This window comes from Rhodococcus sp. IEGM 1408, assembly GCF_033142235.1.
Lineage (GTDB): Bacteria > Actinomycetota > Actinomycetes > Mycobacteriales > Mycobacteriaceae > Dietzia.
Genome location: NZ_JAWLRW010000010.1, coordinates 1 through 56,432, shown reverse-complemented (window position 1 = coordinate 56,432; position 56,432 = coordinate 1). Strand labels below are relative to the sequence as shown.

General features: G+C 69.1%; 52 protein-coding genes. 27 read left to right on the top strand and 25 right to left on the bottom strand.

Features of this window, described 5'->3' with window-relative positions; genetic code table 11:
* Window positions 1-64 precede the first annotated feature (64 nt).
* A complete protein-coding gene (locus R4P08_RS15200; RefSeq protein WP_317814737.1) occupies window positions 65-427 on the top strand; it encodes a DUF1801 domain-containing protein in 363 nt (120 codons plus the stop codon).
* A 26-nt stretch (window positions 428-453) separates the two neighbouring features.
* Entirely contained in the window at window positions 454-1,065 is a 612-nt protein-coding gene (locus tag R4P08_RS15195) for a mismatch-specific DNA-glycosylase (RefSeq protein ID WP_317814815.1), read from the top strand.
* Window positions 1,066-1,083: 18 nt separating this feature from the next.
* On the opposite strand, the gene R4P08_RS15190 is transcribed toward R4P08_RS15195, so the two are convergent.
* The 3 genes from R4P08_RS15190 to R4P08_RS15180 are packed head-to-tail and all read right to left on the bottom strand — an operon-like array spanning window position 1,084 to window position 4,745.
* Window positions 1,084-2,241, bottom strand: a complete 1,158-nt coding sequence (locus R4P08_RS15190; protein ID WP_317814736.1) for an acyl-CoA dehydrogenase family protein — start codon at window positions 2,239-2,241, stop codon at window positions 1,084-1,086.
* Window positions 2,242-2,286: 45 nt separating this feature from the next.
* Window positions 2,287-3,480 (bottom strand): acyl-CoA dehydrogenase family protein, encoded by a 1,194-nt coding sequence (locus R4P08_RS15185; protein WP_317814735.1) that lies wholly within the window; start codon window positions 3,478-3,480, stop codon window positions 2,287-2,289.
* Window positions 3,477-4,745 (bottom strand): CoA transferase, encoded by a 1,269-nt coding sequence (locus R4P08_RS15180; RefSeq protein WP_317814734.1) that lies wholly within the window; start codon window positions 4,743-4,745, stop codon window positions 3,477-3,479. The genes R4P08_RS15185 and R4P08_RS15180 overlap by 4 nt, the downstream gene beginning before the upstream one ends.
* A gap of 309 nt (window positions 4,746-5,054) precedes the next feature.
* On the opposite strand from R4P08_RS15180, the gene R4P08_RS15175 reads away from it, so the two are divergent.
* The 5 genes from R4P08_RS15175 (at window position 5,055) to R4P08_RS15155 (ending at window position 11,600) form a co-directional block, all read left to right on the top strand.
* Window positions 5,055-6,419, top strand: coding sequence for an MFS transporter (locus tag R4P08_RS15175; protein WP_411741217.1), 1,365 nt, complete (start codon window positions 5,055-5,057; stop codon window positions 6,417-6,419).
* Window positions 6,420-6,621: 202 nt separating this feature from the next.
* Window positions 6,622-7,752 (top strand): acetyl-CoA C-acyltransferase, encoded by a 1,131-nt coding sequence (locus tag R4P08_RS15170; RefSeq protein ID WP_317814733.1) that lies wholly within the window; start codon window positions 6,622-6,624, stop codon window positions 7,750-7,752.
* A gap of 51 nt (window positions 7,753-7,803) precedes the next feature.
* Window positions 7,804-8,568 carry an SDR family NAD(P)-dependent oxidoreductase gene (locus R4P08_RS15165; protein WP_317814732.1) on the top strand — a complete coding sequence of 255 codons (765 nt, stop codon included), beginning with the start codon at window positions 7,804-7,806 and terminating at the stop codon, window positions 8,566-8,568.
* A gap of 13 nt (window positions 8,569-8,581) precedes the next feature.
* Window positions 8,582-10,282, top strand: a complete 1,701-nt coding sequence (locus tag R4P08_RS15160) for a class I adenylate-forming enzyme family protein (protein ID WP_317814813.1) — start codon at window positions 8,582-8,584, stop codon at window positions 10,280-10,282.
* Between the two features lie 106 nt (window positions 10,283-10,388).
* Complete coding sequence (locus R4P08_RS15155) at window positions 10,389-11,600, top strand: acetyl-CoA C-acetyltransferase (protein ID WP_317814731.1); 1,212 nt, start codon at window positions 10,389-10,391, stop codon at window positions 11,598-11,600.
* Between the two features lie 3 nt (window positions 11,601-11,603).
* On the opposite strand, the gene R4P08_RS15150 is transcribed toward R4P08_RS15155, so the two are convergent.
* Genes R4P08_RS15150 through R4P08_RS15130 form a run of 5 tightly spaced genes read right to left on the bottom strand, consistent with a single transcriptional unit; the run spans window position 11,604 to window position 16,898 of the window.
* Window positions 11,604-12,494 carry a LysR family transcriptional regulator gene (locus tag R4P08_RS15150; protein WP_317814730.1) on the bottom strand — a complete coding sequence of 297 codons (891 nt, stop codon included), beginning with the start codon at window positions 12,492-12,494 and terminating at the stop codon, window positions 11,604-11,606.
* Between the two features lie 4 nt (window positions 12,495-12,498).
* On the bottom strand, window positions 12,499-13,368 hold the full coding sequence (locus tag R4P08_RS15145; protein WP_317814729.1) for a LysR family transcriptional regulator: 870 nt from the start codon (window positions 13,366-13,368) through the stop codon (window positions 12,499-12,501).
* Between the two features lie 18 nt (window positions 13,369-13,386).
* Entirely contained in the window at window positions 13,387-14,160 is a 774-nt protein-coding gene (locus tag R4P08_RS15140) for an enoyl-CoA hydratase/isomerase family protein (RefSeq protein ID WP_317814728.1), read from the bottom strand.
* A 60-nt stretch (window positions 14,161-14,220) separates the two neighbouring features.
* Complete coding sequence (locus R4P08_RS15135) at window positions 14,221-15,321, bottom strand: MBL fold metallo-hydrolase (protein WP_317814727.1); 1,101 nt, start codon at window positions 15,319-15,321, stop codon at window positions 14,221-14,223.
* Complete coding sequence (locus R4P08_RS15130) at window positions 15,318-16,898, bottom strand: long-chain-fatty-acid--CoA ligase (RefSeq protein ID WP_317814726.1); 1,581 nt, start codon at window positions 16,896-16,898, stop codon at window positions 15,318-15,320. The genes R4P08_RS15135 and R4P08_RS15130 overlap by 4 nt, the downstream gene beginning before the upstream one ends.
* A 329-nt stretch (window positions 16,899-17,227) precedes the next feature.
* On the opposite strand from R4P08_RS15130, the gene R4P08_RS15125 reads away from it, so the two are divergent.
* Complete coding sequence (locus tag R4P08_RS15125; RefSeq protein WP_317814725.1) at window positions 17,228-17,530, top strand: VOC family protein; 303 nt, start codon at window positions 17,228-17,230, stop codon at window positions 17,528-17,530.
* A gap of 68 nt (window positions 17,531-17,598) precedes the next feature.
* Here R4P08_RS15125 and R4P08_RS15120 read toward each other — a convergent pair whose 3' ends face one another.
* Both R4P08_RS15120 and R4P08_RS15115 read right to left on the bottom strand, forming a co-directional pair.
* Window positions 17,599-19,410 carry an ABC transporter ATP-binding protein gene (locus tag R4P08_RS15120; protein WP_317814812.1) on the bottom strand — a complete coding sequence of 604 codons (1,812 nt, stop codon included), beginning with the start codon at window positions 19,408-19,410 and terminating at the stop codon, window positions 17,599-17,601.
* Window positions 19,411-19,454: 44 nt separating this feature from the next.
* Window positions 19,455-20,882 (bottom strand): ABC transporter ATP-binding protein, encoded by a 1,428-nt coding sequence (locus tag R4P08_RS15115; protein ID WP_317814724.1) that lies wholly within the window; start codon window positions 20,880-20,882, stop codon window positions 19,455-19,457.
* 351 nt (window positions 20,883-21,233) lie between these two features.
* Between R4P08_RS15115 and R4P08_RS15110 the strand changes: the two genes are divergently transcribed.
* The gene (locus tag R4P08_RS15110) at window positions 21,234-21,491 is read left to right on the top strand and encodes a hypothetical protein (protein WP_317814723.1); all 258 of its coding nucleotides are present in this window, start codon (window positions 21,234-21,236) and stop codon (window positions 21,489-21,491) included.
* A gap of 62 nt (window positions 21,492-21,553) precedes the next feature.
* Here R4P08_RS15110 and R4P08_RS15105 read toward each other — a convergent pair whose 3' ends face one another.
* The 3 genes from R4P08_RS15105 to R4P08_RS15095 form a co-directional block, all read right to left on the bottom strand.
* Window positions 21,554-22,663, bottom strand: a complete 1,110-nt coding sequence (locus R4P08_RS15105) for an alanine dehydrogenase (protein WP_317814811.1) — start codon at window positions 22,661-22,663, stop codon at window positions 21,554-21,556.
* A gap of 176 nt (window positions 22,664-22,839) precedes the next feature.
* The gene (locus tag R4P08_RS15100; RefSeq protein ID WP_317814810.1) at window positions 22,840-23,043 is read right to left on the bottom strand and encodes a dodecin; all 204 of its coding nucleotides are present in this window, start codon (window positions 23,041-23,043) and stop codon (window positions 22,840-22,842) included.
* 154 nt (window positions 23,044-23,197) lie between these two features.
* Window positions 23,198-25,432 carry an NADP-dependent isocitrate dehydrogenase gene (locus R4P08_RS15095; protein WP_317814722.1) on the bottom strand — a complete coding sequence of 745 codons (2,235 nt, stop codon included), beginning with the start codon at window positions 25,430-25,432 and terminating at the stop codon, window positions 23,198-23,200.
* 313 nt (window positions 25,433-25,745) lie between these two features.
* Here R4P08_RS15095 and R4P08_RS15090 point away from each other — a divergent pair, with 313 nt between their 5' ends.
* Both R4P08_RS15090 and R4P08_RS15085 read left to right on the top strand, forming a co-directional pair.
* A complete protein-coding gene (locus R4P08_RS15090; protein ID WP_317814721.1) occupies window positions 25,746-26,519 on the top strand; it encodes an isocitrate lyase/phosphoenolpyruvate mutase family protein in 774 nt (257 codons plus the stop codon).
* A 98-nt stretch (window positions 26,520-26,617) separates the two neighbouring features.
* On the top strand, window positions 26,618-27,085 hold the full coding sequence (locus R4P08_RS15085) for an SRPBCC domain-containing protein (RefSeq protein WP_317814720.1): 468 nt from the start codon (window positions 26,618-26,620) through the stop codon (window positions 27,083-27,085).
* A gap of 9 nt (window positions 27,086-27,094) precedes the next feature.
* On the opposite strand, the gene R4P08_RS15080 is transcribed toward R4P08_RS15085, so the two are convergent.
* Window positions 27,095-28,561 carry an MFS transporter gene (locus R4P08_RS15080; protein ID WP_317814719.1) on the bottom strand — a complete coding sequence of 489 codons (1,467 nt, stop codon included), beginning with the start codon at window positions 28,559-28,561 and terminating at the stop codon, window positions 27,095-27,097.
* Window positions 28,562-28,672: 111 nt separating this feature from the next.
* Between R4P08_RS15080 and R4P08_RS15075 the strand changes: the two genes are divergently transcribed.
* Entirely contained in the window at window positions 28,673-29,137 is a 465-nt protein-coding gene (locus tag R4P08_RS15075) for a MarR family winged helix-turn-helix transcriptional regulator (protein WP_317814718.1), read from the top strand.
* Window positions 29,138-29,179: 42 nt separating this feature from the next.
* On the opposite strand, the gene arfB is transcribed toward R4P08_RS15075, so the two are convergent.
* Window positions 29,180-29,623, bottom strand: coding sequence for an alternative ribosome rescue aminoacyl-tRNA hydrolase ArfB (gene arfB / locus R4P08_RS15070; RefSeq protein ID WP_317814717.1), 444 nt, complete (start codon window positions 29,621-29,623; stop codon window positions 29,180-29,182).
* A 186-nt stretch (window positions 29,624-29,809) separates the two neighbouring features.
* Here arfB and R4P08_RS15065 point away from each other — a divergent pair, with 186 nt between their 5' ends.
* From R4P08_RS15065 to R4P08_RS15050, 4 genes are all read left to right on the top strand, one after another.
* On the top strand, window positions 29,810-30,514 hold the full coding sequence (locus R4P08_RS15065) for a DUF308 domain-containing protein (protein WP_317814716.1): 705 nt from the start codon (window positions 29,810-29,812) through the stop codon (window positions 30,512-30,514).
* Window positions 30,429-31,595 (top strand): lipase family protein, encoded by a 1,167-nt coding sequence (locus R4P08_RS15060; RefSeq protein ID WP_317814715.1) that lies wholly within the window; start codon window positions 30,429-30,431, stop codon window positions 31,593-31,595. Before R4P08_RS15065 ends, R4P08_RS15060 begins: the two co-directional genes overlap by 86 nt.
* 68 nt (window positions 31,596-31,663) lie before the next feature.
* A complete protein-coding gene (locus R4P08_RS15055) occupies window positions 31,664-32,005 on the top strand; it encodes a metalloregulator ArsR/SmtB family transcription factor (protein WP_317814714.1) in 342 nt (113 codons plus the stop codon).
* 3 nt (window positions 32,006-32,008) lie between these two features.
* Window positions 32,009-33,232: an SRPBCC domain-containing protein gene (locus tag R4P08_RS15050; protein WP_317814713.1), complete on the top strand. Its 1,224-nt coding sequence runs from the start codon at window positions 32,009-32,011 to the stop codon at window positions 33,230-33,232.
* Here R4P08_RS15050 and R4P08_RS15045 read toward each other — a convergent pair.
* A complete protein-coding gene (locus tag R4P08_RS15045; RefSeq protein ID WP_317814712.1) occupies window positions 33,171-34,181 on the bottom strand; it encodes a pseudouridine synthase in 1,011 nt (336 codons plus the stop codon). The genes R4P08_RS15050 and R4P08_RS15045 overlap by 62 nt on opposite strands.
* A gap of 141 nt (window positions 34,182-34,322) precedes the next feature.
* Between R4P08_RS15045 and R4P08_RS15040 the strand changes: the two genes are divergently transcribed.
* Entirely contained in the window at window positions 34,323-35,243 is a 921-nt protein-coding gene (locus tag R4P08_RS15040; RefSeq protein WP_317814711.1) for an endonuclease/exonuclease/phosphatase family protein, read from the top strand.
* Window positions 35,240-35,860, top strand: coding sequence for a hypothetical protein (locus R4P08_RS15035; RefSeq protein ID WP_317814710.1), 621 nt, complete (start codon window positions 35,240-35,242; stop codon window positions 35,858-35,860). Before R4P08_RS15040 ends, R4P08_RS15035 begins: the two co-directional genes overlap by 4 nt.
* Here R4P08_RS15035 and R4P08_RS15030 read toward each other — a convergent pair.
* Window positions 35,797-36,408, bottom strand: coding sequence for an NAD(P)-dependent oxidoreductase (locus tag R4P08_RS15030; protein WP_317814709.1), 612 nt, complete (start codon window positions 36,406-36,408; stop codon window positions 35,797-35,799). The genes R4P08_RS15035 and R4P08_RS15030 overlap by 64 nt on opposite strands.
* Complete coding sequence (locus R4P08_RS15025; protein WP_317814708.1) at window positions 36,408-37,754, bottom strand: cation:proton antiporter; 1,347 nt, start codon at window positions 37,752-37,754, stop codon at window positions 36,408-36,410. The genes R4P08_RS15030 and R4P08_RS15025 overlap by 1 nt, the downstream gene beginning before the upstream one ends.
* A 129-nt stretch (window positions 37,755-37,883) precedes the next feature.
* Between R4P08_RS15025 and R4P08_RS15020 the strand changes: the two genes are divergently transcribed.
* On the top strand, window positions 37,884-38,930 hold the full coding sequence (locus tag R4P08_RS15020; RefSeq protein WP_317814707.1) for an LLM class oxidoreductase: 1,047 nt from the start codon (window positions 37,884-37,886) through the stop codon (window positions 38,928-38,930).
* Window positions 38,927-40,327, top strand: coding sequence for a deoxyribodipyrimidine photo-lyase (locus R4P08_RS15015; protein ID WP_317814706.1), 1,401 nt, complete (start codon window positions 38,927-38,929; stop codon window positions 40,325-40,327). The genes R4P08_RS15020 and R4P08_RS15015 overlap by 4 nt, the downstream gene beginning before the upstream one ends.
* Window positions 40,328-40,410: 83 nt before the next feature.
* On the opposite strand, the gene rfbC is transcribed toward R4P08_RS15015, so the two are convergent.
* On the bottom strand, window positions 40,411-40,986 hold the full coding sequence (gene rfbC / locus R4P08_RS15010) for a dTDP-4-dehydrorhamnose 3,5-epimerase (RefSeq protein ID WP_317814705.1): 576 nt from the start codon (window positions 40,984-40,986) through the stop codon (window positions 40,411-40,413).
* Window positions 40,987-41,021: 35 nt separating this feature from the next.
* On the opposite strand from rfbC, the gene R4P08_RS15005 reads away from it, so the two are divergent.
* The 7 genes from R4P08_RS15005 to R4P08_RS14975 all read left to right on the top strand — a co-directional run bounded on the left by R4P08_RS15005 (window position 41,022) and on the right by R4P08_RS14975 (window position 48,821).
* Complete coding sequence (locus tag R4P08_RS15005; protein ID WP_317814704.1) at window positions 41,022-42,101, top strand: class I SAM-dependent methyltransferase; 1,080 nt, start codon at window positions 41,022-41,024, stop codon at window positions 42,099-42,101.
* A gap of 192 nt (window positions 42,102-42,293) precedes the next feature.
* Entirely contained in the window at window positions 42,294-43,577 is a 1,284-nt protein-coding gene (locus R4P08_RS15000; RefSeq protein WP_317814703.1) for a class I SAM-dependent methyltransferase, read from the top strand.
* Entirely contained in the window at window positions 43,574-44,437 is an 864-nt protein-coding gene (locus R4P08_RS14995; RefSeq protein ID WP_317814702.1) for a glucose-1-phosphate cytidylyltransferase, read from the top strand. Before R4P08_RS15000 ends, R4P08_RS14995 begins: the two co-directional genes overlap by 4 nt.
* Entirely contained in the window at window positions 44,434-45,099 is a 666-nt protein-coding gene (locus R4P08_RS14990; protein WP_317814701.1) for a PIG-L deacetylase family protein, read from the top strand. The genes R4P08_RS14995 and R4P08_RS14990 overlap by 4 nt, the downstream gene beginning before the upstream one ends.
* Window positions 45,087-46,115 (top strand): SDR family oxidoreductase, encoded by a 1,029-nt coding sequence (locus tag R4P08_RS14985; RefSeq protein WP_317814700.1) that lies wholly within the window; start codon window positions 45,087-45,089, stop codon window positions 46,113-46,115. Before R4P08_RS14990 ends, R4P08_RS14985 begins: the two co-directional genes overlap by 13 nt.
* Window positions 46,112-47,488 carry a glutamate-1-semialdehyde 2,1-aminomutase gene (locus tag R4P08_RS14980; RefSeq protein ID WP_317814699.1) on the top strand — a complete coding sequence of 459 codons (1,377 nt, stop codon included), beginning with the start codon at window positions 46,112-46,114 and terminating at the stop codon, window positions 47,486-47,488. The genes R4P08_RS14985 and R4P08_RS14980 overlap by 4 nt, the downstream gene beginning before the upstream one ends.
* On the top strand, window positions 47,460-48,821 hold the full coding sequence (locus R4P08_RS14975) for a putative glycoside hydrolase (protein ID WP_317814698.1): 1,362 nt from the start codon (window positions 47,460-47,462) through the stop codon (window positions 48,819-48,821). Before R4P08_RS14980 ends, R4P08_RS14975 begins: the two co-directional genes overlap by 29 nt.
* Here R4P08_RS14975 and R4P08_RS14970 read toward each other — a convergent pair.
* From R4P08_RS14970 to R4P08_RS14945, 6 genes are read right to left on the bottom strand one after another with little or no spacing between them, the layout of a single operon-like run.
* Window positions 48,814-49,917, bottom strand: coding sequence for a glycosyltransferase family 4 protein (locus R4P08_RS14970; protein WP_317814697.1), 1,104 nt, complete (start codon window positions 49,915-49,917; stop codon window positions 48,814-48,816). The genes R4P08_RS14975 and R4P08_RS14970 overlap by 8 nt on opposite strands.
* A gap of 34 nt (window positions 49,918-49,951) precedes the next feature.
* On the bottom strand, window positions 49,952-51,100 hold the full coding sequence (locus tag R4P08_RS14965) for a glycosyltransferase family 4 protein (RefSeq protein WP_317814696.1): 1,149 nt from the start codon (window positions 51,098-51,100) through the stop codon (window positions 49,952-49,954).
* The gene (locus R4P08_RS14960) at window positions 51,097-52,617 is read right to left on the bottom strand and encodes an oligosaccharide flippase family protein (protein ID WP_317814695.1); all 1,521 of its coding nucleotides are present in this window, start codon (window positions 52,615-52,617) and stop codon (window positions 51,097-51,099) included. The genes R4P08_RS14965 and R4P08_RS14960 overlap by 4 nt, the downstream gene beginning before the upstream one ends.
* Window positions 52,618-52,626: 9 nt before the next feature.
* Window positions 52,627-53,823, bottom strand: coding sequence for a hypothetical protein (locus tag R4P08_RS14955; RefSeq protein ID WP_317814694.1), 1,197 nt, complete (start codon window positions 53,821-53,823; stop codon window positions 52,627-52,629).
* Window positions 53,820-54,890: a glycosyltransferase gene (locus R4P08_RS14950; RefSeq protein WP_317814693.1), complete on the bottom strand. Its 1,071-nt coding sequence runs from the start codon at window positions 54,888-54,890 to the stop codon at window positions 53,820-53,822. Before R4P08_RS14950 ends, R4P08_RS14955 begins: the two co-directional genes overlap by 4 nt.
* A gap of 4 nt (window positions 54,891-54,894) precedes the next feature.
* Complete coding sequence (locus tag R4P08_RS14945; protein WP_317814692.1) at window positions 54,895-56,145, bottom strand: O-antigen ligase family protein; 1,251 nt, start codon at window positions 56,143-56,145, stop codon at window positions 54,895-54,897.
* Window positions 56,146-56,432 lie beyond the last annotated feature (287 nt).

Sequence of the window (56,432 nt, the reverse complement as noted above, 5' to 3'; positions counted from 1 at the left end):
CTATGTACCCGTTTGGCCAGCTGGCGGCCGGGCTCGAAGCGGCCTTCCCGGCTAACCTCGGGCTATGGCTGAGAAGGCGAAGAGTGTTGAAGAATATCTGGCCGCGCTCGACCCGGAGCGCCGGGCGGAACTCGAACGCATCCGGTTGCTAGTCAAAGAACTCGTGCCGGACACCGAGGAGACGATGAGCTACGGGATGCCGACACTCAAGTACAAGGACCGGGCGCTGGTGTACTTCACCGCATCCAAGAAGCACATGAGCTTCTACCCCTCGTCCTGGGCGATCGAGGAGCTGGGAGACCGGCTCGAGAACTACACGACCACCGCGCACGCGGTCCAGTTCACGTTGGCCAAGCCCCTGTCCGACGATCTGATCAGTGACCTCGTTCGCGCACACCAGCGCGCGATCGACGAGGGCAGATCGTGACCGGCATCCCGCGGAGACCCTCCCCGATGGGTGGGCTCCGCCCGACCCGCGACGAGCTCGCGCGCTTCGCCACCGAGGACCCGCACGCGATGGACGACGTCCTGCCCGCCGAGGCCGGGCACCTGCGGCTGCTCATAGTCGGCGTCAACCCGGGGTTGTGGACCGCGGCCGTCAACGCGCCCTTCGCGCGACCCGGGAATCGCTTCTGGCCGGCGCTGCACCGGGCGGGGTTTACCGATCACGTGGTCGACGCCGCGGCCGGCTTCTCGGCGGCGGACGAGGCGCAGTTGCTCTGCCGCGGCATCGGCATGACCAACCTCGTCGGGCGGGCGACCGCGCGTGCCGACGAACTCACCCGCGAGGAATTGTGCGCGGGTGCGGACCGCGTCGCCGCGCTGGCAGTTGCGCTGCGTCCTCGAGTCGTCTGCGTCGCCGGGATAACGGCCTTCCGCACCGCCTTCGCGCGTCCGAAGGCGGGCTACGGGGAGCAGGAGACCTCGGACCTCTCGGGTTGGCCCCGCGAGGTGGTGTTGTGGGTGGTTCCGCAGCCGAGCGGGTTGAACGCGCACGAGACCATCGACTCCCTGGCCGCCCACTGGCGTCGGGTCTGGGACGCGGTGGAGGTGGGCGGCCAGTAGCGCGACCGGATCCGGGTATTACAGACCGAGGTCCTTGGCGATGATGGTCTTCATGACCTCGCTGGTGCCGCCGTAGATGCGGGACACGCGGGTGTCCGCGTACAACCGGGCGATGGGGTACTCGGTGATGTAGCCGTAGCCGCCGTGCAGCTGGAGGCACTTGTCGATGATCCGGCCGGCCGTCTCGGTGGAGAACAGCTTCGCGCGAGCCGCGTCGGCAACGCTGAGTTCGTCGCGGTCGTTGAGCTCGATAGCGTTGTCGACCATGATCTGAATGGCCTGCAGCTCGGTGGAGCACTCGGCGAGCACGAACTTGGAGTTCTGGAACGAGGCGACGGACCTGCCGAAGACCTTGCGGTCCCTGGTGTACGCGATCGCGTGGGAGATCGCGGCGGCCGCCGTCGCGGACGCGCCGAAGGCGATGGTCAGGCGTTCCTGCGCGAGGTTCTGGGTCAGGTACGAGAAGGCCTTGCCCTCCTCGCCGAGCAGGTCCGTCGCAGGAACCTTCACATCGTCGAACGACAGCTCGGCCGTGTCCGACGCCTTGAGCCCGATCTTGTTGAGCTTGCGCCCCACCGAGAAACCCTCGGTCGTGGTGTCGACGACGAGAATCGACAGGCCACCACGGCGGTCATCCGGGTTATAGGGCGAGGTCCGGCACACCACGAGGATTCGGTCGGCGAGTGCGCCGCCGGTGATGAACGTCTTGGACCCGTTGACCACGTAGTGGCTGCCGTCGGCCGAGAGCTTTGCGGTGGTCGAGATGTTCGCGAGGTCCGAGCCCGTACCCGGCTCGGTCATGGCGATCGCGTACATCAGCTCACCCGAACAGAAGCCGGGGATCCACCGCTGCTTCTGCTCGTCGGTGGCGTGCTGCATGAGGTACGGCAGGATCAGGTTGGAGTGCACCGAGTAGGAACCGAACGTCACGCCCGCGGCGGAGGTCTCCTCCGCGACGACGACATTGAACTTGAGTGACGACTCACCGCCGCCGCCGAACTCCTCCGGTGCCTGGATGCCGAGGATGCCCAGTTCGCCGAGCCGGTTATAGAACTGCCTGGGGGGATGACCCTCGGCCTCCCACTCGTGGTGGACGGGCGCGACCTCTTTGGCGATGAAGTCCCGGACCGTGTCCCTGAACGCTTCATGGTCCTCGCTGAACACCGTACGCTGCACGTTTGTTTCCTTCCGTTAAATGTAATGAGGCGGTTAGGGAGAAGACTAGAGGGCGTATTCGCGGAGAATGCCCTTGCTGATGATCGTCTTCTGGATCTCGCTCGTGCCCTCGCCGATGAGCAGGAACGGTGCTTCGCGCATGAGCCGCTCGATCTCGTATTCCTTGGAATACCCGTAGCCGCCATGAATGCGGAAGCTGGCCTGCGTGACCTCCGAGCAGTATTCGCTCGTCAGATACTTCGCCATTCCGGCCGCGACATCGTTGCGCTCGCCCGAATCCTTCAGGCGCGCAGCGTTGACCATCATCAGGTGCGCGGCTTCGACCTTGGTCGCCATCTCGGCGAGCGAGAACGAGATGGCCTGGTGCTGCGCGATCGGCTTGCCGAACGTGCTGCGCTGCTGTGCGTATCGCGCGGCGAGTTCGAATGCGCGGATCGCCACACCACACGCGCGGGCGGAGACGTTGACGCGACCGACCTCCACTCCGTCCATCATCTGGGAGAACCCGCGACCGGGAGTGCCGCCGAGGATCGAGTCGGCCGAGATCCTGTAATTGTCGAAGAGCAGCTCGGTGGTGTCGATGCCCTTGTAGCCCATCTTGTCGATCTTGCCGGGGATGGTGAGGCCGGGGGCTACCTCGCCGAATCCCGCGGGCTTCTCGACGAGGAAGGTCGTCAGGTTCTGGTGCGCCTTGTCGGCGCCTTCGTCGGTCTTCACCAGGGTGGCGACCAGGGTCGAACTACCACCGTTGGTCAGCCACATCTTCTGACCGTTGATGACGTAGTCACCGTCAGCGTCGCGCCTGGCACTGGTGCGGATGGCGGCAACGTCGGAGCCGAGCTCGGGCTCGGACATCGAGAAGGCGCCGCGCACCTCGCCCGTCGCCATACGCGGCAGGAAATGCTGCTTCTGCGCTTCGGTGCCGTGCTGGCGGATCATGTACGCGACGATGAAATGCGTGTTGATGACGCCGGATACGCTCATCCAGCCGCGAGCGAGTTCCTCGACGCAGAGCGCGTACGTGAGCAGTGACTCCCCGAGACCGCCGTACTCCTCGGGGATCATCAGCCCGAACAGGCCCATCTCACGCATCTGGTCGACGATCGCCTGCGGATACGTGTCCGAATGCTCGAGTCCCTGCGCATTCGGGATGATCTCGCGTTCGACGAACGTGCGCACGGTAGCCAGGATGTCTTCCTGGAACTCGGTCAGGTCCAGGGTCTGGGCGAGGCGGGTCATTCAGTTTCCTTGTCTGTGATGCGGACGGCGCCGCCGGCGGCGATACGGACGGTGCCGCCGGCGGCGAGGTCGTCGATCTCGTCCTGCGTCAACCCGAGGCGCTCGGCGAGGACAGCGGCGGTGTCGTCGCCGTTCGCGGGAGCCGGCCGGACGGCGGGGTGCTGTCCATCGAACGACATCGGCGTGCTGGGCGCGAGATGGGTTCCGATTCGAGGTTGATCGATCGGTTGGAACATGGGGTTGTCGGTCACGCGGGGATCGGTCGCGAGCTCGGCGAACGTGCGGTACCGCTCGTGCAGGATCGAGGTCCCGTCCAGGGCGGCCTCGACCTGCTGCGCGGTGTGCTCCCGGAACCACGTGGCGAACAAGCCGCCGAGCACCTCGCGGTGCTTGAACCGGGTGCCCTCGTCACGGAAGTCGACGCCTAGCGCGCCCTCGAGTGCGGCGACCGCCGCGGTGGTGCCGGTCAGCTCGGTGAGGTCGCGGAAGTGCCGCGGGGTCAGGGCGACGATCATGATGCGTGCTCCGTCGACGGTGCTGAAGTCCGAGCCGTAGGTGCCGTAGACGGCGTTGCCGACCCGGCCGCGGGCCGGCAGACCGAGCTGGGCCTCGGCGAGGTATCCGAGGTTCCCGGCGGTCGCGAACGCGACGTCCTCGAGCGGGAGCACGATCTTGGTTCCGGCGCCGGTGATCTCGCGGCGATACACGGCCGATGCGACCGAAAGCGCGGCGTAGAGCCCGCACGAGACGTCCCAGGCCGGCAGGACGTGGTTGACCGGGGTCGACAGCGATTCGGGCCCGGTGACCTGGGGGAATCCGGCGGCCGCGTTGACGGTGTAGTCCACGGCGCCGGTTCCGTCGGCACGACCGAGAACCTGCACGTGAATCAGGTCGGGGCGGATCGCGGCGAGTTCGTCGTAGTCGAGCCATGCGCGTCCGCCGGCGTTGGTGACCAGGATGCCGGCATCGATGATCAGGTCACGAATGAGCTGGTGGGCCTTGGGATCCTTGAAGTCGGCGGCAAACGAGCGTTTGCCCTTGTTCAGCCCTGCCCAGTAGATGGAGTCGTCGTCCGCGGTCAGGGGCCACCGGTGGTAGTCGGCGGCCCCGCCGATCGGATCGACGCGGATCACGTCGGCGCCGAGGTGGGCCAGCGTCATTCCGCACAGGGGAGCGGCGACGAAGCTCGACACCTCGACCACGCGCACACCTGCGAGTGGTGCGGTGGACGAGGGGAGCTCGTCGGGGGAAGCGGTGGAATTCATGCGAGTCCTCGTCCGTCACGGTGCCGGTTGCTCTGCTCAGCATGCAACAGGTTGCAGTGACGGGACAGGACCGATCGGCTATCGGTCGGTTAGCGCAGACCAATGGCAACGCCGTGAGACGACTCATAGGCAACGTCGATCGGTCAATTCGCCACTCGCTCTTTGTCGTCGTGACCTGGGTCACGTTGTATGGGGCCAACGCCAGCCCCGAGGCTCCGCGTCGTCGGCGGGCGGATCGCCCCGCGGCCGATCTTCCCCACATAGATCTTCCCCACATAGCTGACTTCCGAGTCGTGAAGGGATTCCCCCGTGACAACAGGTGAGATCGTGAGAGGCGCTCCCGGCGCCCACGAGAACCCGGGCGCTCTGGCACCCGAGGCCTCCAAGACCCCCGATTTCGGCGTCACGCCTGGGCGGGCTTGGGGGATGACCGGCCTGGTCATCTTCCTCTACGTCATCAACTACGCCGACAAGGCGGTGCTGGGCATCATCGCCCAGCCGCTGGCCCGCGAGTTCGGGATGAGCTCGTCCCAGATCGGCCTGGTGGGCTCGCTGTTCTTCGTGACCTTCACCGTCGGTGGATTCCTGGCCGGACCGCTCAACAAGTTCCTGACCCTGCGGTGGGCGCTGCTCGGGCTCGGCCTCATCTGGTCGGTGGTGATGCTTCCCCTGGTCTTCACCGGGACGTTCGTGTTGCTCGTGGTCTGCCGCATGCTGCTCGGCCTGGCCGAAGGCCCGAGTTCAGCGCTCATGCACACCGCCGCGTACTCGTGGCACCCGCCGGCCAAGCGCGGTCTGCCCGGCGCCTTCCTCGCCGGCTCGGCATCGGTCGCCAAGATCGCACTCGCCCCCGTCCTGACCCTGATCACCGTCCAATGGGGCTGGCGTGCGGCGCTGATCTCCCTGTCGATCCTCGGCTTCGTGTGGATGGCGTTCTGGCTCATGGGCTGGAAGGAAGGCCCGTACACGAGCAAGGCGGTCAAGGCGATCAAGGGCGTGGGGGTTGCGGCCGACGCGTCGACCGAACCGTCGGTGCCGTGGCGCAGGATCCTCCTCACCCGTACGTTCCTCAGCTGCGCACTCATGATCGCGGTCGTCTACGCACTCACCACCGTCGTGCTGACCTGGCTGCCGTCCTACTTCGAGGTCGGCCTGGGGTTCAGCGCCCTGCAGGCGGGGTCGATGTTCGCGCTTCCCTCCATCGTCGGTCTGGTCCTGATGGTCTCCTCGGGTGCGGTCACCGATCGCCTCAGCGGCAAGGGCTACCGCTCACGGGTCGTCCGCATCATCGTGCCCGCCGTCGGCGTCCTCATCTGCGGCCTGGTCCTGGTCTTCCTCCCATCGATCGGCACCCCGATCCTCGCGGTCGCCGTGGTCTCCATCGGTTACGGATTCGGCGCCATCGCCTTCCCGCTGATCAACGCCGCGATCTCCGAGCTCTGCCCGCCGCAGCAGACCGCCGGCACGATGGGCGTCTTCCTGGCGCTCATGGCCACGGGCGGACTCGTCGCCCCGTACGCCACCGGGGTCATCGTCGACAACGCCGCCACCGCGGCCCAGGGCTACGCCACCTCGTTCCAGATCATCGGTGTCCTCGGCGCGATCGCCGCGGTCCTGGTGCTGTTCCTGGCCAACCCCGAACGCGACCGCAAGCTCATCCGCGGTCAGGTCTGATGGTCGGCATAGTTTCCGCCTAACGGAGGCTTCCACGAGAAGACTTACCCTCACCGGCCGGGCGCGTGGTCTCCTCGACGTGGGGACCGCTACCCGGCCGGTCGTGGTTCCACCGTGTTGTTCCACCGTGTTGATCAACCCGTGTTGCTTATCCCGTGTTGCTGTTCAAAGCAGCTTTCGCTCAATGCAAAGGACCTCTCCCATGCGCGATGCCGTGATCGTCGACGCCGTTCGCACTCCCATCGGACGCCGCGGCGGCGCACTCTCCCAGATCCACCCCGCCAACCTGTCCGCCCACGTGCTGACCGCTCTGGCCGACCGCACCAAACTCGATCCGGCCACCGTCGAAGACGTGGTGTGGGGTTGCGTCAGCCAGGTGGGTGAGCAGGCCGGCATCGTCGCCCGCACCGCGGTCTTTGCGGCAGGCTGGCCGGTGACCGTCCCGGCCACCACGGTCAACCGGGCGTGCGGCTCGAGCCAACAGGCGGTCTCGTTCGCGGCGGCCAGCGTGATCGCCGGACAGAGTGACGTGGTGATCGCCGGTGGCGTCGAGTCCATGAGCCGGGTTCCGATGGGCAGCGCGGCCAAGAACGGTGAGCACTTCCCGCCGAACGTGCTCGAGAGGTTCGGCGTCGAGGGCTTCAGCCAGGGCACCGGCGCCGAGATGATGGCCGAGAAGTGGAACCTCTCCCGCACCGAGCTCGACGAGTTCGCGCTGCGCTCACACGCGCTGTCCGCCGCTGCCACCGACTCCGGCGCATTTGCCGGGCAGCTCGCCCCCGTCGGAGACCTGACCGTCGACGAGGGCATCCGCCGTGGCGGCAGCGTGGAATCGCTCGCCAAGCTCAAGACCGTGTTCAAGGAGGGCGGTGTCATCCACGCCGGCAACTCCTCGCAGATCTCCGACGGTGCCGGCGCGCTGCTCATCACCACCAGCGAGTACGCGGCGTCGCAGGGCTGGACCCCGATGGCGCGCATCCACACCTCCGTCGTCGCCGCCGACGACCCGGTCATGATGCTGGCCGGCCCCATCCCGGCCACCGCCAAGGCGCTCAAGCGTTCCGGTCTGTCGATCGACGACATCGGCACCTTCGAGATCAACGAGGCGTTCGCCCCCGTGCCACTGGCGTGGCTCGCCGAGACCGGGGCCGACATGAACCGCCTCAACCCGCTGGGCGGCGCGATCGGCGTCGGCCACCCGCTCGGTGGCTCCGGTTCGGTCCTCATGACGCGCCTCGTGCACCACATGCGCGACAACGGCATCCGCTACGGCCTGCAGTCGATGTGCGAAGCCGGCGGCATGGCCAATGCCACCATCCTCGAACTCCTCTGATCCCACGTCGACGTCCAGTACGTCGGCAACTCGAGTTAGGAACCACGCACAATGGAACTCAAGGGACTCTCCTTCGCGGTCACCGGCGGCGCCTCGGGCCTCGGCCTCGCCACGGCCCGCCGCATCCTCGACGCGGGCGGCAACGTCACCCTGATCGACCTACCCACCTCGACCGGCGCTGACGTGGCCGAGGACCTCGGCGACAGCGCGACCTTCGCACCTGCCGACGTCACCGACTCCGAGCAGTTTGCTGCCGCTCTCGACGTGGCGCACGAGCGTGGCGGCCTCCGCGGAGTCGTGCACTGCGCCGGCGCGGGCCGCAAGATGCGGATCCTCGACAAGGAGGGCAAGGCGGGCTCGGTCGAGGACTTCGAGTTCGTCATCCGCCTCAACCTCATCGGCTCGTTCAACGCCCTGCGTCTCGGCGCCGAGCGCATGGCTCAGCTCGACCCCATGGAGGACGAGCGCGGCGCGATCATCCTCACCGCGTCGGTCGCCGCCTTCGAAGGCCAGATCGGCCAGATCAACTACTCGGCCTCCAAGGCCGGCATCGTGGGCATGACGATCGTCGCCGCCCGCGACCTGGCCAGCAAGGGGATCCGCGTCAACACGATCGCCCCCGGCATCATGGACACCCCGCTGCTCGCGCGTCTGCGCGAGGACGTCCGCCAGTCGCTCGAGGCGACCGTGCCCAATCCGTCGCGACTGGGCCGTCCCGATGAGTTCGGCAAGCTGGCCGCATCGATCCTCGAGAACGGCTACCTCAACGGGGAGACCATCCGGCTCGACGGCGCCATCCGCATGGCACCGCGCTAAGCGGGGGCCGATGATGACCACCGAGCGACCCGCCTGGTCGACACTGTCCCTGTCCTATCCGCAGACGTCCATGGCGGCGTGGGCTCCGAGCATGGCCGCCAGGTACGGCGATCGTGCGGCGATCGTCGACGGCGACCGGGTCTGCACCTATCGTGAACTCGACGAGCGGTCGGCACAGTTCGCGGGCGCCCTCGCCGCGGCCGGCGTGCAACCGCGCGACATCGTGCTCCTGCACCTCGGCAACTGCCCCGAGTTCCACATCGCGTACTACGGTGCGATGCGTGCGGGAGCGGCGGTCACGCTGGTGAACCCGTTGCAGCCCGAGCCGGGCCTGCGGCGGCAGATCGAGGAGACCGGCGCCGTCGCGGCCGTCACCCAGTCGCAGCAACTCGCCACGCTGCTGCGCGCTGCTGCGGGCACCACGATCGGACTGATCGCGGTCGTGTCGGACGTGACCGACGTGACCGACGTGTCGGACGAGCCGGTCGCGGCCGAGGTGTCGGGAGCACGCCGCTTCGCCGATCTGCTCGCCGAGAACCCCACGGAGTTCGCGCCGGAGCAGGTCTCCGGAGACGACGTCGCCCACATCGCGTACACCGGCGGCACGACCGGGGTGTCCAAGGGCGTGCGGGTCCTACACCGCAATGTCGTGGGCAACGTCACGCAGATGTGCGGGTGGCGCGCCGGACACCAGGTTGTCGCCGACGCGGACGGGATGGTCTCGCTCGAGCCCATCGGTGAGCTGGCCGTCGCGGGCGTGGTTCCCGGAGTGGGCTCCACGATCGTGGTCTCACCCCTGTTCCACGCGCACGCGCTGATCAATACGTCGTTCCTGCTGGTCTGCGGACTCACCCAGGTGCTCTCGGGGCGATTCGATCCGGCGACGATGCTCGAGCAGGTGGAGAAGTACCGCGCCAGTTACATCACCGGGAGCCCGGCGATGTGGCATGCGCTCGCCACCCATCCGGACGTGTCCTCGCGGGATCTGACCTCGGTGCGTGTGGTGGCGTCCGGTGCGGCCCCGATCGATCGGGTGACGCTCGAGAACCTCGAACGCGCCTTTCCCAACGCGCGCGTGGCCGAGGCGTACGGACTCACCGAAGGCACGTGCGCGGTGACCGCCATGCCGCTCGTGGTGGGTTCGGAATATCGGCTCGGTAGCGTCGGACTCCCGATGTTCGACACGGAGGTCCAGATCCGCGCGCAGGGCGACCCGTCACTGGTGCTCGGTGACAACGAGCGGGGTGAGCTGTGGATACGTGGTCCGCAGGTCACGGACGGGTACCTGGGCCATCCCGAGATCACCGCCCAGCAGTATGTGGACGGGTGGCTCGCCACCGGCGACATCGCCTACCGGGATGCGGAAGGTTTTGTGTACATCGCCGACCGGGCCAAGGACATGCTGATCTACAAGGGCTACAACGTGTATCCGCGTGAGCTCGAGGAGATCATCGTGACGCACCCAGCGGTCTCGGCCGTCGCCGTGGTGGGACGGGACGTCGGCCCGACCGGGCAGGAACCCGTCGCGTTTGTGGTGGCGACCGTCGGTACGGAGATCGACGACGACGAGCTGAAGGCGTACGTGGCCGAGCGGGTGCTGCCGTACAAGAAGGTTCGCGATGTGGTGGTGGTGTCGGCGCTGCCGACCTCCGCGGCCGGCAAGATCCTCAAGACGGATCTGCGCACCCGTCTGGACACGGGGCCCACCAGCTAGGGCACGAGGGGCGGGGCCGGTGGTCCCCGCTATCGGCCCCGCCCCGGTTCTCGTCGTCGTCGTCCTTCTTCTTCTTCTTCTTTTTCACAATCTTTGAGAGGTCATCATGCGCGAAGTCGTCATCTGCGAGCCCGTCCGGACCCCCATCGGCCGCTACGGCGGGATGTTCAAGTCCCTCACCGCGGTCGACCTCGGCGTCGCTGCGCTGACGGGACTGATCGAGCGGACCGGGATCGCCCCCGACCAGGTCGGCGACGTCATCCTGGGACACTGCAACGGCAACAGCGAGGCGCCGGCGATCGGCCGGGTCGTCGCCCTGGATGCCGGTCTGCCCATCACGGTCCCCGGGATGCACATCGACCGCCGTTGCGGGTCGGGCCTGCAGGCCGTCATCCAGGCCGCGTTCCAGGTCGGCCACGGGGACAACGAGCTCGTCGTGGCCGGTGGCGCCGAGTCGATGAGCAACGCGTCCTTCTACTCCACCGACATCCGCTGGGGCGGCGCCCGCACCGGTGTGCAGATGCACGACAGCCTGGCCCGCGCCCGGTCCACCGCCGGCGGACGGTTCTACCCCGTGCCGGGCGGCATGATCGAGACCGCCGAGAACCTGCGCCGCGACTACGGCATCAGCCGGCGGGAGCAGGACGAGCTCGCCGCGAGGTCGCACGCGCGTGCGGTGGCCGCGCAGGAGAACGGCATCCTCGCCGAGGAGATCATCCCCGTGACCGTCAGCAGCCGTAAGGGCGATGCGGTCATCGACACCGACGAGCATCCCCGCGCCGACACCACCGTCGAGTCCCTGGCCACGCTCCGTCCGATCATGGGCGAGCAGGATCCCGATGCCACCGTCACGGCAGGGAACGCCAGCGGTCAGAACGACGCCGCATCGATGGCGATCGTCACCACCCGGGAGAAGGCAGCAGAGCTGGGCCTGACACCGCTGGTGCGGATCGTGTCGTGGGGCGTGGCCGGTGTCGCGCCGAACATCATGGGCATCGGTCCGGTGCCCGCGTCCGAGCTCGCCCTGGGCAGGGCCGGCATCGGCATCGCCGACGTCGACGTGATCGAGCTCAACGAGGCGTTCGCCGCGCAGGCCCTGGCCGTGACCCGCGAGTGGGAGTTCGGCGCCTCCGACTTCGAGCGCACCAACATCCACGGCTCGGGCATCTCGCTGGGACACCCCGTCGGCGCGACCGGTGGCCGCATGCTCGCGACGCTGGCCCGCGAACTGCATCGTCGAGAGGGCCGCTACGGCCTCGAGACCATGTGCATCGGCGGCGGACAGGGTCTGGCTGCGGTGTTCGAGCGCGTGTCCTGACCGCTACGGTCCGGCCGGGTTCGCCGCACGCACCAGATCGACGAAGGCCTGACCGGCCGTCGACAACGACGTGGGGTCGAAGGCCAGACCGAACGGGCGGCTGAAGGTGGGGTCACAGGGCCGCACCACCGCGACGTCCCGTACCGACTCCGCCAACGACCGCTCCACAAACGATCCGCCGAGGCCCGCGAGCACCATCGGGAGCCGCGCCTCGCGGTGGTCTACGAGAGCCGCCAGGGGAGGCCGCACCCCGGCGCGGCGCATCGCGTGATCGAACTCGAGGCTCAGCGACCCGCCACCGCGCGGCACGAACACCATCGGGATGTCGGGCATCGCGGAGAACGGGAGGGGCCCGGGTGGCAGGTCGGTGCCCGGGGGGTACACGAGCCAGTACTCCTGCTCACCCAGCTCGATCACCTCGAGCCCGTGTCCGCGGTCCTCGAGCGGCAGATGCGCCACGACGAACTCGCAGTGCCCGTCGCGGATCACCGTTTCCGAGCTCTCCTCGTTCCGGAGTTCCGCGAAGCGCACCGTGGTCTTGGGGTAGCTGCGACGGAAACCGGCGACCAGATCGACGATAGGCCCCGTGGCCAGGGCCGGGAAGACCATGAGGTCCAGGCGGCCCGTGACCTCACCCGGGGATGCGGCGAGCAGCTCGCCCACCGCGCTCACGTCGCGCAGGATCTGCCGGCTCGGGCCGATGAGGCTCCGACCGGCGGCGGTGAGCACCATGCCCCGGCCGATGCGATGGAACAGGTGCACGCCCAACTCGCGTTCGAGGCTGCGCAGCGACTGGGAGACGGTGGGCTGCGCGACCCCGAGCGCCGTGGCTGCGCCGTTGATGCCGTCGTTCTCGACGACGGCGAGGAAGTACTCGACCTGACGGAATTCCATGTACCTATGCTCCCGGCGACCGGTTGGTGGCTGTGGTGATGAACGCCGCTGCCGCGGGCGACGGCTCGCCGGCCCGCAGCACGAGTCCCACCGGCCGTAGCAGCGGGGGATCGAGCGCGCGCACGGCTGCACTCGGCATCTGCTGTACGGCCACCGCGCGCGGCACGATGGTGCCGCCGGTGCCCCGCATCACGAAGGCCCACGTCGCCGAGGGATGAGCACAGTCGACGACGACGTTCTGCTGCCCGAGCAGATCACCCGCCCGGGCAGCGCTCGCCCGGGAGCCGAGGTCCAGGACCAGCGGTACCTCCCGGACCTGCGCCCGCGTCACCGGGTCGGGCAGGCCGGTAGCGAGCTCGGGATCGATGGCCAGCACCAGCTCCTGCTCGAGCACGGGAATGGTGATCATGCCGGCATGCTCGACGGACAGATCGGTCACGCCGACCTCGGCGTCACCACGGCGCAACGCGGTGTGCACCCCGGCCGGTCCGTCGACGTCGGTGATCCGCACGGTGATGCCGGGGAAACGGGCCCGGAAACGTTGGACCAGTTCCACCACCGGGTGGACTGAGAGTGCCGAGAACGTAGCGATCTCCACGCGCCCGGCCGAGAGTTCGCGCACGGCCGAGACCTTCTGCTTGGCGCGGTCGACGTCGGCGAGGATGCGCCGGGCTGAGACCTCGAGCATCCGGCCGTCGTCGGTCAGAACCAGACGACGGCCGGTGCGGTCGAACAGCGTCGTGCCCAGGCGGCGTTCGAGCGTGCGGATGGCCTGCGACAGGGACGGCTGCGAGATGTACAGAGCCTGGGCTGCCTTTGTGATCCCCCCGTTGTCGACAACTGCGACGAAGTAGGTCACAAGATGCAGGTCCACCCCGTCATCCTAGGTGACCTACGAGATCAGCCAGTCCCCTGTGAACGTAGGCGGGCGCTTGTCCACGAACGCGCGGATGGCGTCGGGCGCGTCGGTAGCCTGATTGACCGCCTGGGATCGTGCCTCGTTGTCCAGCGCTTCGCGCAGGGTCAGCGACGATCCCTCCTCGAGCAGCCGGGCCGACTGGCTCACCGCGACGGGGGCTGCAGAGGCCAGCCGGTCGGCCAGCTCCGCAGTCCGAGGGGTGAGTTGGTCCGGATCAACGAGCTCGGTCACCAGACCCAGCGAGAACGCCTCGGCAGCGTCGATGATCTCGGCGAGCATGACGAGACGTTTGGCCTGATGGAGGCCCACGAGCCGGGGCAGGATCCACGAACCACCGAAGTCGACCGACAGGCCGCGCCGCGCGAAGATCTGGCTGAACCTGGCGGAGTGCGACGCCACGACGAGGTCGCACAGCAGCGCCAGGTTCCAGCCGGCGCCCACGGCAAAGCCCTCGACCTTCGCGATCACCGGCTTCGAGAACTCCGCGACGGCGAGCGCCGCGGTGTTGATCTCCCGCATCCGCTCGAGGGGATGCAGGTCGCCGCGCTGGTCCATGTCGGCACCGGTGCAGAAGTTGCCCCCGGCCCCGGTGAGGATGGCCGCGCGCACCGAGTCGTCGCGCTGGAGCTCGGTGAACGCGTCGCGCAGGGCGCCCCATGCGTCGAACGACATCGCGTTCTTCCGCCCGGGCCGGTTGAGGGTGACGGTCGCGACGGCGCCGTCGCGCGTGATCAGGACGTCGGGCACGGCTATGCCTCCGTCCACACCGGAGCGCGCTTCTCGGCGAATTCGGTGAGCACACTCATGTCACTCTCTTGTCGTTGTCGTTGTCGTTGTCGTCGTCGTCGTCGCCGGTGGGGGTGTCGGGGCCGGTACGGTCCAGCGGGCAGGGACGCCCCCGGTCGAGGAGATCCCGCCGCGGTCGGCCAGGACGATCAGGTGGGCCTGGGTTTCGCGCACCGCGAGCCGCAGCAGTCGCGGGGCCAGCGTCTCGATGGGCCGCGACCACGAGATGCGTACGGTGATCTCCCACGCCGTCGACTCCGGGTTCGCGGCGATGGCCGCGAGGATCTCGCCGAGGCGGTCGTCGTGGTGGGCCATCAGCTGGCGCGCGCGGCCGGTGACGCCGCGGAAGCGGTACTCGTGTGCGGGCAGGACGTCGCACTCCGGCAGGGCCGTGGTGGCGTGCAGCGACAGCAGGTACCGGTGCAGTGGATTCTTGAGTTCGCCCGGACCGGACGAGATGTTGGGACTGATGCGCGGCAACATGTGGTCGCCGCTGAACAGCAGGTCGTTGCCGCGGTCGACAAACGCAAGGTGGCCCGCGGTGTGCCCCGGGGTCCACAACGCCTCGATGTCCCATCCGGGCAGGTCGAGCCGGGATCCACTGTCGAGGATGATGTCAGCCGTCTCGCCCGGCTGGAACCGCACGAGGTCGAACCGTGCGGCCTCGATCACCTCCGGCGGGGCGCCGAGCGCGGTCAGGTCCACCCGCCAGGCCTCCACGTCGGCGGCCGCGTCCGCGGGGGTGTGGTGGCCGAGCGACGCGGCCTCGGCGGCGTGCATCGCGATGGCCGCGCCGGCGGTCGCCCGCAACCGGGGCGCGAGCCCGAAGTGGTCGGGGTGCAGGTGGGTGATCGCCGCGTAGCGCACGTCCTCGATACGGTGGCCGGTCTGCGCGATGCCGTTGACGAGCGCCTGCCAGGATTCCTCGGTGTCCATGCCCACGTCGATCAGCGCGAGCCCGTGGTCGAGGGCCAGGGCGTAGACCAGCACGTAGCGCAGCGGATTGCGCGGCATGGGAACGGGGATGGACCAGAGCCCCGGCCGGACCTGCTCGACGGGCGGCATGACCTTTGCCGCCCATGCTTCACGCTGGGCGGTGCCGATGTCCTCGGCGACGATCATCGCCCGGCCTCCTGGGCGGTGGGCAGAGTGTCGCGGGTGGGCAGAGTGTCGCGGAGGGTGCGCTTGAGGATCTTCCCGCTCGCGTTGCGGGGGAGTTCGCGCACGATGTGGATGCGTCGCGGCTTCTTGTACGACGCCAGGCGCCCGCTCGTGAACGCCACCAGCTCGGACTCCGTCGGGGGCTCGACACCCTCGGCGAGCCGGACCACGGCGGTGACCGCCTCACCCCAGCGGGCGTCGGGCAGTCCGACCACCGCGACCTCCGCGACCGCCGGATGCTCGGCCAGTACGGCCTCCACCTCGACGGGGTAGACGTTCTCTCCGCCGGTGATGATCATGTCCTTCACGCGGTCGGTGACGAAGAGGTAGCCGTCCCGGTCGATGTGCCCGGCGTCGCCGGTGCGCAGGAAGCCGTCCTCGGTATACATTGCCGCGGTCTCGGCGTCGCGCCGCCAGTAGCCCGCGACGTTGTTGCGCGAGCGCGACACGATCTCGCCGGTCGCGCCCTGCGGGAGTGGCTCACCGGTGACGATGTCGCGGATCTGCACCTCGGTGCCGGGCAGGGGAGTGCCGGCCGAGCGCAGCAGGTGCGTGCGCGGTCCGTGCGGATCGTGGTCACCGGCGCGCAGGGCGGTCAGGGCGCCCGTCGTCTCGGTCATGCCGTAGCGCTGCACGAGACGGCAGTCGAGGGTGTCCATCGTGCGGGCGAGCAACGTCGGCGTGATCGGCGACGCGCCGTACGCGACCACCTCCAGGCTCGACAGGTCGTATCGCTCAAGGTCCGGATGTTCGAGCAGCATGCCGATCGCGGCGGGCACCAGGAACGCGTGGGTGACGCGGTGGTCGGCGATCGCCTGCGCCACCAGCGCGGGGCGCATCTCGCCGAGCAGGACGAGGTGCAGGCCCGCCGAAAGGGACGTGCTGATCCAGCCGGCGCCGGCGATGTGGAACAGCGGCAACGCGTTGAGCGACACCGAGTCGTGCTCGAACTCGTACAGGTCGAAGTTCTCCTGCACGTTGTAGAGGTTGCGATGAACCGCTACAACACCTTTCGGTTTCCCGGTGGTGCCGGAGGTGTACAGCTGGAGCACCTCGGCGTGGGGATCGTCACCGAAGCCGGGGTCGATGTCGGTGCCCTCGTCGAGGAGCTGATCCCACGTCCGGGCTCCGGGGACCAGGGAGGCGTCACCCACCACCACGACGTGCACGTCGGGGAGCGACTGGGCGACCGCGTGCGCGGCATCGGCGAAGTCGGCCTCCACGACGAGCACGGAGAGTTCGGCATCGACCGCGATCACGGCGCTCTCACCGGGCGTCAGGCGCCAGTTGATCGGGGTGAACACCAGCCCGGCCTTCGCGCACCCGACAAACGTCGCCGCGCCGGGCAGTCCCATCCGCAGAAGCGCACCGACCCGCTTCGGGTCGGCGGCGAGAGATTGAAGCGCGGTGGCAACGCGGTTGGTGTACGCGTCGAGGTCGCGATAGGTCAGGGTCGAGTCGCCAGCGGTCACCGCCGGCCGGTCCGGATGCTCGGCGGCGAGACGCCGGACACGGTTGGGAAGGTGCAGTTCGCTCACGTCACACTCCTGATCTACTTCCACCGCGGACGGACGACGTCCGAGGGAGTCCAGTCGATCACGGGAGTGACGGCGGCCACAAAGACCTGAGGCCGCACGTAGGGATAGGACAAACCTATGTGCTCCGGTGCGGTGACGATGGGATCTGATCAGCGAACTCGTCCGAGTACTCGACCGCGACATCGACGCCGACAGGTCGTGACCGGAGACTCCAGCACCTTTCAGGGCGCCCCTCGCAGGGATACAATCCGGGGTTCTCTCCCTTACAGCGAGGTCAGCGCGGGAACGAGCAACGGGCGATGTTCACAGGGTTGTTGGGAAACTGCACGGTGACCGACGAATCGGCCGCAGGGAAGTGGTACGCACGCCTGCTCGACCGGGAGCCGGACGACCGGCCGATGCCGGGTCTTCTCGAGTGGCACTTCGGCAACGGTTTCGGTCTGCAGGTCTGGGCCGAACCGGAGCGGGCGGGGCACTCCGTGGTGGTGATCGAGGTGGACGATATGGACGCCGTCGTCAGTCGTCTCACCGCAGCTGGGTTCACCCTTCAGGGGCCGCAACCCGGCGGAGGCCGGAGGATCCTGGTGATCGAGGACCCCGACGGCAACCGTGTCGTCTTTGCGGGAGAGTGATCCCCGCCCGCGCGCGCCGGGTTGCTCGCCCGGGTCGCCGTCGACGTGGGGTGTCCTTTCCCGGACGACTAGAGGTCGTGCCGCGGTCCGCCGACGACGACGTCCGCGATCGCGGTGCCAGGGCTGGTGTCGTCCGCTCGCCGACCGGCAGTCCACGCCGACCACTGGCGGTGGTAGATCCCGCCGAGGGCGAGCAGCTGGTCATGGGATCCCTCCTCGACCACCCGACCGGACTCCATCACAAGGATCGTGTCGGCGCGCGAGGCCTGGTCGAGGCGGTGGGCCACCACCAGGGCCGAACGGTCACGGGTCACCACCTCCGCCGCCGCCTCCAACGCTCCGGCCCCGGCTGAGCCCGCCTCGGCGGTCGCCTCGTCCATGATGATGATGGCCGGGTCGAGGAGCAGAACTCGGGCCAGTGCCAGCTGCTGCGCTGCCACCGGCTCGAGCTGCATTCCGCGTGCGCCGACCACCGTGTCGAGGCCCCCGGGGAGTCTGTCGAACCACGAACGGGCATGAACCAGGTCGAGCGCCGAGAGGAGCTCGGCGTCGGTGGCGTCCGGCTTGGCCAGGGTCATGTCCTGGCGCAGGGTTCCGGAGAAGAGATGCACCTCCTGGCTGACCATGGCCAGCCGCGCGATGCGCTCACGGTCGGACAGCGAGGACACCGGGTGGCCGTCGACGAGTACTTCTCCGGCGTCGGGGACCAGCAACCCCGCCAGCAGCGCGGCCACCGTGGTCTTCCCGGCCCCGGAGGCGCCCACTATGGCGACGGTCTCGCCCGGGTCGATGGTGAAGTCGATGTCGCGGACGGCCCACGCTCCGCCGTAGCTGAAGCCCACGCCGCGCAGCTCGACGTGCCCTCGCGGCGCATCGACCCCGCTGTCGGGCACCGGCACCGGGGGATCGGTGACCACGCCCACGACCCGCGCGAGCGAGGCGTACCCGGACTGCACCACGTCGAGTACGCGCATGAACATGTTCAACGGCCCCCGCAAACGGATGATCATGAGCACCGCCCCCGTCACCGCTCCCACGGTGAGGGCGCCGGTCGCCACCAGGTGGTATCCCACGGCCAACGCGAGGGCCAGCATGAGGAACTCGGCCACGAGCATCCAGACGTTGAGGATCAGCATAGTGGTGCGGGCTCTGACCGCCTTGAGGACCACACTCCACGAGGCGCCGGCGATCTCGGTGTGCATGCGGTCTTCCATCGAGTACGCCCGCACCGTCGCCCGTCCGCGGATGGCCTCCAGGACGCGGCGGGCACGCTCGGCCATGGCGGCGCGCTCGTCGGCATAACGCTGGGGGGCCTTGCGCAGGTAGAGGCGAGCGGCGACGAAGTACACCGGTGCGACGATCACGGGGATCACGAGGAACTGCCAGTCCAGCGCGAACAGGGCGATGACCGTCGCGACGACGGTGAACAGCGAGGTCGTCAACGTCGGGATCGTCTCGGTGACGGCGGCGGACAGCTCCGCGACGTCGTCGGTGGAACGGCTCACCAGATCGCCTGCGCCCGCATCCTCGACCCGGTGGGTGGGAAGGCCCAGGGCGGTGCCGATCATGTCCTGGCGCAGGTTCGCGATCACGCGCTCGGCGAGCCGGGACACCAGGTAGAAGCCCGACGCGCTCAGGACCGCGCCGCTGATCGCCGCGCCGAGCAGGCCGGCACCGAGCTGCCACATCGAGCGCTGCGACCGGCCCGTCACCAGGTCCACGATCTGGCCCATCAGCTGTGGCACCAGGACGCTGGCGTACGCGCCGACACTGAGCAGCAGTAGAGCGAGGATCAACCACAGCGTGGCGTGCCGGACCCCGCTCAGCTGACGCGCCACCTCGCGTCGTACCTGACCGAAGGTGGCCAGGGGGAACCGCAGCGCGGTGTCGGACTTGACGGGTGGGCTCGCGGTCGTCGGCCGGGTCATCGGGCGGCCCCCGCCAACAGGTCTTCTGCCGTCGCGTTCAGGTCCGCCGCAGTCAGATGGGTGGCGGCCACAGCGCTCCAGGCGGGAGCCTCGCTGAACACGAGCGTGATCCTGCCCGCGCGGTGGCGGGCCACCTGCTCGGCGATGTTCTGCTCCGTCACCGAGTCGACCGCCGTAGTCGGGTCCTGCAGCACCAGGACCTCGGGGTCGGAGGCGAGGGCGCGCGCCAGGGCCACGCGTTGGCGCTGACCGCCGGAGAGCATGCGTCCGTTCTCACCCACGCGCTTGTCGGGGCCCTCGGGGATGTCGTCGCAGCAGGCCACGCGCAGGGCCTGCTCGGCGACGGCCCGGTCGGGGTGGACGTTGTCGGCCACGCTGCCGTCGAACAGGTCAGCGGCGTGCGGGACGACGATCACCCTGGTCCGGGGAAGTGATTCCAGCAAGGTGATCAGCTCCTGGTGGGTGCCGCGGACCGAGGTGAGCTCGTCCGGCAGCGCCTGGATGAACCGATCGGCCCTGGCCGCGTCGACCTCGGTGAGGCGCTCGAAGCCCGCTCCCAGGAGTTCACGGATCCGCTTCCCGGAGGCTTCGGCAGAGGCCCAGCGCGAGGCGAGGTTCCGGCCGAACATGGTCATCGGGACCACCAGGAACTGGGTCAGTCCGACCACCGTGATGAGCTCGCCGACGGACACGCGCCCGCCCAGAGCCAGCACGCCCGCGGAGATACCGAGGGTGGAGACGAAGATCGCGCCGGCGGCCTCGGTGGCCCCGTTGAGGCGCGCTTCGGCCGCGTTGGCGTGGACGGTGCGGCGATAGGCGACGTCGGAGACCTCGTCGTAGCGCCCCCGGACGGTGACGATCGCGCCCAGCCCCTTGAGGATGCGCAAGCCCTGCACCACATCGGTGGCGGTGGCCGCCGCCTCGGCGATCGCGCGCTGACGTGCGACCGAGCGGTGCTGCAGCGGCCGGGCCACCCGCAGCGCCACCACCACGAGGAGCGGGCCACCGATGAGGGTGGCCAGGCTCAGCCACGGGTTGATGGTGAACATCATGACGGCGCCGTAGGTGATGGCTGCCGCCTCGGCCACGGGCATGACCGTCATCATCACGATCTCGCCCACCCGGTTGGTGTCGGACGACGCCGTGGACAGCAACCCGCCGGCGGTGCGTTCCCGGCCGGCAAATCCGCGCGGGTCCTGGATGCGGTCGGTGACCATGGTGCGCAGGTCGTGGCTGACCAGCTGTTGGCTGCGGATCAGCATGAACCGCGCGATCCAGTTAGCGCCGATGGCCACCACGAAGACGCACCCCAGGACAGCGATCCAGAACCACAGTCGGGTCAGGGACGAGGTGGCGATGGCCTCGTCCACCGCCCGGCCCACCACGACGGGTGTCACGCCGTTGCACAGGAACCCGACCGCCATCCCGGCCGAGGCGACGAAGCTCCAGGGGCGCTGTGAGAGTGCGACTTTCAGCGTCCACCATCGTGCGTCGACCGCGGGCATCAAGGATCTTCGCCCACCCGGTCCGGGTAGCGCCGAATAGTCGACGATACTTTGCTGCCCGGGAGAGTGAGAGATGTCGAGCACGAGGGCAGATGCTACCGCGTGACGGGTTCGGCTCCTGTGCGGGCCGAGAGACCCCGGACGACGACGACAACGACGACAACGACGACGACGACGACGAGGAGGTTGGGGACTCATCTCGCAATCCTGAACGGCGCCGCGGACGCCGCGGACGTTACGCCTCTGGGCCCGACCCAGCAGGACGAGTTCATGAACGCCTGGGCGCGGTGGGCGCAGGAGACCGGGGCGGCGCTGGTCGACCCGGGGAAGCCGCTGTTCCACAAGCGACGGGTCACCGCGGGCGGCGCCGAGGTCATAGAGGACCAACTGGTCGCCTACGCGATCGTCACCGCGGAATCACACGATGCCGCCGTCGACGTCTTCCGTCGGCACCCTCACCTGACGTTGATTCCGGGCAACTCGATCGACGTCATCGAGTGCCCGGACATCCCCGGGCAGGTGGGCTAGCTGCGTGGACAGAACAGTCAGCCCACTGTGGTGGAGCGCGCCCGCCAGAGCGACCCCCAGGACTACCTGGCGGTGCGGGGGTGCGGGTAGACCGGGTCGCGGCCCTGGAAACTCAGGATGTTCTGGTTCTTGATCACCCCGTCCTGGATCTCGATCGCACGGGAGATCGTGAGACTCTCCGCCCACGCCGCCGGTCCCTCCATCACCGCGCGGAGGAACGGCAGGAGCGCTTCGCTGATCTCCCACGTCGCCGAGTTCCACAGGTAGGACGGGCTGTGGTCCACGGCGTAGTAGTTCACGCCCCGGCCCACGGTGAACATCGGGTCGTCGAACCCGGTTGTCCTGGCCCACTCGAACCCCATCCCCTCGTCGCAGGAGACGTCGATGATCAGGCTGCCAGCGGCGAACTCCGACAGGTCCTCGGTTCGCAGGTAGGTCAGGGGAGCGTTCACGTCCTGGAGCGTGCAGTTGACCACGATGTCGTGTGCGGCGAGGAACGTCGGGAGCAGAACGTCGCCGTCGTCGGTCGGGACCGTGCTGAGGTGCGTCGCGCCCTCGTTGGTGTTGAGCTGGGTGATGTGTGCGCTGTGGATCGGCGAGCCGACCGCCGAGGCGTCGCGCTGCGTGAGGACCTGGATGTCGTGGATCCCGTGCGCCTTGAGCGCGGTGACGGCGCCACGGGCGGTGGCCCCGAAGCCGATGACGACCGCACTGCGCCGTGGCCCGTAGTTGCCGGTCGAGCCGGTGAGGCTCATCGCGTGCAGGACGGAGGAGTAGCCGGCGAGCTCGTTGTTCTTGTGGAGCACGTGCAGGCTGAAGTCGCCCGCCTGGGTCCAGTGGTTCATCGCCTCAAAGGCGATCAGCGTGAGCCGATGATCGATCGCGGTCTGCGTCAACGCCGAGTTCTGCACGCAGTGGGGCCAACCCCACAGGGTGCGACCGGAGGGAATCGCGGCCATGTCCGCAGCCTGCGGTTTTGCCAGGAGCAGGACGTCTGCCGCCTCGACCACCTCGGAGCGCTCGGCGACCCGCCCCACGCGCGACTCGACATAACCGGGTTCCACCTGGAACTCCGCGGCGTAACCCCGCTCGACGATCATGCGCGCACGCACGTCTGCGTCGATCCGGTCCAGGTGATGCGGATGCAGTGGCAGCCGCCGCTCGTTGGCCATCGAGGAACTGGCGAGTACCCCGAGGGTGCGAAGCCGGGCGCTCGGGGAGGCCTCGTCCGTCGAGGCGGCGGAGACAATCGTGGATCGTTCAGCAGTGCCGGACATCCGGCCTCCCATCATCGGGGAACCGAAACCAGCTCCCCGCTGACTATATGCCGAACCGCCCGACGGTCAGATCAAGCCCCGGACTCGTGACGGAACCCGACCTTGATGGTGGCCTGCCAGTGCATGACGCGGTCGCCGTCGAGCTTTCCGCGGACGGATGTCACCTCGAACCATTCGAGGTTGCGTAGCGTCTTGGACGCCTCCGCGACCGCATTGGCGATCGCGTCGTCCGTCCCAACGGGTGACGACCCGACGATCTCGGTGACGCTGTAGATGTGGTTCGTGACGACCTCCCGCTGGTGTGATCCACGTCACTCTACTCGGGACCGGGCCGGGACTTCGGGAATCGGGTGTTCGCACGATCGAGCCCAGACGACACCGCACCCCTCGGCGGTCGGCCGAGGGGTGCGGTGAGGCGGGCGGGGTGGATCAGCCGCGGGTGTCCGCGAGAGCAGCGTTGAGCGTCTCGCTCGGGCGCATGGCCTCCCGCAGTTTTTCAACATCGGGCTGGTAGTAGCCGTCCAGCTCCACCGGCGTGCCCTGGACCGCCAGCAGTTCCTCGAGGATGGTGTCCCGGTCGGTGGTCAGCTTCTCCGCCAGCGGAGCGAAGTGCGCTGCCAACTCCGAGTCCTCGGTCTGCGCGGCCAGCTCCTGGGCCCAGTAGAGGGCGAGCCAGAACTGGCTTCCCCGGTTGTCGAGCTCACCGGTGACCCGCGACGGCGACTTCCGGTTCTCCAGCAGTGTGCCGGTGGCGGTGTCGAGCGTCTTGGCCAGGATGGTGGCCTTGGGGTTGTCGGTCTTGCGGCCCAGGTCGTCGAGGCTCGCACCCAGCGCGAGGAACTCCCCGAGGGAATCCCAGCGCAGGTGGTTCTCCTCCACGAGCTGCTGGACGTGCTTCGGAGCCGAACCTCCCGCGCCGGTCTCGTACAAACCGCCGCCGGCCATCAGGGGGACGACAGACAGCATCTTGGCGCTGGTACCGAGCTCGAGGATCGGGAACAGGTCGGTGAGGTAGTCGCGCAGGATGTTGCCGGTCACCGAGATGGTGTCCAGACCCCGCCAGGCGCGCTCGAGGGTGTACCGCATGGCGCGCACCTGGGACATGATCTGGATGTTCAGGCCCTCGGTGTCATGCTCGGCCAGGTACTTGTTCACCAGGGTGATCAGGTTGTTCTCGTGCGGCCGGTACGGGTCGAGCCAGAAGACCGCCGGCATCTCGGACGCGCGGGCGCGGTCTACGGCGAGCTTCACCCAGTCCCGGATCGGTGCGTCCTTGACGGTGCACATGCGCCAGATGTCGCCGGCCTCGACGTCCTGGGACAGGAGGACCTCGCCGGTGGTGGAATCGACGATGTTGGCGACCCCGTCGTACTGGACCTCGAAGGTCTTGTCGTGGCTGCCGTACTCCTCGGCCTTCTGGGCCATGAGGCCGACGTTCGGCACGGTCCCCATCGTCGTCGGATCGAAGGCGCCATTTGTCTTGCAGAAGTTGATGATCTCCTGGTAGATCCGCGCGAACGTGGACTCCGGGATCACGGCCTTGGTGTCCTTCTTGCGGCCGTCGGCGCCGTACATCTTCCCGCCGATCCGGATCATCGCGGGCATCGAGGCGTCGACGATCACGTCGGACGGCGAATGGAAGTTGGTGATGCCGCGGGCCGAGTCGACCATCGCCAGCTCCGGCCGGTGCTCATGGCACCGGTGCAGATCCTCGATGATCTCCTCCTTCTTGGAGGTGGGCAGGTTCTCGATCTTGTCGTAGAGATCGACCATGCCGTTGTTGACGTTGATCCCGAGCTCGGTGAACAGCTCGTCGTGCTTGGCAAAGGCCTCTTTGTAGAACACCCGGACGGCGTGGCCGAACACGATCGGGTGGCTCACCTTCATCATGGTGGCCTTGACGTGCAGCGAGAACATGACGCCGGTCTCCTTGGCGTCGTTGAGCTGCTCCTCGTAGAAGTCCATGAGCGCCTTCTTGCTCATGAACATCGAGTCGACGACCTCGCCGGCCTCGAGCGGCACCGTCTTGAGCACGTGAGTCTGACCGTCCGGGGTCACCACCTCCATGCGCGCGTCGCAGGCGTGGTCGAGGATGATCGACTTCTCACCGGCGTAGAAGTCGCCGTGCGTCATGTGCGCGACGTGGGACTGCGAGGCCATCGACCACTTGCCCATGGAATGTGGATTGGCTCTGGCGTACTCCTTCACCGCCTTCGGGGCCCGACGGTCCGAGTTGCCCTGGCGGAGCACCGGGTTCACGGCGCTGCCCAGGCACGTCGAGAGCCGCTCAGCGATCTCGATCTCCTCAGGGGTCTTCGGGTCGTACGGGTAGGCGGGGATGTCGTAGCCCTTGGCCTGGAGTTCCGCGATCGCCTTGTTCAGCTGGGGTACCGAAGCGCTGATGTTCGGCAACTTGATGATGTTGGTGCCGGGTTCCTGAGCCATCCGGCCCAGATCGGCCAGGTTGTCGGGCACCTTCTGCTCATCGGTGAGCCGGTCGGGGAAGGCGGCCAGGATGCGGGCGGCCACCGAGATGTCGCTCGTCTCGACCTCGATCCCGGCGGCTTCGGTGAAGGTGCGCACGACCGGGAGGAATGCTTCCGTCGCCAGTCGTGGGGCCTCGTCGGTGAGGGTGTAGATGATCGTCTGTGTGTCTGGGGTCATGTATGTCGACTCTTTTCGTCTCAGGCTGATCCCATTCTTGTGGAGCGGGATCAGCTCGCCTGCGCCATTATCGCCCGAGTCGGACCGGCGTCGCCAGACCCCCGGGCATGGATCCGGCGACTCGTTCCACGTGTGCAGCTCGGTGATCGTCTCGGCGTCCCCCTGCAGTCTGGTCCAAGACCGAATCGCACGCGGCGTTTCACGGCGGCGGGTGCCCCGGTCGGGCCGTCCCGGGGCTGGCCGGGAGGGTGTCGCACGCGGCCGAACAGGCCTAGGGTCGCAGGCACCGTTACTTCTCGAGGAGGCATGGACGATGGCCGATGTATCTTCCCGCGCGAACGACCTGGCCGCGCTACACGATTCGGGTGATCTGGTGGTCCTCCCGACAGTCTGGGACACCTGGAGTGCCAGGGTCGCCGCCGGTGCGGGTTTCCACGGCCTCACCGTGGGCAGTCACCCGGTCGCCGACGCCATCGGCAGCGCCGACGGCGAGAAGATGGATTTCGGTGAGTATCTCGGCGTGGTCCGCAGGATCGCCGACGCCGTCGATGTCCCCGTGAGCGCGGACGTGGAGTCCGGGTACGGGCTCGAGCCCGGGGAGCTGGTCTCGCGGCTGCTCGAGGCCGGGGCCGTCGGGGCGAACATCGAGGACGTGGTCCACCGTGAGGGTAAGCGGGTCCGTGACCGGCAGGAGCACGCCGACTACATCGCCGGCGCCCGCCGGGCCGCGGACGATGCCGGGGTGCCGTTCGTGATCAACGGGCGTACCGACGCCGTCAAACTCGGCACCGACGTCTTCCCCGACCCGCTCGCCGAGGCGGCCGAGCGCATGGTGCTGATGGAGAAGGCCGGCGCCCGGGCCGTCTACCCGGTGGGGCTGTCGACGGCCGACCAGGTGACCCGGCTGGTCTCGGCCGTGTCCATACCGGTCAATGTGACCGCCCACCCCGTCAAGGGCCACGGCGCCGGTGATCTGGCCGCGCTGACGGGGCTCGGGGTGCGGCGGGTGACATTCGGGCCGCTCTGGCAGATGTGGCTCGCCGAGGTCTCGGCCGACCAGCTCGCCAACTGGCTGAAAGTCGACTGACAGCGCGTCACCGACTGATACCGCGTCAGTGACTAATGCCGCGTCAGTGTCTGATGCCGCGTCACGCTCATTCGAGTCGCCGACGAGAGGGGAGGCCCATGACTCCGCATCCGGGGCACGACGTGACCATCGAGCGTGTGATCCGTGCGCCCCGCGGGGTGGTCTGGGACGCCTGGACCACCCCGGAGCTCTTCGGGCGGTGGTGGATCCCGGAGCCGTACCTCTGCGGTGTGGAGTACTTCGCACCGCGCGCGGGCGGCGGCTTCGTCACGACGATGAGTGGGGACGGAGCAGAGCCCACACCCCATATGGACGCGGCGTTCCTCGTCGTCGAGAAGGGGGAACGTCTGGTGTTCACCAACGCTGTGGACAGCACCCTGCGTCCGGCGACCCCGTTGCCGGTGGCCGTCACGGGGGACGTCACGCTGGCCGACCATCCGGACGGAACGCTGTACCGGATCACCGCGCGGCATGCAGATGAACAGGGTCGGGCCCTCCACGAGGAACTCGGTCTCGTGGAGGGCTGGACCCTCGTCACCGCGCAGCTCGCGCGGGTCGTCGAGTGATCGATCGGGTCAGCGCACCGGGGTGGGCTCGTCCGCCTGCGCCGGGTGGGCGGCAGCGACCGGCGAGATCGCGGGGGTCCGGGGGATGCACAGCACCACCAGGGCTCCCGTGATCGCCGCTCCCGCGCCCAGGAGGAAGCACAGGTGGAACATCTCCTCGGCCGGGATGGACAGCCCGTCGCCGAGTTGGGTCATGCGGCTGGTCAGGACGAGTGCCATCACGGCACCGGCGATCGTGGTGCCCATCGAGCGCATCAGCGCGTTCACGCCGACGCCCGCTCCGGCCTCGGTGGCGGGGGAGTTCTGCAGGATCAGGGTGGGCATGGCGGCGTAGCCGATGCCGACTCCGGCGGAGGCGATGCAGGTCGAGACGAGCAGCTGCCACGGCTCGGCGGCGAACGCGGCGGCGGAGAGATATCCGGCGGCGATCACCACCGCACCCACCGCCAGGGTGACCCGGGCGCCGAAGCGCGTGAGCATGAGACTGGAGACCGGGGTGAAGGCCAGCATCATCAGGCCTGCCGGCGCCATCCAGAGTCCGGCCTGCAGGATGGTCTGCCCCATCCCGTACCCGGTGGCCTCGGGTAGCTGGAGCAGCTGCGGGACGACGATCGACTGCGCCATCATCCCGAAGCCGATGAGCAACGCCGCGATGTTGGTGAGCAGGATCGGTCGCCGCGCGGTCGTACGCAGGTCGACCAGGGGGTGCGGGTGGCGGGTCTCGTAGAAGCCCCACGCCAGCAGGACGGCAATGCCGCCGATGATCGCGCCGAGGGTGGAGGGGGAGCCCCAGCCCCAGTCGCCGCCCTTGGAGATGCCGCCGAGTACGGCGACCACGCCCACCGCGAGGCCGATGGCCCCCACGGTGTCGAGGCGGGACTCGTCGACCGGCGGGCGGTGGGGGAGGACGACGACGGAGAGGAGCGCCATCACGGCCGCGAGTCCGGCCGACACCCAGAACAGGACGTGCCAGTTGTAGTCCTGGGCGATCCAGGCGGCGAGCGGCAGGCCGAGCGCGCCGCCGACGCCGAGCGTGGCGCTGATCCCCGCGACGGAGGAGTTCTGCATGGACGCCGGCACGGTCTCGCGGACGAAGCTGATCGCGACCGGGATGTAGCCCATGGCCAGGCCCTGGAGGATGCGACCGATGAGGACCGGGACGATCGACGAGGACAGCGCGCAGACGAGCGAGCCCGCCAGCAGGATCAGGGCCGAGGTGACCAGGACCGGCTTGCGGCCGCGGATGTCGGCGAGCCGGCCGGCGACGGGCATCGCCACACCGCCGGCCAGCAGAGTGGCCGTGACCACCCAGGCGGCGGAGCTCGGGTCGGTGCTGAGCAGACGCGGCAGTTCGGGCTGGAGCGGGATGACCAGCGACTGCATGAGTGCGGCGCACATGCTCGAGAATCCCAGGACCAGCACGATCAGTACGGGTGCTGTCGCGGTTCTGTCCCTGGTGGTGGCGGTGCGTGGCATCGGGTCCTTCCCGGGGTGCTCCGGGGAGCAGATATGTAACTTACATAGATGGACCTGTGTAGACTACATATCTGCATGTAGCGGAGCAAACGGCAGCGGAGGAGACCTGAGATGGGCGATCGTGAGGGGCGGTGGTCCGACGGCGACGCGCCCGCCGAACGGCAGCTCGCGGCCCTGTTCAGCAAGCTGGACAAGCAGCGCCGAGCGCTGGAGGGATCACTCCGACTCGGCACGGCGGATCTGCGGCTGCTGTGGCTGTTCGCCGACGGCCGGGCCCGCACGCTCAGAGAGATCGCCGACGAGCTCGGACTCGAGCAGTCCACGGTCAACAGGCAGGTCAACGCAGCGCTCGGATCCGGCCTGCTCGAACGGAGCCGGAGACCGGGCGGGACGGCGTACGAGTTCGACAGGACCACTGACGGTCGGCGTGCGTTCGAGAAGGACGCCGGTATCTCCCTGGGCACCTACGCCGCCGCGCTCGACGCGATGGGGCGGACCGACGCCGAGGCGTTCCTCACCCTGACCCAGCGTTTCCTCGACCACTTCCGCAGCGCGGTGGACTCCGCCGGCGGCTGATCCGCCGCATGCGGGCCGACCCCGCCGGGTGGCCCGGGGACGTCAGTCGTGCGAGTTCGGGCGTCTGCGGCTCGCCTTGGTCTGCGCCTGCCGGCGCTTGGCGTTGATGCGCCGAACCCGGGATCCGTAGGTGGGCCGCGTCGGGCGCCGGACGGTCTCCGGGGCGAGGGCGTCCCGGAGCAGGGTCGCGAGCCGGTTCCGGGCGGCCCGCCGGTTCTGCCTCTGTGCCCGGTGTTCCGAGGCGGCGACGCTGAGCACGGTGCCGGCGAGGGACGGGGCGAGCCGGTCCAGCGCGAGGGTCCGCTGGGCCTCGCTCAGCGCAGTGGTCGTGGCCAGGTCCAGGCTCAGTTGCACGCGGGAATCGGCCGTGTTGACGCCCTGGCCCCCGGGCCCCGACGAGCGGGAGAACTGCTCGAGGAGCTCTCTAGCCGGCACGCGTAGTCCGCGCGGGATTCCGGGCCCGGGAGCCACGAGGAGGTCGTCCATGCTCACCAGTGTGCCGCCCCCGAGCGAATGGCCCGGAGGCGCTCTCCCACAGGTGCGAGGCCGACACGCACACGAGAGGAGTCCGTCCTGTTCCAGCCGGACGGGTGCGGGTTACGGATACCTTCATTCCCGGGCGGTCCGTGCCGTCGGCACCACGACTCGAGCCCACCCATGAGGGGACGGGCGATGCACGAGAAGGTCGACGAGCGGGCCGGTCGGAGCAGACGGGTCCTCGGCATCGTCCTGGCGCTCGCGGCGACCGCCCTGGGCGTGGTGGTGATCCTGGTTCACCTCGCGCTGCCGGAGATCGTGAGGTTCGCGGGGATCGGCCTCGTCGTCGTCGGCCTCGCGACGGTGATCGGCGTCGACAGCGACGGCGACGGGGACGACGGCGCCGGCCGGTCAAGGCGATGGGTGCGTGTCCTCGCCGGACTGGCGGCGGCCACAGCTGGCGTCGTGGTGTTGGTGTGGCAGTCCGCGAGTACCCGGAGCCTCCTGTGGGTGATGGTCACCGCGCTGATCGTGCACGGGGTCCACACGATCGTCGCAGCACTCCGGCGCGATGCCGACCGCCGCGTGGCCGGGTTGTTCAGTGGCGCCGCGGCCGTCCTGTCGGGACTGCTGTGCCTGGTCTGGCCGGTGTTGGCTATCGAGCTGATCAGGTTCGGCGTGGGCGCCTGGCTGGTGTTCGTCGGGCTCCGCGCGTTCCTGGAACCACTGGTGCGCCGGCGCGGGGGGGCGGGGCCCGGCGCGCACCGAGGCCGGTCGTCTCCGCCGGTGGGGACGCACGATCCTGGCGGTAGGGGTGTTCTCGCTGGTGGCAGCGCTGGCGATCGGCAGCGCCGTGCTGCTGCGCGGGGACGGCCGCCCGGGTCCGGGAGCCTTCTATAGGTCTGACGAGCCCTTGCCTGCCGAGCCCGGGATGCTCCTTCGCTCCGAGACGATGACCGCCGGGGTGCCGGACGGCGCCGATGCCTGGCGGATCCTGTACACCACCACCCGCCCGGACGGTGGCGTCGCGGTGGCCAGCGGCACCGTCATCGCGCCGAGCGGTCGAGGCGCGGAGGCGCTGCCGCTGATCAGCGTCGCCCACGGGACCACCGGCATCGTGCCCCGGTGCGCGCCGTCGCTGAGCCCCACCCCGTTCGCGGACGGCGCGGGAACCGCACTGGTGGAGATGGTCACCGAGCACGGTTGGGCGGCGGTGACCTCCGACTACGTGGGCCTGGGCACCGAAGGCCCGCACCCGTACCTGGTGGGGCAGGCGGAGGCGCGCAACGTCCTGGATGCCTCCCGTGCCGCTCAGCAGCTCGACGGCGTCAGCGTCAGCGCCGACACCGTGGTGTGGGGGCATTCGCAGGGCGGCCACGGGGCACTGTGGACGGGCCAGATCGCGGAGGACTACGCGCCGGACCTGACGATCAGGGGGATCGCCGCGATGGCCCCCGCCACCGACCTGGACGCGCTGGCGCAGGCGGACAAGAACGAGGTGGGCGGAAAAGCCGTCTCGGCGTACATCGCCGAGTCCTGGAACGAGCTCTACCCGGAGCTCGACCTGGCCGACCACCTCAACCCGGGCACCGCGCACGGCGTGGCGGAGGTCGGCCGGCTGTGTTTCAACGAGAAGGATGTCCTGGCCGCCCTGGCCCGCAGTAGCCAGGTGCCACAGCAGGTGTTCCCGGACTCGCTGCTCGACGGCGACCTGGGGACGATGCTGCGCACCAACTCGCCGACCGGGCCGTGGCCCGCAGCGGTGCTGGTCGCTCAGGGGCTGACCGATCCGCTGGTGAAGCCCGACATGCAGCAGGACTGGGTCGACGCGCGCTGCGGCGACGGCGAGCGGCTGGACTATCGGACCTATCCGGGTCTCGGACACATGGAGCTCGTGGGCGCGGACTCGCCGCTCATCCCGCAACTCGTGTCGTGGACCCTCGACCGTTGGGCCGGGGCCGCGCCCACGCCGACCTGCTGAGCGGAGCGCGGCACGATGGTCGTCGTCGACCCATTGACACTTTCCCGTATGGGAATATGATCGTCCCCATGGCACGGGCTGCAACCACCTCGGACGTCTTCAACGCGATCGCCGAACCCCAGCGTCGACAGATCCTGGTGCTGCTGCGGGCGGGCGAGCGGCCGGCGACCGACGTGGCGCGCGAGCTGGGGATGACCCAGCCGGGAGCATCCAAACACCTGCGTGTGCTCCGCGAGGTCGGGCTCGTCCGCGATCGCCGCGACGGCAGGCGGCGCCTCTACGACCTCGACGCCGGCGGGCTCCGACCGGTCCACGAGTGGGTCGGCGGATTCGAGCGGTTCTGGAACGAGGGCTTTGACAAGTTGGATGCCTACGTCCACGAGTTGGCGCGGGCCGAGCAGGAGGAGTAGGTCATGAGTGAGAACGGACTCGACCCCAGCGGGTCACCGACCGCGGACCGCGAGGTCAGGATCTCCAGGTACATCGACGCGCCGCGCGAACTGGTGTTCCGGGCGTTCACCGAGGTGGCGCACCTCTCGCGGTGGTGGGGCCCGGAGGGATTCACCACCACCACCCGGTCCTTCGAGTTCCGAGTGGGCGGGGTGTGGGACTTCGTGATGCACGGCCCGGACGGCACCGACTACCGGGAATGGATCACCTGGCGTGACATCGTCCCGGCGGAGCGGATCGCACTGCTGCACGGCGAGTCCCCCGATGATCCCGACGCGTTCGAGTCGGTCCTGGTCTTCGAACCCGAGGGCGCCGGGACCCGCATCGACTTCCGCACGGTGTTCCCCACGCGGGAGCTCCGCGACCGGGCGGTGGAGGAGTACCACGCGGTGGAGGGCGGTGAGCAGACCCTGGCCCACCTGGCGGCCTACGTCACCGCACTCGCCGCCACCGAACTCGCGGCCACCGACCTCTCGGCTGCGGACGTCCCGGCGGGTCCCCGCGACCAGCTCGTGCGGGTCCACAACTTCTCCGTCTCACTCGACGGGTTCGGCACCGGCGACGGCCAGTGCCTCGAGGAACCCTTCGGCCACGCCGGGCACCGCCTGCTCGAGTGGGCGCTGCCGACGCGGACGTTCCAGGACATGGGCTTCCACGGGGAGCAGCAGGCCTCGGTGGGGGTCGACGAAGCCTTTGCGAGCCGCTGGAACACGGGCATCGGCGTGGAGATCATGGGGCGCAACAAGTTCGCGCCGTCCCGCGGCCCGTGGGCGGACGAGGAGTGGCGCGGCTGGTGGGGGGACAACCCGCCCTTCCACACCCCGGTGGTCGTCCTCACCCATCACCCGCGGCCGACCCTGCAGATGGCGGGCGGAAACTCGTTCCACTTCCTGGACGCCGACCCGGCCGCCGCGCTCGACTACGCGCGCGACCTGGCAGGCGGCCTGGACGTACGCATCGGCGGGGGCGCCAGCACCATCCGCCAGTTCCTCGAGGCCGATCTCATCGATGAGATGCACCTCGTCGTCGTCCCCATCCTCCTGGGCAGGGGCGAACGGTTGTGGGACCGATTGGAAGGACTCGATCAACGGTTCCGGATCGAGGCCACAACCTCTCCCAGCGGCGTCATCCACCTGAGCTTCTGGCGTCACCGGGCGCGGGCGCCCCGGACGACGTCCGGCGGGTGACGAGGGGAGCCTCGGACAACGCCCGACGGGTGAGGAAGCGGCGCGGCTCCCCGGTCAGCGGGTCGGTGAACACGAGTTCCCGGGCCAGCAACTGCAGCGGGAGGGCGGGGTCGTCCGGCACCTCGGGGAGGAGTTCCGGGTACCGGCGGTCGCCCAGGATCGGGATCCCGAGCGCCGACAGATGCACGCGCAACTGGTGCAGCCGGCCGGTGTGGGGGCGCAGGAGCGTGTGCAGCACCTCGCGTCCGGAGGCGCTCGTCCCGGCTCCCAGAACGTCGACGAGGGTCTGGGAGTTCGGGTCGCGCTCCGGTCGGACCGCGACCCGCAGGTCCCCACGCAGCCTCTCGAGGTGGTCGCGGTGGACCAGGGGGACCGGCCGCCCGGCGAGCTCCCGGACCCGCGGATCCCACTCCGGCGGCCGCGGGGAGACCGCCTCGTAGGCCTTGGCCACCTCACGCCTCTCGAACAGCGACTGATACGCCCCCCGCGTGGCGGGTCGGGCCGAGAACATCACCAGCCCGGCCGTGGCGCGGTCCAGGCGGTGGATCGGCGACAGGTCGGGGTTGTCCAGCCGGACGCGCAGACGGACCAGCGCGGATTCTCTCAGGAACCTCCCCGTCGGGGTGGTGGGGAGGAAGTGCGGTTTGTCGATCACCACGAGGTGGTCGTCGGCGTACAGGATCTGCTCATGAAACGGCAGGGGTCGCTCCGCGGGCAGTTCGCGGTGGTACCAGAGGAACTCGTGCGTTCCCAGTGCCGTGTGCGAGTCGATCGCCGCGGCGTCGACGCCGACGAAGTCACCGGCGTCGAACCGGCGGTACAGGTCGGCCGGGTCCAGGTGATCGAACCGCTCGACCACGAACTCGGCGATGGTCGCCCACGGCCCGGTCGCCGGCACGCGCAGCCTCGTCGGGCCGACCCCGTCCTTGACGGGCAGGGGAGAGGGCATGGGCACAGGCGCCATCCTCCCACCCCGGGCGCGGGAGCCTCGTCAATGGCGGTACCTGGTCGTCAGGCGGTGAACGGCCGTAGGTGCAGGCCAGCCCTCGCTCGGGAGGACGACAGTCTCAGGAGGAATACAGTGGGGTCCATGGCAAGGCACGACCCCCACGCCGACCCCCACGCCGACCCCCACGCCGACCCCCACGCCCTCTCGGACACGTCGTCGAGCCGGGCGGCCGGGCCACTCGTCGGACCGGCCACCGGCCCGGACCTCCACGTGATGAGCTGGAACGTCCGCCGGCCGGTGCCTGCGGTGCTGACGCGTACGGCCGACCGGTGGGATGTCCGTGCTCCCAGGGTGCGGGCGCTCCTCGGAACAGAACTGCCCACTGTGCTGGGTGCGCAGGAGGTGGTGGCAGAGCAGGCCGAGGCGATGCGCCGCGCGCTCGGCGCGCGGTACCGCTACGTCGGCCGGGGCAGGAGCGTCGCCGGGGGAGGGGAGGCGTCGCCGATCTTCTACGACTCGAGCAGGCTCGAGCTGCTCGGGTGGGATCAGGCGGCGCTCTCCGATCACCCCTCCCGTCCGGGATCGGTCTCGTGGGGGAACGTCTTCCCCCGCGTCGTGGTGTCCGCGACCTTCCGCGACCGTGTGACCGCCCGGCGGTTCCTCGTGGTCAACACCCACCTCGACCCGCTCTCCGCGCGCTCCCGACTGAGGTCGGCGCGCGCGATCCTCGACCTGGTGGACGCGAGTGGGCTACCCGCCGTCGTCACCGGAGATCTCAACGCCGGACCCGCGAGCCCGGTGGTCCGCGAGCTGGGGTCGGGCGGGATACTCGCGGACAGCTGGCACGGTGCGCGGAGCCGGGTGAGCGAGGAATGGGGCACCTACGCCAACTACCGGGCGCCGCGGAGAAACGGGCGCAGGATCGACTGGATACTTGTCACGTCATCGTTTAAGGTCTCCCGTGCGGCGGTCAACCCGCTCCGGTGCGGCGGCGGGTGGGCATCGGATCACCTGCCGGTACACGCCGTGATGGGCCTGGACGAGAAAGGTGCTGAGAGGTGATCGACAACTTCCTCCGGCCCGCGGTGACCGGTGGCGGGAGGGCGGCGGACGCCCTCCGGCTCCTCGGCACCCTCGGGGTCCCGGTCGCCCTGATGCTGTACGGCCTGACCGACGCGGCCATCGTCGCGTTCACCCTGCCCGGTCTGATGCTCCCGCGCTTCCTCGGCATGCGGCCGTGGGCGGACTGCGCGGTGTCCGTCACGCTGCTCGTGGCGGCCTGGAGCAACGTCTACGACCTGTATACGCAGGTCTGGTGGTGGGACCTCGTGGTCCACTTCGTGTGCGCGGGCGCTCTGGCGGCCGTGACCTACCTCCTGCTCGCTCATCGCGGGATCGTGTCCGCTCCGTCCGCGCCCGGGTTCTCCGCCGTGGGGGCGGTCGTGGTGACCGCCGGCGTGGGTCTGGCGCTGGGCGCGCTGTGGGAGATGATCGAGTGGTTCGGCTACGCCTACCTCACCGAGGAGATCTTTGTGACCCCGGGCGACACGATCGGCGACATGGCCGCGGGCGGGCTGGGGGCAGTGGGCGCCGGCGTCCTCCTGGCCTACCGGCCTCAGCTGCTGATGCCGACGGCCCTGCCGACCAGCGCGTCGTCGGAGAGCACCTCGAGCAGGTAGGCCGCCAGATCCGCTCGCGGAATGGTCCCGCCCAGCTTGCCCCCGTCACCGACCTCGTGGACGCGCCAGCTGCCCGTCCCCGGCCTGGCGGTCAGACCGGTGGGCCGGACCACCGTCCAGTCCAGGCCCGAGGTCGCCACGACCGACTCCTGAGCGTTGTGGTCGGCGAGCGGAGCGGCCAGTAGGACCTTCATCACCAGCCGCAACGGCAAGGGCATCTGCGTGCCCGAGTCGCCGGCGCCGAGCGAGGACTGGACCACGAGTCGTCGGGCCCCGGTTTCGGTCATGGCCGCCACGACCGAGCGCGTGACCTCCGCGCGCTGGCGCCGGACCCCCTTGGCCCCGCCCACCGTGATGACGATCGCGTCGGCTCCCGTCACGGCCTCGCGGGCGACCGCCGGGTCGGTGGCACTCCCGACGACCGTCCGGACGCCGGCGGGCGCGGTGCCACTGCGCGAGACGACTGTCACCTCGTGTCCGGCGTCGCGTGCCAGTTCCGCCAGCAGGGCCCCTGTGCCCTGGGACCCGCCGATGATGCTGAGCTTCATCAGTTCCCCGCCTCGTCGTCGTCGTAGTGGTGTTCTCGCTCCGACCCTAGTGGGTCGCGCGGCGCTCCCGGCCGGTCGTCCCGCCCGGCCGGCGCGCCCTGCCACCGGGTCGGGGCGACGGTCCGGACCAGCTCGGCCAGGAGCGGGAAGAGCAGGACGGTGACGGCCCCCGCGGCCACGAGGACCGACGAGATCTCGCTGGTCATCAGGTGGTTGTTCACGGCGACCTCGGTGACCGCCACGATGATCGGGAGGCCGGTGGCGGCGTAGAGGCCCACCCGCGCCCGCTCCCGTGGACCGGACAGTCCCGGACTCGCGTGCAGGACGGTCTCGGCCAGCCACACCCCGCCTCCCCGGATGACGAACATGCACGTCACCGCCGCCACCAGGAGCCAGGGTGACCGCGCCACGGCGCCCAGGTCGATCCCCATACCCGACACCACGAAGAACGCCGGGATGAACAGGGTGTAGCCGACGGTCTCCAGCTGGTGCAGGAGCAGCGTCGCGAGGTCCCGGTCGGGGCCCGTGCCCGTGTCCCGCAGGCCCACCCCGAGGGAGTCGACCAACCGTCGCAGGATCATGCCGGCGGCGAACGCACCGAGCACCACGTCCAGGCCGAACACCGTGGCCACGACCATCATCGAGGCCAGGAGGAGCATCACCGTTCGCATGGCCAGCTGGCCGGTGGAGGTGGTGCCCCGCAGGAGCATCCGCCCGAGCGCGGGGATGTGGAGCAGGTGGGCGGGCACCACCAGGATCACGAGGGCGGCCACCAGGAACAGCCCGACCGCCGCGATCGAGGATCCGATGCTGCGGGTGCCCAGCAACACCGCCATCACCAGGATCGGACCCAGCTCACCGACCGCCCCGTGGGTGAGGACCGCTCGACCCACCGGCGTGCTGTCGTGACCGGCGCCCTTGAGGATGGGCAGGAGGGTGCCGACGGCCGTGGACGTGAGCAGCAACCCGATCGCGACGGCGGTCTCCCAGCGTCCCGAGACCAGCCACCCCACCCCGGCCGCCAGGATCAGGCTCGCCACCCAGGTCCCGGCCGCCCGCCGCCCGCTGCGCCCGGTCATCGAGGAGACCTCGAGTTCGAACCCGGCCAGGAGGAAGAGCATCCCCAGCCCGATCTCGGACAACAAGATGACCCCGCCGTCTTCCACCGCGAGGTTCAGCCCGGAGGGGCCGATGAGCATCCCGCCGGACAACAGCAGCACCACACCCGGGACGTGCGAGCGGGTGAGCCCGGCCAGCAGCGGCGCCACCCAGACCGCCAGGACGATCCAAAACAGCGAGACCAGCTCGGTCGGGGAGGCTTCGGCGGCCAGGAGGGTCGTGGTCACATCTGCGGCCTCTCACGCGGTTGATCAACGGGACTTTACTGGAGCGTCCGCGCCGGTCGGACCGGGAGGAGCGGTCGCCGGGCAGCAGTCCCCGGGCGGCACCTCCCGGGTCGTGCGAAGGTGGAGGGCATGACCGGCTCGCCGTGCACGCTCTCCGATGCTGATCCCCGGCGGCTCCCGGCCTTCAGCCGCACGTACGGCGAGGGACGGCTGACCCTGGGGTTGGGCTTCCCACTGGTCACCCGTGGCGACGAGGACGCGGTGTCGGACATCGGCCACCAGGTCGAGATCGCCCGCGCCGCGGAGTCGGGTGGGTTCGCCGCCCTCTACGCCCGTGACATCCCGCTGCGGGTCCCGTCCTTCGGCGACGTCGGCCAGGTCTACGACCCGTGGATCTTCCTGACCCACGTGGCCGCGCACACCAGCCGGATCGCGCTCGGGACGGCGGCCGTGGTCCTGCCCGTCCGCCACCCGCTGCACGTGGCCAAGTCGGCGGCCAGCCTCGACCGGCTGACCGGCGGCCGGTTCCTGCTGGGGGTGGCCTCCGGCGACCGGCCGGAGGAGTTCCGCGCCTTCGGTCTGGAGCAGGGGGCGCGGGGGGAGGCCTTCCGCGAGAACCTGGCGGTGATGACCCACGCGCTCACCACCGAGATGCGCGGGATCCGCTGGTCCGGCGGCTGGATGCACAGCGCCGACGTGGTGCCCAAGCCCACGGCGTCGTCGGTGCCGCTGATCATGACCGGCTCGTGCCAGCAGAGCATCGGGTTCCTCGCCGAGCACGGCCACGGGTGGATGACCTACCCGCGGGACTTCGACGCGCAGCGACGGACCGCCGCGCGGTGGCGGGAACTGGTGAGGGAGACCAGCGACGACGACGAGGTGTTCAAACCCTTCGCGCAGTCGCTCCAGATCGACCTCTCCGACGATCCGGACGAGGCGGCCTCGCCGATCGACTTCGGGTTCCGGATCGGCCGCCGGCGTCTGGTCGAGCACCTCGGGGACCTGCGGGACATCGGCGCCAACCACGTGCTGCTGGGCGTCGGGGCCTCGCGCAGGCCGATCCGCGAGGTGGTCGAGGAGCTGGCCGAGCACGTCGTACCCCAGTTCCCCGCGTTGGACACCTCACCCGGACCCGCGTCGTTCCGCGAGTCCTCTCCCGGGACGGCGGGCCGATGAGCATCTCGATCCTGTGGTTCCGCCGCGACCTGCGACTGTCCGACCACCCCGCGCTCCTGGCCGCCATCGGGTCCTCGGACGAGGTGCTGCCGGTCTTTGTCTGGGATCCGGTGTTGATCGGTGACGGTGGCGCGCGCGTGCAACGGCTCGCGGCGTCACTCGCCGCACTGTCCGCGGACACCGGTGGGGCGCTCGTCGTCCGGACCGGCGACCCCGCCGAGGTGATCGCCGACCTGGCCGCGGAGGCGGACGCCCGCGAGATCCACGTGACCCGCGAATCCACCCCCTACGGGCGTCGGCGGGACCAGCGGGTGCGGGCACGGCTCGAGCGGGACGGCCGAGAGCTGGTGGAGACCGGATCGCCCTACGCCGTCGGACCGGGGCGGGTGCGAAATCGCACCGGCGAGCCCTACAAGGTCTTCACCCCCTTCTCCCGGGCCTGGCACGAGCACGGGTGGCCGCGGCCCGGTGAGCGTCCCGGCGAGATCGCGTGGGCGACCGGCCACCACTCCGCCGACCCGGCCGGCCCCGGATCCCGGAGCACGGCGGGTCGCGGCGCAGCTCGCGGCGCTGTGAAGGCCGTGGAGGCGGGGGAGCGGGCGGCCCTCGCGCGCTGGCGGGCCTTCCTCGACGAGGACTTGGACGGCTACGCCGAGCAGCGGGACCGGCCGGACCTCGACACCACCAGCCGCCTGTCGGTGCATCTGAAGTACGGCGAGATCCACCCGCGGACGATCCTCGCCGAGTTGGCCGAACACCCGGCCGCCGGCGGCGAGAGCGCCCGTCGGTTCGTCACCGAGCTGGCGTGGCGGGAGTTCTACGCGGACATCCTCTGGCACTGGCCCCGGTCCGCCTGGCGGGATCTCCGCGACGCGCTCGCGGGCATGGCCTACGACGAGGGCCCGGAGGCGGGAGAACTCGTGGAGGCATGGAAACAGGGGCTGACCGGGTACCCCGTGGTGGACGCCGGGATGAGACAGCTGCTGGCCGAGGGGTGGATGCACAACCGCGTCCGGATGATCACCGCGAGCTTCCTGGTCAAGGACCTCCACGTGTGGTGGCCGGTCGGGGCCCGGCACTTCCTGGACCACCTCATCGACGGCGACATCGCCTCCAACAACCACGGTTGGCAGTGGGTGGCCGGTACCGGGACGGACGCCTCGCCCTGGTTCCGGGTGTTCAACCCGGTCACCCAGGGACTCAGATTCGACCCGGCCGGGGAGTACGTGCGCCGGTGGGTGCCCGAGTTGGCCCACCTGCCCGGCGCAGCGGCCCACGAACCATGGCGGTCGCCCGACGGGTACCGCAACGGATACCCCGAGCGCATCGTCGACCATGCCGAGGAGCGCCTCGAGGCCCTGCGGCGCTACGACGTCGCCCGCGGGAGCGAGAACTGACGGGCGGGCGCTCATTGTTGCTCCCGTTCCGATGAGGCTCCCCGGTCCCGCTCAGCTCCGGACCTGCTCAGCTCCGGACCTGCTCAGCTGGTGCGGCCGTGGGACGTGTCGAGGCGGTCGAGGAGTTCCCTCCACGAGGGGGCCGATCGGTCTCGCTCCGAGATCGGACCCACCGGAAGCGGCCACTCCAGACCCAGGTCGGGGTCGTCATGGGCGACCGCGATGTCCTCGGTCGAATCATGCGGCCGGTCGATCCGATAGCACACGTCCGCGTACTCGGTGAGCGCTTGGAAACCGTGGAGGAACCCTGGCGGGACGTACAGATGCCGGAAGGTCTCATCGTCCAGAGTGACCGCGATCGACTTCCCGAAACCGGCGGATCCGGGTCGGATGTCGACGAGGACGTCCAGGACTGCGCCCCGCGCGCACCGAACCAACTTCGCCTCACCACGGCCACTGCGGCCGTGCATCCCGCGGATCGTCCCATTCCGAGACCGTGACTGCGAGTCCTGCTGGAATTCGGCGGACGCTCCTCGTCTGCCGACGGCGGCGTCGAAAATCTCCGCGTCGAAGGTGCGGGTGAAGAATCCGCGCTCGTCTGTGAATGGTTCCGGAAGGAGGACGAGGACGTCGGGCAGTTCGGTAGTTTCAACGCGCACATCCCACATCGTGCCCCAGTCGGAGGAGGACCACCATGCCTTGTCGTGGATGCGGGAGCGAACGATTGGACACGATCCTCGACCTCGGGCGCCAGCCCGCCGCCGATTTCTTCCCCCCGGCCGACTCTCCCGTCGACGACCCGACCCATCCGCTTGCGATGGCCCTCTGCCCGTCGTGTGCATTGGCCCAGTTGGCGGAGGACGACACGGTGACCGAGGAACCCCGCGGCGTGGAACCGCTCGCGCTGATCGACCAGGCCGTCGACGCCGTGGACAGGGTGTCCACCGCGGGTTGGTTCGAGGGTCGATCGACCGTCCGTGAGTTCGGGAGTCCGCACGGCGGGTCCTGGCTGGGCCATCTCGGAGCCCGTGGTCTGCAGCCCGTGGACGAGAAGCCGGCGGATGTGGTCGTCGACTGCTTCGGGATCATGCACTCCCCGGACCAACGCGCGGCCTTCGCCGACCGGCGTGACGCGCTCGCCCCGGGAGGCGTTCTGCTCCTGCAGTTCCACTCTCTCGCCACGATCGTCGATCAGGGGCAGTGGAACGCCCTTCGCCACGGGCACTTCGCGTACTACTCGATGACGGCGTTGCGCTCGCTTCTCCGCGGATGTGGACTGACGATGAGCGACCTGTGGAGTTTCGACCTGTACGGCGGCACCTACCTCGTCGCGGCGACCGCGGACCCGGGTGCCGTCGAACCAGAGCGGGTCCAGGAGATCCTGGCAGAAGAACATCGACGCGGCCTCCACACGGTGGCGGGCACGTCTGCGCTCCAGCACGCGGCCGACGCCAACGCCACGAGACTGCGGCAATGGCTGGAGGACAGTCGTCGGCGGGGACACACGGTCGCCGCCTACGGCGCGGCGTCGCGGGCGGTCGCACTCCTCGCCCGGGCGGGCATCACACGGGACCTGCTCGTCTCGGTCGCTGACGCCTCGCCGGGCAAACACGGCCGCCGCATGCCCGGGACAGACATCCCGATCGTCTCCCCTGCGACACTCGTCGCCTCCGCGCCTGACGCCGTCCTTCTGACCGTCCCGGATCTCCTGCTCGAGTTGGAGCGGACGTTGCCGGAGCTGGCCGGCCGTTGGGTCGTCGACCCGGTGGACTGACCCGGGTCGGGATCGGACCGGAGAACGCGACGTCCGAGGGCTGCGGACTGGAATTCGATGCTGCGTAGACGAATCCTGATCCTCCGGCACTCTTCCAATTCCGAATATCTCAATATACGCTTATGTGCATTCCGACATACAAATCGGGGGGCCGCTAAGAGTGCCCGATCGCATTCTCCGGGGGGAGAGACCATGCAGTGTCGTCTTTGTGGGCAATCCGATCTCGTGAGCGTCCTCGATCTGGGTGCCACGCCACCGTGCGAGAAGTTCCTCACGGCTACTCAGCTCGACGAGCCCGAGGTCACCTATCCGCTTCACGTGCGGTTATGCCCGGATTGCTTCCTGCTGCAGATCCCAGCGCTGATCACACCAGAGGACACCTTCACCGACTACGCCTACTACTCGTCGTTCTCCGACAGCTGGGTGGCGCACGCCAGGACCTTCGTCGAGGAGGCGGTCGACCGACTAGCCCTCGGGCGGGACTCCTTCGTCGTCGAGGTCGCCAGTAACGACGGCTACCTGCTGCAGCACGTCGTCGACGCCGGCATCCGTTGCCTGGGGATCGAACCCTCGGCGAACGTCGGAGACGCCGCCCGCGACCGCGGGGTTCCCACCGTCACCGAGTTCCTCGATCCGGTCTCGGCTCGGCGTCTCCGCGAGGAGCACGGCCCTGCCGACCTGGTCGTGGCGAACAACGTCTACGCCCACATCCCCGATCTGCTCGGATTCACCGAGGGCCTACGGATTCTGCTCGCCGACGACGGCCACCTCAGTATCGAAGTCCACCACGCGCTGCATCTGGTCGCGTCCGCGCAGTTCGACACCGTCTACCACGAGCACTTCCAGTACTACACCGTCCTCGCCGCTCGGCGAGCCCTGGCGACGGCCGGTCTGGACCTGTACGACGTGGAGATGCTGCCGACGCACGGGGGATCGATCCGACTCTGGGCGAGCCCCTCGGAGGCGGGGCGGACACCCGGCCCGTCGGTACGACAGGTCCTCGACCTCGAGGCGGAAGCGGGCTTGCACGATCCCTCCGGTTATCGCCGACTCCAGTCCACCGCGGACGAGGTCCGCCGCGAACTCCTGGGGTTTCTGCTGGAACAGCAAGCGGCCGGCGCCCGGGTCGTCGCCTACGGCGCCCCCGGCAAGGGCAACACGTTGCTCAACTACAGCGGAATCCGATCCGACCTCATCGAATACATCGTCGACCGAAATCCGTACAAGCACGGTCGCTACACGCCCGGCACACGCATCCCCATCCACCCACCCGAACGGATCGCCGAGGACCAGCCCGACGTCGTCGTGGTGCTCCCGTGGAATCTCCGTACCGAACTGGTCGACCAGCTCCGCTACGTCGGCGACTGGGGCGGACGACTCGTCTTCCCGCTACCCACCCTCGACATCGTGGAACCTCATCGGAACCCCGCGAGCGCCCTCGACGTCATCCACTCTCTAGACGGAGTAAATCGATGAAGGTTGTTCTGTTCTGCGGCGGCTATGGCATGCGGATGCGCAATGACGTCGGCGAAGGTCTGCCCAAGCCGATGCAACTGGTGGGTCACCGTCCCCTGTTGTGGCACGTGATGCGTTACTACGCCCACTACGGGCACACCGAGTTCATCCTGTGCCTGGGTTACGGTGCCAGGTACATCAAGGAGTTCTTCCTCAACTATTCCGAGACCGAATCCAATGACTTCGTGCTCTCCGGAGGTGAGGTCGACCTGCTCGCCTCCGATATCGGGGACTGGAAGATAACGTTCGTGGACACGGGACTGGAGTCACCCATCGGGGAACGCCTCCGCCGCGTGCGCTCTCACCTGGGTGGCGACGAGTTCTTCCTCGCGAACTACGCCGATGTGCTCACCGACGCCCCACTGGACGACATCGTGGACAAGTTCCACGATTCGCAGGCCAGAGCGTCGATGATGGTCGTTCCGCCGCAGTCGTCCTTCCACTGCGTGCAGCTCGGGGAGGGCAGTTACGTCACCGGGATCACCCCGGTGGGCGAGTTCCCGATCTGGGAGAACGCTGGTTACTTCGTGCTCTCCCAATCGATCTTCGATCTTCTGCCACCGGACGGTGACCTCGTTGCCGACGTCTGTGGATCCCTGGCCGGCACAGGGCAGCTGTTCGCCTACCAGCACCTCGGTTTCTGGAAGCCCGCCGATACGTTCAAGGAGAGGGCGGAACTCGACGAGGCCTACAACAAGGGCACCCACCCGTGGATGGTGTGGGCAGCCGAGCACGAGCCGTCGCTCAGAGAGCGGCGCCAACATGCCGCGCTGGTGCCGCCGACGTCCCTCGGGGACTCACTCGAGAGCAGTGCCCGGTGATTCCTCTCCTCGCTTCTGTCCGTGAGGTCGTGGTCATCGGCGCCCACTGCGACGACATCGCGATCGGCATGGGCGGAACCCTGTTCGAGTTGTGCGCGGCCGTACCCGACCTGCGGGTCCGTGCGCTCGTGCTCACCGGTGCGGGCACGCCGCGTGAGGACGAGGAGAGGGCTGCGCTCTCTGCCCTCCTGCCCGGCGCGGATCTCGAGATCACCGTCCTGGATTTCCGCGACGGACGCCTGCCCGCAGACTGGGACAAGGTCAAAGACGCTGTCGCGTTGTTCGCCCGCACAGCCGATCCAGACGTCGTGTTCGCCCCGAACCGAAGCGACGCCCACCAGGATCATCGACTACTCGCCGAGGTGGCACCCACGGAATTCCGAGACCACCTGATCCTCGGTTACGAGATCCTGAAGTGGGAGACGGATACCCCCGCACCCTCCGTGTTCCTCCCGTTCGGGCCGGACACCGCCGAACATAAACGAAGAATTCTGCTCGAGCACTACCCCTCGCAGCATGCCCATGACTGGTTCGGCGACGGCGACTCGTTCGTGGCGTTGTCCAGGCTCCGTGGCGTGCAGTGCCGGGCCCCGCACGCCGAGGCGTTCATTCTCGAGAAGGCGACCCTCACGTTCACCAAGGAGCTGACATGCGTGTCCTGATCACCGGCAGTCAGGGATACATCGGAACAGTGATGGCGAAGGTCTTCGCCGCCGCGGGTCACGAGGTGATCGGCCTCGATATCGGCTACTTCGCCGGTTGTGTGATGGGCCCGCCCCCGGTGGATCCCCCGACCATCGCCACCGACCTGCGAGACGTCACCGTCGATGATCTCGTCGGGTTCGACGCGGTGGTCCATCTCGCGGCGTTGTCGAACGACCCACTGGGAGCCGTCGCCCCGGGGATCACCCACGACATCAACCATCACGCGTCGGTTCGCCTCGCCCGCGCCGCCAAGGACGCCGGGGTCGGACGATTCCTGTACGCGTCGACGTGTTCGGTGTACGGGGCAGCCGGCGACGAACTCGTGACCGAGTCCGCATCCCTCCGGCCGCTCACGCCGTACGCGGAGAGCAAAGTCCGAGTGGAGGAGGACGTCGCCGCCCTCGCCGACGCCTCGTTCGTGCCCGTGTTCCTGCGCAATGCGACCGCCTTCGGCTTCTCGCCTCGCCTCCGTGCCGACATCGTGCTCAACAATCTGGTGGGCTACGCGGTCTTCACCGGCGAGGTGAAAGTCCTGTCCGACGGCACCCCGTGGAGGCCGCTGGTGCACATCCGGGACATCGCCGATGCCTTCCTGGCCTGCCTGGACGCACCGGCCGCCGTGGTCAGTCGAGCCGCATACAATGTGGGGAGCGAGGCGAACAACGTCACGGTGGCCCAGATCGCGCGGTCCGTGGTCGATGAAGTTCCCGGCGCCACGCTCGCGATCACGGGGGAGACGGGCTCCGATCCCCGGTCGTATCGCGTCGACTTCAGTGCGATCCGCCGCGACCTGGGTTTCGAGGCCAGGTGGGGGATCGCCGAAGGCGCCGCCGAACTGCACCGCGCCTACGTCGCATCGGGACTCACGGACGACGAGTTCTTCTCCCGGTTCACCCGGCTCACCCAGCTCCGGCAACTGCAGGAGACCGGTGTGATCGACGACGCGATGCGTCGCTTCCCGGTCCTTTCGTGACCACCGCCCGCGTCGGCGTCTTCGACCGCTCGAACGCGCTTCAGGACGAGCTCCACCGGCTGATCCCGGGGGGAGCCCATACCTACGCCCGTGGTTCCGACCAGTACCCGGACGCCATGGCCCCGGTGCTGTCCCGGGGACGCGGCGCGCGGGTGTGGGACGTCGACGGCAACGAGTACGTCGAATACGGCATGGGTTTGCGTTCGGTGACGCTCGGGCACGCGTTCGCGCCGGTCGACGACGCCGTCAGAGCAGCGATCGCCGACGGGGTCAACTTCTCCCGACCAACCCAACTCGAATTCGACGCGGCCAGAGACTTCCTCGATCTGGTCCCCGGCGCCGACATGGTCAAGTTCGCCAAGAACGGCTCGGACGTCACCACCGCAGCGGTGCGACTCGCCCGCGCGGTCACCGGCCGCCTCGGGGTGGCCGTCGCGGACCAGCCCTTCTTCTCGGTGGACGACTGGTTCATAGGAACCACCGACATGGCCGCGGGCATCCCCGCGGCGGCCACCAACCCGATACGACGGTTCCGGTACAACGACCTCCACTCGTTGGAGGAGATCCTGGTCGACGGAGACACGGCGTGCGTCTTCCTGGAAGCGGCAACCGGCCAGGCTGAGCCCATCCCCGGCTTCCTCGAAGGCGTGCGCGAGCTGTGCACGCGCCACGAGGTTCTGCTCGTGTTCGACGAGATGATCACCGGGTTCCGTTGGTCGGAACACGGCGCACAGGGGGTATACGGGGTGACCCCCGACCTCTCGACGTGGGGTAAGGGAATGGGGAACGGCTACGCAGTCGCCGCGCTCGCCGGTCGGCGGGAGTTCATGGAACTCGGGGGACTGAACACAGACCGCGAACGGGTCTTCCTACTGTCGACGACGCAGGGCCCCGAGCGTGTCGGCCTGGCCGCTTTCCGCGCAGTCGCCGCGGTGTACAGGGCATCCGATCCCGTCGGCGCGATGGAATCCGCCGGGCGCGCCCTTGCCGACGGCGTGAACTCCGCCGCACGAGCTGCCGGACTCGCCGATCACGTGCAGGTCATCGGCCGTCCCTCGTGCCTGGTGTTTGCCACTCGCAACGCCGATGGTGTGCCGTCGCAGGCGTTCCGCACCCTCTTCCTGCAGGAACTCATCGCCCGGGGAGTGCTCGGACAATCATTCGTCACGTCGGCAGCGCACGACTCCGAGGACATAGAACTCACGATCGATGCTGCCACCGCCGCACTCGGGCCGTACGGAGATGCCCTCGCGGCCCGCTCGGTCGAAGGACTTCTCCGCGGACGGCCCGTGGCCCCGGCGATTCGCCGACACGCTTCTCCACGTCGACTCAAGGAGGACAGTCATGTCACACATCAGCGGGTACCCCACTGACTCCAGACAGATCCCGTACGACCAGGGTGCACCGCCACGGGGCGCCGCCCGTTCGCCGTCGCCGGGCGGCGGACGACCACGCCGATCGGCCACCCGCCGACGACTCGTCTCGACGGTCGCCGCGGTCCTGGCCCCTGTTCTGGTCATCTCCTCCGCGTGTGCGACAGGGAACGACCAGGACGCGGCGATGCCGGAGGCGGCAGACCGAGCCTACCCCGAGGTGAAGTCGGCGGCGTTGACCGTGGACGGCACCGGCCGATCCGTATGCAGTTTCTGGTACGGGATCGGCAACTCTCCCACCGACTCGGAGATGCGGGCAAACCACGACGTGGTGGTTTTCAACGCCTGGGAGACCGAGCGGATGCGCGAACTCAAGGCCGCTGACCCGGGCGTCGTCGCCCTCGTCTACAAGGACCTGTCGAGCACCCGGAGTTACAGCGGCGCCTTCGACGCGGGCAGAGATGCCGACAAGATCCCGACTGGCCTGGGCTTCGCCCGCACAGAGGCGGAGAACCCCGAATGGTTTGCCCGCGACTCCTCGGGCCGCCGGATCGAGTGGGACCCCTTTCCCCAGCACTGGCAGATGACGGTCTGGGACAAGAAGTACCAACGCGCCTGGGCCGACGCCGTGGTCGCGGAGGTCACATCCGAGGGCTGGGACGGGGTTCTCGCTGACAATGCGCTCACAACACTGTCGTACTACTCGGACGCGGTGCTCGAAGGCACATCCTCGAGGGCGCAGACCGACGAGCGTATCCGCACCGGCGTCGACGAGTTGGTCACCCTGGCCGGCGAAGCACTCAACGACTCCGGGAAACTGCTCGTGCCGAACATCCCTGACTCGCGGAAGTTCGATGGCCTGTGGCACTCTCACAGCCTCTACGGCGGGGGCATGGAGGAGTATTTCGCGAGGCCGGCCGACGACGGGTCGCTCCTCACCTTCAACGGCGACCAGTGGGACGAATTGTTGTCGTCCGCGATGGCCGGGGACCGGTGGCTGCTGCTCATCACGAACGAGCCCGGAGAGCGGGAGCAGCAGTCGGGATTCGCGGCCGCCGCCCTGCTGGCGGGTCCGCGGACCTGCTGGATGGCGACGGGCGACCCGTCCTATCAGTCCTTCCCCGCGAACCCCTGGCTCGATGCCGGCCTCGGGCAACCCGTCGAGACTCCCGGACGTTCGGGCGACGGCGTGTGGACCAGGTCGTTCACCGGCGGATGGGTCGCGCTCAACCCGACGGGCCGAACCGCCCCGGTGGTCGTGCCCGAAGAGTTCCGTGACCGGGTAGACGACGACCGACTCGATCCGGGCGAGAGCCTCGTGGTGATCAGGTGAGCGTCGCGTAGAACTCCAGGTGGGCTGCCGCGGAGCGCTCGACCGAGTACAGACGTCGTGCCCGGCTTGCCAGCGCCCGCCCGAGGCGCCCGGGCTCGGGATCGGCGAGCAGTCTGCCGAGCGCGACCGCGATCGATTCGACGTCGCCCGGCCGGGCGAGGTACTGGTGCCCGGGCACATCGAGCATCTCGGCGACACCCCCCGTGTCGGTGGCGAGAACGGGCTTACCGGCGCCCATCGCCTCGGCCACCACCAGGGGCTGCTGTTCCATACGGGATGGCAGGACGAGCGCGTCGTGAGCGGCGAGGAGGTCGGGCACATCGGTTCGAAATCCCAGGAACTCAACGCGACCCGCCAGGGTCGGACTCGCGGCGAGACGCTCGGCCGCGGGCCTGGCCGGGCCGTCACCGACGACCGTCAGCGTCACCCCGTCCCTGAGCACACCCGGATGCTGTAGCGCGGTGAGCAGATCGACCAATCCCTTTCGCTCGACGAGCAGCCCGACGAACAGCAGACGCTTCACCGGCCCGACCGGAGGCGTCGACTCGGGAAGAACGACCCCGTTGTCCAGATGGACGATCCGACCGGCGGGTATCCGCAGACGCCGGTGGAGGAAATCCCCCATCGCGGTGGCTGGGACGACCGTGCGGGTCGACGCGGCGGCTACCGCGGCGTCTCCCGCCAGGACCATTCGCGTATAGCGGGAAGGCCCGTCGGCGCCACGCACGCCACGGAACCACGGCTCCGTTACATCATCCGGTACGCCATGGTAGGTCTGCAGCACGGCGCGGGGCCCGCCCGGGAGCCACTGCATCCCCGCGACGACCAGTCCGGCGCGTCGATCCTGGGCGTGCACGATCGTAGGCCGCCAGCGGCGCAGCGCCTCCCTGGCCCGCCCCCGCGCCATGAGGTCGCCCTTGCGGTGTACGTCGATCGGGTGGTGGACGTCGCGGACGGAGTCGCCGCCGCGGGCGGGTGGGGGACCGAAGATGCCGACAGTGTGGCCACCGAGATCGGCGACCGCGAGGGCGAGTCGGGTGGTGACGTCGACCGGCCCCCCTCGGTCCTGCGTCAACAGATAGGCGATGCGTGCCATGGCTGTCCTCTCCTCATCAGCCGCGGACCGCGGGTCACCGTCGACCGACCAGTTCGGTTACGAGAGCGGCCATGTCGTCGGCGACCCGGCGCGAGTCGAACGATGACACCGCGCGCTCCCTACCCAGTCGCCCTTCCCGTGCCGTGAGTTCACCGTCAGTCAGGCGGGCGGCGATCTCTCGGGCCAGCCCTGCGGTGTCGCCGACTTCGAGTACGGTGCCCGCGTCGCCGATACTCTCGCGCATCCCGCCTCCGGCGAACGCCACGAGCGACCGACCGCTGGCCATGGCCTCAAGGGGTACCAGCGCCATCCCCTCGGCTCGGGACGGCGTGACGACCACGTGGGCGGCGCACATGTAGCGAGTCGGGGTCGTGCTGCTACCCACCCAGAGGACGGAGGGATCTGAGGCGATCGGATGGTCTGCGAGCAGTTGATCACGCAGCGGCCCGTCCCCGACGATCGCGAGTCGCGCGCCGGGCACCTCTCGGAGCACCGCGGGCCAGGCGCGCAGTAGGAAGTCGTGTCCCTTGAGCGGGGACAGTCGTGCCACACACACCGCGAGTGGTCCGGCCGGCAGCCCCAGTTCGCGCCCCGCGAGGTCCCGGTCACCGGGACGAATACGGTCCGTGTCGACGCCGTTGGGGATGACGACGAGACGCCCACGGATCCGCGCCCGACTGCCGTGATCGCGCTCATCGGCGCTGACACACACGATGACGTCTGCCCACCGGGCGGCGAACCGCTCCCAGAGCAGAGCCGGCCGGGCGGCGGCCCCGGCGTCGGCCTGAAAGGACCAGAGGTGGGGTTGGAAGAGGGTGGGTGTCCTACCCCGGACGGCCAGGCGCCCGGCAAATCCCGCCTTGGAACTGTGTAGGTGGATCACGTCGGGACGGATCATTCCGATGAGAGCTGCCAGTCTCCGGATCTCCCTCGGTGTGGACGGGCCGGGGGACCGAGTCGCGCCCCAGCGGTGCAGGGACACTTCGCTGCCGGACAGGCTGTCGGGCAAGCGACCGGCGTCCCCGGTGGCGACGTGCACGTCCCAACCCCGGGCCGCCTGGTCTGTGGCGAGGGTGTCGACGACGGCTGCGACCCCGCCGTCCACCGGCTGCGAGACGTGCAGCACCGTCGGGCGGCTCGTCGTCATCCTCTGCACCCGGTCCTCCTGTGGGTTGCTGGTCATCTCGACCGCCTCGCAGATCCGCCCGCCGCTCGTTGATTGTCCGCTCCCTCGCGGGCCGACTCGCCGCGACGGAGCGCGCGGAGATCTCTCAAGACGGCGCGGTTCGCCGCCCACGTGAGAACGCAGAACACCACGACCAGTACGACCGCCTCGACCACGGTGCCCGCCCAGGTGACGGTCTGTCCCAGTCCCGCGGCTCGCAGCCCCGCGTCGGCCGCGAGGCACCCGATCACGGGAATCGCCAGACCGAGTACACCGCGTCCGATCGCGACAATGCCCGGCGCCACCCCGGCCCGACGCATCACGAGGTAGGTGGGCAGGAGCAGCGCGCTCGCGGCGATCACCTGGGCCCAGGCCGCCGCAACCACGCCCCGCCCGACGAGTGCCACCAGGAGGGTCGAGACAACGACCAGGTGTGAGATCTCGAGCAGCAGGTACACGCGGAGCCAGTCGGCCGCTCGTAGCACCTCGTACCAGATCACCAGGACGCTCACGATCAGGCCATAGCCGCACAACACGATCAATACCGGCACCGACGCCGCCCAGTGCTCGCCGAGGAGGACGATGCTGTCGGCGATCAGAGCGGCGATCACGTACAGACCGCCGACGACGAGCAGTGTCGCATGGGTGAACTGGCCGGCAGCGGCACTTAGCTCGTGGTGCCGGGCGGCGCGGATGAGTGTGGTGTAGACGGGGAAGGCGACCGCTCCGAGTACGACGGCCACCATGATGTAAGGCACCCAGGCGATCCTGAACGCCAGCGAGTAGATGCCGACGGCATCCGGACCGAGGACCCTGGAGATGATCAGATAGTCGATGTTGATGAGTACGTACGACACGACAGCGGCCGGACCGACCAGCTTGATCCAGCCGATCGCCTCGCCGGCCACGGCGGAGTCCCAACGGAGCCGTACGCGACTGCCGACCGCGTAACCGAACAGTGGTTGCAGGATCGCAGTGACGAGCATCCCGACGGCCAGTGAGTACGAACCCGCTCCCGCTGCCGCCAGTCCCACGGTGACGACCGCGCCCGCGAGGGCGCTGCCGGCGTCCGGGAGCATCCGCCGGCGGAAGTCGAGATTGCGGTGCATGATCGCCATCTGCACCCCACCCACCGCGGTGAACGGGAGACCTACCGCCACGATGGCGATCAGCGGGGCAGCGCCGGGCGCGCCGAGGAGGTGCGCGAGCGGCACGCACAGCGCGACACCGCCGACCGCCATGACCAACCCGGCCGACACGGACATGACGAGGACGGTGCCCGCCATCGCGTTCTCGTCGCCGCGGGTCCGGGCTACGACGTCGTAGACGCCCATCGTCTGGATGACCTGACCGATGTTGACCAGGGAGACGGCGACGGTGACGAGCCCGAGGTCGGCCTCCGTGAGGAAGATCGCGAGGACGAGGGTGACCGCCATCTGGCTGCCCTTACTGGCGAGGTTGACCAGCCCCAGCCAGAGTGAACCCCTGGCGGCCCGGGTGCCGAGCGAGTCCGCGGGGGCGGTTGTCTGAGGCATGGTGGCCCCTCAACGGGCGGCGGAAGTGGGGGCCGCTTCCCCCGGGACGGGGTCGTCCTCCGGCGGATCGCCGGGCGGCGGGCCCGCGACAGGCCGGCTCCCGTCAGGGGGCCGTTCGGCGTCGGTCGTTCCAGTCGCGTGACGTCCGGCGGCCGGGCGGTCCGCCGGCGGGCGGCTGTCGGACTCGGGGTGGTGGGTCGCGGGGACTCGGGTGAACTCGGGACTGGGATCACTCTCCGCATTCCGGTCCGCACCGGTTCGGGACTCTCCGGAGGATTCGTCCCCCGCCCTGCCGTCGGAGAGGATGACGGCGACGACCTCGTGGGGGTCCGGGAGGGTGCCGACGGCTGCCCGAAGGGACCCTGGGGTCGCGGCGATGTGGGTGACGATTCCGACGGCGATCCGGCGTTCGTCGGCGACCGGCACTGGTGTGAGATCAAGGGCGTCCGAGATCCGTGCCGCCGCATCGACGAGCTGCGGCTCAGACACGACGAGTCGCAGGGGTCTGCCCGCGGTCTCCTGCAACAGACGCAGCGTCTCCAGGGCCTCGCCGGAACCGTCGTCGCTGATCACGGCGACGGCGTGGCCCACACCGGCCTCCCCGAGAAGGCGACGAATTCGACGTGTCGGGTGAGGCCACCAGAGAACCGCCGCACCGAGTGCCGCAGCCCCGGCGACCACCCCGGCGGTGAGGGCGAGGCCGACCGCCAGAAGTAGGTCCGGCGAGGCCTGCTGCACGGTCGGTACAGGGTCGAGCACCCGGAGAGTCGCCGCCGGAGAGAGCAGATTCGCCTGCACGAGCTCACCCGCGAGTTCGTTCGCGAGACCGGCGGCGACGTCGGGATCGCCTGAGCGCACAGTGAGTCGCGCCAACCCGGACGCGGGAACGAGCTCGAGCGTCACGCCGTCGGTGATCGCGCTCGGGTCGTCAGGCGCATCCGGCACCCGGGCCGCTGCGGAGGAGATCGCCGAGGCGCTGTGGGCGACCTCGACCAGCGCCGGTAGAGAGTTGGCGACCACCACTCCGAAGTCTGGTCTCTCCGCTGACGCCGGGGTCGTCCGGGGAACGGCCAGCAAGCCGATCCGGGCGTCATATGCCTCCGGACGGAGTAACAGGCCGGCGGCGACCGCGCCGAAGACGATGACAGCGGTCACGACCGCTGCCAATACCCGCCTGGTCAGCCAGTGTTTCGTGAATCGGTTCATCGGGGCTTCCTTCGGGTGATCAGGGACCTCAGCAGGTCGTCGTAGGAACGCATCATGTCGTGGGGGGCGTACGATTCCGCGATCGTGGCGAGTCCACGCTCGGCGGCCCGATCGCGCGCCGCGGCGTCGACGAGCAGCTCGCGTAGTGCCGACGCAGCCTGCTGCGGGTCGTCCGGTGGAACCAGACGACCACCTCCGGCTCCCAGCACCTCGCGGAGTCCGTCGACGTCCGACGCGACGACGGGACGCCCTGCAGCGAGGGACTCGAGCACCGAGATGGGCAGGCCCTCCCAGTCGCTCGTCAGAACTGTGATGTCGGTGGCCGCGAGGAGATCCGGTACATCAGATCGAGTGCCGAGGAAACGGACGCGGTCGCCCAGATCAGCGGCGCGCTCCTGCAGCTCGGCCCGCAGCGAACCGTCACCAGCGATGAGGAGCAGGGCGTTCGTGTCGAGGATCCGCCACGCGTCGATCAGCACATCGTGTCGCTTCTGCGCTTCGAGACGGGCCAGGCAGAGGGCCACGGGCTGGTCCGGCGGAATCCCGAGCCGGAAGCGGGCGGCGTCGCGGTCCGCGCCGTCAACCGGGGTCACCGCGTTGCGGATCACCCGTGGTTCCGGTCGGCCGCCCCCAGCCGCGCTGAGACGATCCGCGATGACCTCGGCAACGGCCACCACCGCGTCGGCGCTGTACTGCAGCGCACGCGCTGCGAGCCGATAGTCGTCCTCTCTGACACCATGGAACACGGCGAGGACCGGCACACGTGGACGCGCGAGACGGACGACCACGCTCGTCAGGACGTTGTGAGTGATCACCGCATCCGGCCGGAATTCCTCGAGAACGGCCCGGACCGCCCGTCGGGAGCGGAGAACCGACTGGAGGGACCGGGTGACCAGGGGGACGGTGAACTGTGGATGGCCGCGAGTCCTCAGTCCGTCCGCTCGCTCTCCACCGGACGATGCGACCCCGGAGGTCCAGCCGAAGTCCGCGCCCCTGTCCACGAGTTCGACGACCAGTGATTCGGCCCCGCCGATGCCCATCTCGTTGATGCAGTGCAGTATCCGCATCCTCTCAACCTCCCGCCTGAGTGGGGTGGCGCAGGTGCAGGGCGCATGCTGCGGCGACCATTGACCAGAGGGACATGTAGTACTGCTGGGACAGGAATACCGAGGCGACGATGACGGCGAGCAGGCTCGCCTGGATCGCGACCACCGTTCGATGATCGGCACCCGCGCGCAGGGCGAGTTCGGTGGAGACCAACGCGGTGAAGATCACACCGACGAACAGCAGGAGGCCGAGAGTCCCGAGTTCAGCTCCGACCTCGAGGTACATGTTGTGGGTCACCGGGGTCTGTTCCGCGATCTCGGCGAGACCAGAGGCGGCGGCATAGTGTTCGCGGAAGCCGCCCGGCCCCACGCCGAGTACAGGGTTCTCGCCCAGCAACCGTGCCGCGGCCTGCCATCGGATAAGCCTGGAGTCGACGTTCGAGCCGGCGATGTACTGCTTTTCTCCTAGTGCCGCGACCAGCGTGGACGCAGCGAAGGCGGCCACCGTCACCGCCGCCACGAGCACCCCTGCGGCCGCGGTGAGGAGCGTACGCAGAGAGATCGCTCCCCGGGCGATCAGCCAGATGACGGCAACCGCAGCGGCCATCGCCCCGCCTCGCGAGAACGTCGCCGCAGCCCCCAACGCGAGCACCCCGACGAGCACGACCCGTGCGACGTTCCACCACCGGCCGCCCAGCTCCAGTGCGACGACCAGTGGAAGGGCGGCGACGAGCACATACGCGAGGTCGTTCGGGTCCTCCAGCGGACCCGTCGCCCGGCGCTCGCCCGACACGATGACGCTGAACAGGCCACCGCTTCCGGCGAGGACAGCTCCCACGACCGACGCGGCGAGGATCAGCCGCACCTTGATCTCCCGGGAGGCGACGTCGACCAAGATCGCGGCGGTCACGAGAAAGGGAACCCATCGGATCGCGTACTGGAGCGCGAACTGCCCGGACAGGTGGAGCGCTGTACTGGCCAGTACCGTCGTGGCGAGCGCCGTGAGAAGGACGTGGACGGGGTGGAAGTTGCCCCGTGTCCGGAACCAGAACCTGAGGACGAGCCAAGACCCCACGAGCAGGACGGCCGGGATCTTGACGGCCTGCGGGTGTACCGCCATCAGGCTGCCCTCGATCGGAGCCGTTCCGACGGTGAGCGCAGCGGACACGACAACCGCCCACTCGGCGGCCCTGAAGGCCCGGGCGCGGACGAGGGCGGGCTCACGGACCGAGTGCTCTCCGGCCACAGGCTCGGGCACGAGGACATCGACCACCACCGGATCAGTGCGCGTACTCGTTCGGCGCGCCGGACGTGTAAGAGGCACGGCAACCCTTCCTCACGCCTCAGGGTGGTGGCAACCTCGGGTGTCGGACAGGCCGACCCTGCCGTTGCAGATTACCGCGCGAAAGTTCAGAATTCTTCACAAACTACGACATTTGCTGTATCGATGGACTCCTCGGAGATGTTTCGCATCCGCGCCGGAGGAGGGTAAGTCCCGTGGAGTGGTGGGGTTTCGGGGCCGACGTTCTGGCTGACGAAGGTGTGGCGGTCCGCCTAAGAGGG

Excerpts from the sequence above, each read along its gene's own strand:
- R4P08_RS15200 (WP_317814737.1), top strand. The coding sequence starts at position 65 with ATGGCTGAGAAGGCGAAGAGTGTTGAAGAATATCTGGCCGCGCTCGAC.
- R4P08_RS15195 (WP_317814815.1), top strand. The coding sequence starts at position 454 with ATGGGTGGGCTCCGCCCGACCCGCGACGAGCTCGCGCGCTTCGCCACC.
- R4P08_RS15185 (WP_317814735.1), bottom strand. The coding sequence starts at position 3,480 with ATGACCCGCCTCGCCCAGACCCTGGACCTGACCGAGTTCCAGGAAGAC.
- R4P08_RS15180 (WP_317814734.1), bottom strand. The coding sequence starts at position 4,745 with ATGAATTCCACCGCTTCCCCCGACGAGCTCCCCTCGTCCACCGCACCA.
- R4P08_RS15170 (WP_317814733.1), top strand. The coding sequence starts at position 6,622 with ATGCGCGATGCCGTGATCGTCGACGCCGTTCGCACTCCCATCGGACGC.
- R4P08_RS15165 (WP_317814732.1), top strand. The coding sequence starts at position 7,804 with ATGGAACTCAAGGGACTCTCCTTCGCGGTCACCGGCGGCGCCTCGGGC.
- R4P08_RS15160 (WP_317814813.1), top strand. The coding sequence starts at position 8,582 with ATGACCACCGAGCGACCCGCCTGGTCGACACTGTCCCTGTCCTATCCG.
- R4P08_RS15155 (WP_317814731.1), top strand. The coding sequence starts at position 10,389 with ATGCGCGAAGTCGTCATCTGCGAGCCCGTCCGGACCCCCATCGGCCGC.
- R4P08_RS15150 (WP_317814730.1), bottom strand. The coding sequence starts at position 12,494 with ATGGAATTCCGTCAGGTCGAGTACTTCCTCGCCGTCGTCGAGAACGAC.
- R4P08_RS15135 (WP_317814727.1), bottom strand. The coding sequence starts at position 15,321 with ATGATCGTCGCCGAGGACATCGGCACCGCCCAGCGTGAAGCATGGGCG.
- R4P08_RS15115 (WP_317814724.1), bottom strand. The coding sequence starts at position 20,882 with ATGGCGGTCGGGTTCCTGTGCAACGGCGTGACACCCGTCGTGGTGGGC.
- R4P08_RS15110 (WP_317814723.1), top strand. The coding sequence starts at position 21,234 with ATGAACGCCTGGGCGCGGTGGGCGCAGGAGACCGGGGCGGCGCTGGTC.
- R4P08_RS15105 (WP_317814811.1), bottom strand. The coding sequence starts at position 22,663 with ATGGCCAACGAGCGGCGGCTGCCACTGCATCCGCATCACCTGGACCGG.
- R4P08_RS15095 (WP_317814722.1), bottom strand. The coding sequence starts at position 25,432 with ATGACCCCAGACACACAGACGATCATCTACACCCTCACCGACGAGGCC.
- R4P08_RS15090 (WP_317814721.1), top strand. The coding sequence starts at position 25,746 with ATGGCCGATGTATCTTCCCGCGCGAACGACCTGGCCGCGCTACACGAT.
- R4P08_RS15085 (WP_317814720.1), top strand. The coding sequence starts at position 26,618 with ATGACTCCGCATCCGGGGCACGACGTGACCATCGAGCGTGTGATCCGT.
- R4P08_RS15080 (WP_317814719.1), bottom strand. The coding sequence starts at position 28,561 with ATGCCACGCACCGCCACCACCAGGGACAGAACCGCGACAGCACCCGTA.
- R4P08_RS15075 (WP_317814718.1), top strand. The coding sequence starts at position 28,673 with ATGGGCGATCGTGAGGGGCGGTGGTCCGACGGCGACGCGCCCGCCGAA.
- arfB (WP_317814717.1), bottom strand. The coding sequence starts at position 29,623 with ATGGACGACCTCCTCGTGGCTCCCGGGCCCGGAATCCCGCGCGGACTA.
- R4P08_RS15065 (WP_317814716.1), top strand. The coding sequence starts at position 29,810 with ATGCACGAGAAGGTCGACGAGCGGGCCGGTCGGAGCAGACGGGTCCTC.
- R4P08_RS15055 (WP_317814714.1), top strand. The coding sequence starts at position 31,664 with ATGGCACGGGCTGCAACCACCTCGGACGTCTTCAACGCGATCGCCGAA.
- R4P08_RS15050 (WP_317814713.1), top strand. The coding sequence starts at position 32,009 with ATGAGTGAGAACGGACTCGACCCCAGCGGGTCACCGACCGCGGACCGC.
- R4P08_RS15045 (WP_317814712.1), bottom strand. The coding sequence starts at position 34,181 with ATGCCCTCTCCCCTGCCCGTCAAGGACGGGGTCGGCCCGACGAGGCTG.
- R4P08_RS15040 (WP_317814711.1), top strand. The coding sequence starts at position 34,323 with ATGGCAAGGCACGACCCCCACGCCGACCCCCACGCCGACCCCCACGCC.
- R4P08_RS15030 (WP_317814709.1), bottom strand. The coding sequence starts at position 36,408 with ATGAAGCTCAGCATCATCGGCGGGTCCCAGGGCACAGGGGCCCTGCTG.
- R4P08_RS15020 (WP_317814707.1), top strand. The coding sequence starts at position 37,884 with ATGACCGGCTCGCCGTGCACGCTCTCCGATGCTGATCCCCGGCGGCTC.
- R4P08_RS15015 (WP_317814706.1), top strand. The coding sequence starts at position 38,927 with ATGAGCATCTCGATCCTGTGGTTCCGCCGCGACCTGCGACTGTCCGAC.
- R4P08_RS15005 (WP_317814704.1), top strand. The coding sequence starts at position 41,022 with ATGCCTTGTCGTGGATGCGGGAGCGAACGATTGGACACGATCCTCGAC.
- R4P08_RS15000 (WP_317814703.1), top strand. The coding sequence starts at position 42,294 with ATGCAGTGTCGTCTTTGTGGGCAATCCGATCTCGTGAGCGTCCTCGAT.
- R4P08_RS14995 (WP_317814702.1), top strand. The coding sequence starts at position 43,574 with ATGAAGGTTGTTCTGTTCTGCGGCGGCTATGGCATGCGGATGCGCAAT.
- R4P08_RS14985 (WP_317814700.1), top strand. The coding sequence starts at position 45,087 with ATGCGTGTCCTGATCACCGGCAGTCAGGGATACATCGGAACAGTGATG.
- R4P08_RS14975 (WP_317814698.1), top strand. The coding sequence starts at position 47,460 with ATGTCACACATCAGCGGGTACCCCACTGACTCCAGACAGATCCCGTAC.
- R4P08_RS14970 (WP_317814697.1), bottom strand. The coding sequence starts at position 49,917 with ATGGCACGCATCGCCTATCTGTTGACGCAGGACCGAGGGGGGCCGGTC.
- R4P08_RS14965 (WP_317814696.1), bottom strand. The coding sequence starts at position 51,100 with ATGACCAGCAACCCACAGGAGGACCGGGTGCAGAGGATGACGACGAGC.
- R4P08_RS14960 (WP_317814695.1), bottom strand. The coding sequence starts at position 52,617 with ATGCCTCAGACAACCGCCCCCGCGGACTCGCTCGGCACCCGGGCCGCC.
- R4P08_RS14955 (WP_317814694.1), bottom strand. The coding sequence starts at position 53,823 with ATGAACCGATTCACGAAACACTGGCTGACCAGGCGGGTATTGGCAGCG.
- R4P08_RS14950 (WP_317814693.1), bottom strand. The coding sequence starts at position 54,890 with ATGCGGATACTGCACTGCATCAACGAGATGGGCATCGGCGGGGCCGAA.